This window comes from Aureimonas sp. D3, from assembly GCF_001463805.1.
Taxonomy (GTDB): domain Bacteria; phylum Pseudomonadota; class Alphaproteobacteria; order Rhizobiales; family Rhizobiaceae; genus Aureimonas; species Aureimonas ureilytica_A.
This window is the reverse complement of sequence record NZ_BBWM01000036.1, coordinates 1-55,675: the sequence shown is the minus strand read 5'-3', so window position 1 is coordinate 55,675 and position 55,675 is coordinate 1. Positions and strand designations below refer to the sequence as shown.

Here is a 55,675-nt window from a genome sequence, read left to right as displayed (position 1 = left end):
TCTTGCGGATGGGGCGGCCGAGCCCTTGGGCCTTGGCGCGCGCCTCGCCGGGCGAGCGCGCGTTGAACAGGAGGGCGTCGGCGGCTCCCGCGAAAAAGACGCGGAAGTCGGGCATCAGTCGGCGTGGATCGGCGGGAAGTCTTCCGGGTCCAGCCGCTCGTGCGGCTCCAGCGCGGCTTCCGCGCCGGCGCGGGTGAGAAGGAAGACGCGGCCGGACAGGCCGACCTTCTCGACGGTCGCGAGCCCGGCTTCGACCATCTCCATCCAAGGCGCGAAGGCCAGCGCGTTGGGGTGGACGGCTGTATAGTTGCGGCTGGAGCGGGCGAGGCTGTTGGGCAGGCCGAGGGCGCGGCGCGCGAGGGCGCGTTGTTCGGGCGTCATGGCTCTGCCCCGGTCTGCGCGTCGTTTGACGGCTCTTCGGGGTTCTCCTCCATGTCCTCGAACATCTTCTGTCCGACGACGCAGACGCGTTCGATGAAGTGCGCGGTGCTCTGGGATAGGTCTTTCCAGCTTTCCGCCCGCGCGCTGAGTTCCGTCGCGGCCAAAAGGGCGATCGTTGCACCGCAAACCGCAGGCGAACGTCCGTCCAGGCGGTCCAAGAATTCGCGGACCAAGCCCAGCACTTCCGGCCAGCGCGGATCGTCGTTCGCCTTGATCGTCTCGGTGTTGAGGGTCTGGCTCATCGGCTCGTCTCCGCGATCATCAGGACGCCGCGCGGGGCGGGCGTGGTGCTGCCGATGGCGTAGACGCCGATCGCGCCGACCATGCCGGCGACGGCGACGAATTCGGCCGTGGTGCGCAGGATGCGGCCGAGGGGCAGGACATGGCTGGTAAAACGCGCGATCTCGCGCAGCTCGGCGGTCAGGGCTGCGCGCATCAGAGGCCACCCCGCAGGTAGGTGGCGATCAGGATCGCGACGATCGGGGAGACGGCGACACAGCCGATGGCGACGGCGGCGAGGATCGCCTTGCGGTCGGTCTCGTCGGCCTCTTCGCGCTCGCGGCGATCCATCTCGCCGGGCTCGGCGTAAGCGGGCGTGAAGTCGGGGGAGGCGTTGAGGGCGGCCATGGCTTCGGCCGCGCCCGCATTCTCGTCATGCTCTCGCCGGGCTTCCGACAGGGAGCGGCGCGCTTCGGCGACGCGGCGGGCATGGCGCGCCATGGGGGTTGCGAACTGGTCGTTCGCCGGGGATGGCGCGCGCATCAGAAGGCGGCCCGAATGGCGTAGGCGGCCAGAAGCCCGAAAACGAGCGCGGCCGCGCCGACGATTGACATGAGGAACTGATCGTCGGCGGCGGAAACGGGGGTGCCGTCCAGGTCGTCGTGACGGTCAGGGGAGGCGGGATGCTGGTGCACGTCTGGCTCCATCCATGTGGGGATGGCGCTAACCTACACTCAACATGAAACGTGTCAACATGATATGTGTTTATATGTTGACGGGCCGTGTTGGTCACTACAATGCGCGTCGGCTTGATATGCTCGGGAGAGGGGTCAGTCGCATACGATCGGGTGTAAAGCGCCTGACGTTTTCCACAGTGCACGTGACCGTTGTGGAAATGCCGCCTTCGGTCATGGACTCTGACGTTGGCCCCTGTGAGATTGAGAACGAAATGAGAACATGAGGCTAGGAAGTGAACGAGATTGCGTGTGATCTTAGCGATGTGCGCCCGGTTTCTGATTTGAGCAGCATCGCTGTCACGTGCGCTGGGTGTAGTCGGTCCCGCATCGTCTTCCCGAATGAAGCCAGCGAATTCCAGCCGCCTCACATGAAGGCGGTAGATTACATGCTGGCGCTATCGTGTACGCAATGTCGTGCGCAAGGTGCCGAAGGTAAGCGGTTGCGTCTCCTGCCGCGTTGGTCAACGCAGGAAAGCCGCGAGTCGCGTCAGCGTATGACTACGCTATTCCAGACGCGACGATCTTATGGACTGCGAAAACCTTACTACGGTCGAACTTAATACGGCGCTTGTCGATTGGTGGCGCGTCGTCATTGATGTCTTCGCGATCCTGATATTGTTCAAGTATCAGCTCGCGCGAGTTCATTGAAACGAAGCGCTTAACATATCCGGAGAGGTCGTCTCCTTCGAATGATCCAGCGATCTGAACGACGACATAATCGCCTCGGCTTACTGGCAAATGTGGATTAACGAATACGGCCTCGCCGGGGTGGTAGCGGGGCTCCATCGATGTCCCGTTCACGAATACGCCATAGGCGTTCGGAACTCCCACGAGATGCGGCGGGCATAGGGCATCGCCAACCTTGTTCCCGTTGAGCACGAACCTTCCGTCATCGCCTCCGATGGCTGTTCCTAGCATGGGTATGCGATCGGTCGGGTATGAAACGGGGACCGGCGATGACGCGTTCGGCCTTTCGATGCGCTCCGGCGAATTCTCCGGAGACGGGATTGATTGATCAGCCTCGGCAGAGGTGCGCATCTCCCCTTGATTTAGCAGAAGCCACGGCGCGCTCACGTTGAATTTGCGAGCGTAAGCCTCCGCTTGCGTCGGGTCGAAATCGTTCTGGCCGTTCTCATGTGCGGCATATGTGCTCGCCGGAATGCCAAGGGCTTTCGCTGCCTGCGCCTTTGAAGCGAAGCCAGCTTTCTCACGCGCCAATTTCAATCGTTCGTGCATCTCGCTCATGCCGACACGATACGCGGTTGATCGACATGAATAATGTTTGACAGTCAACACGTTCTGTGGGACCAAATCAACATGGAACGTGTTGCTGACATCATCGACGGGCTCGGCGGTAATGCTGCCGTATCGCGTGAACTCCGAATCAAGCCGTCCGCCGTTTCCGAAATGAAGCGGCGGAACTCTATTCCTCCGAAATACTGGCTCGGATTGATCCGTCTCAGTCAGTCCAGAGGTGGAGGTGCGCTCACGGCCGATAGACTGGTTGTAATTCACGCCCAGTTCGTTGCCGATGATTGCCATATCTCTTCCGCTCCAATGCTGGAGCAAGAGAATGGCGCGCATGGTGGCGTTCGTCACGTAACCGTGAGCGATCGCGATTTACCTGCGGCGGGTTGCCGCTGATGTGCGCGCTTTTGCCGATGGCGGGTTCAGGTTTCCAGCCGCTGGATGATGTCGCTCATACAGGCGATGACCTCGCGCCTGATGCGGAGGGCCTGCGTCCAAGCTTCCATGTCGCCTCGTTCCAGGGCGGCGTCCGCCTCCTGGCTCCAGTGCCAATCCGCGTCGGCCGCGAAATAGCGCGCCGTTGTCTGCGCGCACTCGTGGCGATTGAAGCTCTCTGCGAGCGTTTGTTTCAGGAGCCATTCGAGCGCGACCATTCTGCTGGTCAGACTTCCTATGCTTTCCATGCGATTCGCTCTTGTTTCCGTTCCAAGGTGAGCGTGAGCGGGTCGCAGAACGAAGTCCAGAACTTCAACCGTGGCGCGTTGCGCGCGGGGTGCCGCTGATGCGCCCGTCCACGCCGCAGATGCGCGCCGCGCTCAAGCTCGCCACGAAAGCCGCCATCGCGCGGGCGGGCGATGCGGCGGCGATCGTGCGCGAGGGGCTGGTTCGGATCGGCGAAACGGCGCTGTCCTTCGCGGGATCGCCGAAGGCTGAACACGCCGACCGCTTCGTGTCGCTCGATACCGCGCTCGATCTCGACTTCGTGGCCGGGGAACCGCACCACGCGCGCGCCTTGGCGCATCCGCAGGGCTACGAGCTGGTGCCGATGCGCCGGCCCAAGGGCATCGGTCCGATCCAGCACCGCGATATCAGAGATTTCAAGCAAGAGACGCACGAGCTGTTCGACGTGATGTTCGTCGCGCTGGAGGACGGCACGGCCTGCCGCGCCGACGCCGTGGCGATCCTGCGCGAGATCGACGGCGTGGAAGAGCAATGCCGGCTGTTGCGGGCGAAATGCGAGGGGCTTCTGTGATGGCTCGCCCCGCTTGTGCGACGGATCGGTTTGACGAGATCGCGCAAGCCGCGATCGAAGGTCGGCCGGTTGGGTTTGCGCCTCGTGCTTCTTGTCCGTGCTGTGATGCTTCGGGATCGGTCGAAGGGCCGTTCGGAGGTTCGTTCCAGTGTCGGTTCTGCGATGGTACGGGCATGGCGACCGCCAAGGCCATTCGCGAAGAGGCCGAATGGCTGCGCGTCATGTCCACCGGCGATTACATCGTCGAGTGCGGCAAGCTTGAGGATCATCGGCGCGAGATGGCGCGGGCCGACGCGCTCGATCGCGTAGCGGCCGAGCTGGAGCGTCTTGCGGGTGCGCGCTCATGATGGCCCGTGCCACCACCCTGCTTTGCGCGGGGCCGCCGCTGTGACGATCCGTTTAAACGCCTGTCTCGAATGCGGATGCGACCTCGCCCCCGGCCCGAAGGACCGGGAGTTTTGTTGCGCGGGCCATCGCGCGACTTGGAACAATCGCCGGCTCCAGCGGGGCGCGGCGCTTTACGATCTCTGGATGGCGCACCGCTGGCAGCGGTCGGAAGCGCAGGCGGCCGGGCTGTTTCAGGCGCTGTGTCGGCTCGTGTCCGACTACCGGGCCGAGGATCGCGCCGAGCGCGAGGGCCGCCGCTCCTGGCGGCGTCACGAACTGGTGCTGGGCGACCGCCCGCATCTCAAAGCCAAAAAATTCAACGTGAGGGGTGGGCGATGACGGTTTGCCCGTCGAACGACTATTCGGACAGCATGGACGTCACCATGCGCTATCGGTTCTCGGCCTGCCGCTGGTGCAAGGCGACGACGGAAGCGCAGGCCGCGAAGCGTTGCGAGGCCGAGCAAGGGCAGGACGGCGAATACCGCTGCCCGTCCGATGGCGAGGGGTGGTTCTCGGACACATTCGACCGCAAGGGCCGGCACGTCACGCCGACGCGCAAGAGTATGGCTGACATGATCAACTCGTGGGTCGAGTTCGATCGGGAATGGGAAGCGCGCGAAGAGGCCGAAAAGGCCGCTCGGCTCGCGGCCATCGGGGCGGCGTCTTGAGCGTCGTCTGCGACGGGCGCGGCGGCCCCGATCCGTTCGAGCTGGCCGAGCGCGACGGCGCGGGGTGCCTCGCGTTCCTGCTCGGCTCGGCTGTGGTGGGGATCGACGCGCGCGTGAGTGTCGGCGCGGCGGTGCGATCCTGCGGGTTCGGCAATCCAGCGCAGCGGGCCTTGCGCGCCATGGGGGTGGTGGTGCGGCCCGCGCCATCCTCGGCCTTCGTCGCGATCGCGGCGGCGCATCCCGAGCTGGCGCGGCTGTTTGCGCCAAGCCTGTGGTGCGCGGGCTGGACGGGGGCGCTGATGCGCCTGCCGGGGGCCTGCGGGGGCGAGCGGATGAGCTTCGGGCGGGTGTATTCGCCGGCCATTCTTGTGCCGCGCGCGCTGATCGAAGGCGGCGCGGCGGGTGATTTTCCAGAGTTTTGCGTATCGGAAGGGGACGGGGCGTGAGCCATCAAGCGATGTGCTGGGCCATCAAGCAACCTGGGCTTTTCAGCGACATGAAGCCGAGCGAACAGGTCGTTTTGTACGTGCTGGCGGATTGTCACAATCCGGTGCTCGGCTGCTATCCGGGGCAGGACTATATCGTCAAGGCGACGAACCTCAGCGAGCGCTCCGTGCGCGACCAGCTCAACAGCTTGGTGGAGCGAGGATTGATTTCCTATGACAAGATGCGGAAGGAGGGCCGTCGCGAGACGATCCGCTATCATCTCGGGTTCGAGCCCGACTTCCGACCGGCAAATTCTGCCGGTCAAAATGGCGAGGTTCGACCGGCAAATTTCGACAGTTCGACCGGCAAATTTCGACACGATGACCGGCAAATTTTGCCGGACTATAAGGATGAACCCGTAAGGGAACCTGTAACTGAACCTGCGAGAGAGGCGCGCGAAGGCGAACGGGAAGAAGAAAACTCGTTCGGCCACGCGGCTGGGGAAGACCCCAAGGCCATCGCCCAAGCCTTCCGACGCCTGACCAAGAATTGGCCGGGCTTCGGCGGGATGCCGAAGGATCGGGCCGAGCGCGCCTTTCTCGACCTCACCCCGGCCGAGCGGGCCGAGGCCGAGCGCAAGCACGCGGGCTGGCTGGCCTTGCTCAAGTCGCAGCGCAAGAGCCACACGCCGGGGCCGGAAAGCTATTTCAAGAACCGCCTTTGGCAGGACGTGGCCGAGCCCGAAGAGGCCGCCGCTCCGCAGGTTGTGTCAGCGAAGCCTTTCGGGCCGGACTGGAGCGCGGCGCGGATGGTCTGGCTCTTGAGGGGGCCGAAGGGGCCGGCCCCGACCCTGACGCGCATCGAACAGGCGCTGATCGACAAGGGCGAATGGTCCCGCGAAGAGCTGCTGGCCGACAAGCTGAAAACCCGTGGCTGGCCTGACGTGAACGCCATGCACGAGCGGGCCGAGGCGCGCCAGCCGGTTTCGATCTCGGCCGAGCTGGCGGCGGTGGACGGGGCCATGGAGCCGGTGCCGGTCGGGTCCGCGCGGTTCGAGGAATGGCGGCGGTTCCACGAGCGCCAAGGCTGGCCGTGGATACCGGACCCTGGCGCGCTGCCGGTGGTGTGGTTCCCGGTGGGTGGCCCGGCCGCGCTTGCGGCGTTTGAGGGCGCGATGGGTCTGGCGCGGGGCGGATAGGGCGCTTCGGGCTGGCGGGTCGCCCGGCAGGGCGGCGAGGGGTGTATCGGGTTCGAGTGGGGCGTGGCGTGGCGAAGATTGCAATAGACATCAGGGCGCTTCTCGCCTGGGCCTTGGTCGAGGAGATGCCCAAGCAGGCGCGGTTCCTGAGCGCGGGGGATGGGGATTTCGTGGCGGCTCCCTCGGCTTGGGCGTCTATCGAGCGCTTGGCGATCCTAGGGGTACGGGTGGACACGTCCGGGGCCGCGCCCATCGATCGGGTGCCAGAGCCGGCGCATCCTGATGCGCTGGTGGTGGATGAGGCGGTGCGGGCACTGGCTTCGGCCGAGCTGACCATGCCGGAGGGGTTCGACGCGCTAAGTGACTGCATCGGCTTGACGGACGCCGAGCGGGCGGAGGCGCATCAGGCGGGATGGGACATCGCCTGCGCGCGCGGGAGCCGGCTCATGGCGCTGGTGGTGCGCCGCGTCTTGGCGGGCGGCGAACCGACGTGGCGGGATCATGGGCCGATCCAGCGTCGGCCGATGATCGGGCCGAATGGCAAGGCACGGTGGTTTCGGATGATCAACGAGGCGGCCGGGCCGGGGATGCCGGCGCGGCCTCGGGAGGTCGATGGGCGGAACCCCAAGACGCGCAAGCCCTATCCGGGTGCCTATCATCGCTTCACGTTGCACCCGCATCCGTTGGTGCTGGTCGGGGAGCGGATCGAATATCAGGCTTGGGCTCTGGCGCTTCGGATGGTGGCCGATCAGGTGCGGCATCGGCTGACGGACTGGCGCTTGCTGGATACGATGCCGCCCTTGTGGCCGTGGATGGGCGAGGAAGAGCAAGGCGCGCCTCGCATCCTGATTTCGAGTGTTTCCAAAAAGGCGCGCCAGAAAGCCGATACAGCCGCTTGACGTGCGCCTGGAATTTGACATACGACTGATAGTGCGAAGAAGTCAGACACCCCGGAGCGGTCACGCTGCCGGGGTTTCGTGTTTGTGGAGGGATGACATGGCGACACGGCCACCATCGTTCCGACCCAAGCACCTGCCCGCCCGTGCCGAGCTGCGCCGAGAGTACGATCGCAAGCGCCGCCAGTCGCACCCGTGGCGGGCGCTCTACAAGACGCCCGAATGGCAGGCGATCCGCGCGCAGGTGCTCGCGGCCGAGCCGCTTTGCCGTCGCTGCCAAGTCGATGGGCTGATCACGGCGGCGACGGTGGTCAACCATGTCGAGCGCCACCACGGCGATCCCGTCAAGTTCTTCGCCGGCCCGTTCGAGCCGCTGTGCAAGCCTTGCCACGACGGCGAGGTCCAGCGGCAGGAGCGGGCGCAAGAAAGGTCATCCTCATGATCGACAATCCGTACTTCTTCGATCGGGTGTCGATCGAAGCTCGCAACGCCAAGGCCAATGGGCGCGACGTGCTCATGGTGCGGAGCCGTGAGTTCATGGCTCGCGCGGAAGCGATGGAATATTTGGCTGATCGATCCTGTCAGCCTCACGCCTTCCGCCCGGCCCGCGACCGGCCCGACTAGGGGTAGGGGGGGGTCGAAAGTCGGCCGCCCAAGGGGCGGGACCGGCAGGTTAACTCGCTCTTTTTCTGCGCGAAATTCGCGCTGGCGAAACTTTTTCTTTTGGGACGTGAGGTCGGGTCGGCCCCGCGAAAGGGTGAAGCATGGGACGACGCAAGGACGATCCCGCCTTGCAGGCGGCCAAAGGCTACCCCGGCAGGCGCAAATCCATGACCGATCGGGCTATCAAAGCGCAGGCCGAGAAGGCCGAGCGCGAGGCAACGCCCGCCGATCCGTTTGCTGTGCCGGCGCTCTTCTCGAAAGCGCCCGCCTACTATCGGCGAGCGATCCAGCTATGGGAGACGCTGACGCAAACGCTGATCGCATCAGGTCGCCGCCGACCTGGTTATCGCGCGGCGCTCGCGCGCTACTGCATCTGGTCGCAGATGTATGAAGGCGCGGCCGAAGAGCTGCGCCGAGACTGCCCTAAGGGTGGCTCGACCATGAAATGGACGCCAGTCGGCGGCGAAGAGCGCGTGATCCAACACCCTGCGGTCAAGATCATGCGCGAGGCCGAGCCGATCCTGCGCGCGATCGAAGACGACTTTGGGTTCAATCCTCGCTCCGATGGCGCGTTGACCAAAGTTGAAAGCTTCAACCGCTCGCAGCAAGGCGACCTTTTCGGAGGCTCGCGCGCGGCTTCGGAGCCCGCCAGCGCGCCACCGGCAGAGGCAGACATGGGAGCCGATCCTTTGGACCTCATGAACAGCGCGGACACGCGGTCCCCGCCGACGATCCAGTGACGCCATGGCGGACACGATCGCGGCGGCGCTGCCCTCCTGGCTAAAGCCCGTCGCCGACGATCCCGCCTATGAATGGGCGGTGCTGGCGTGGCGGCGGGCTTCGGCGATTGAGGGTGCATGGTTCGATGCGGGCAAGGCGGACAAGATCGTCGCCGCTTGGCCCCGTATCTTTCGACTGACGAACGACCGTTTCCGGGGCGTCCCATTCAAGCTCCTGCTCTGGCAGGAGATCACGGTGCGCCTTCTGGTCGGCTGGAAGATGTCGATCGAGATCATCGATCCGGCAACGCATCTCCAGACCACGGCGGACGTGCGCGTTTATCGACGGCTGGATCTCTGGATACCGCGCAAGAACGGCAAGTCCGAGTTTCTGGCGGCGCTCGGCGTGCTGTTCTTCTGTCTGGAGAAGCTGCCGGGCGCTGAAGGATACGTGTTCGGCCGCAATGAAGATCAAGGCCGTGTGCCCTTCGAGAAGATGGCGGCGATCATCTCGGAAGGGGTTGGGCTTCGCGAGGACCGGCACGGGAACGTGCGGATCATCCTCATGAAGAAATCCATCTTCCTTCGCGAGACCGGCTCCACGCTCCATCTCCTGACCGGCAAGCCGGACGGGAAGCACGGGCGCTCGCCGACTGTGATCCTGGGCGACGAAATCCACGAATGGATCACGCGCGAGCTGGCCGACACGCTGCGGCAGGGCACGGGTGCGCGCCTCCAGCCGATCGAACTCTACGCCTCGACGGCGGGCCGCAAGTCGGGCCGCGTCGGCTGGGAGTGGTATCAGGAAAGCCTGGAGATCATGTCCGGGGCGAAGGACGATCCCCGGACGCTGGTCGTTCACTTCGCGATCGGCGAAGAGGACGATTGGACGGACGAAAAGGTCTGGCGAAAGGCCAACCCTTCGCTGGGCCTGACCCCGACGCTCGATTATCTGCGGACAGAATTCAAGAACGCCAAGGGAAGCCCGGTCAAGGAAGCCATCTTCCAGTGCTATCACCTGAACCGTTGGGTCGATCAGGTCGGCGGCTGGCTTCCGAAGTCGCAATGGAAGCGGTGCGCTGTCGAGCCGAACGGCTGGCGAACGCTTCGTCAAAAGATGCGGGGCCGGCGCGCTTGGGGAGCCTGCGACGTGTCGGCGACGCGCGACATCACGGCACAAGTCTGGCTGTTCGAGCCCGAAGACGGCGATGATCGGTGGACGCTCCTGCCGCTCTTCTGGGTGCCGGAAGAGACCCTGAAAGAGCGCGCCGAACAGGATCGGCGGGTGGACTGGCTCGGCTGGGTTCGCGAAGGCGCTCTCCTGACGACGCCGGGCAACAGTGTCGATCAGGATTTCGTCAAGGAAGCCATCATCGAAGGCGGGCGTGAGTTCGAGCTGTTGGGGCAGGGCTTCGATCCGTGGAACGCGGTGAAGCTGATAAGCGATCTGGAGAAGGGCGGTTTCCCGATCGACATCTGCCACGAGCAACGGCAGGGCCACGCCACTCTTGGCGAGGGCACAAAGCGTTTCGAGCGGCTGGTGTTCGCCAGCCAGCTCGACCACGGAGGGCACCCGGTGCTCGCCTGGATGGCAAGCCATTGCCGCGTCCGGTTCGATGAAAACCTGAACTATGTGCCGGCCAAAAAGGCCAGCGCGGACAAGATCGACGGCATCGTTGCCGCCGTCATGGCGACCGCGCTCGCCGTCAACGCAACCGAGGCCGGCGATCTCGACGGCTTCACCTCCAACCCTGTGATGGTGATTTGATGGGCAAGAAACGGGAGCGGCAGGCGAAGGCCGCGCCGTCGAATGCGATCACGCCGATCGGGTCGAAAGACGAGCGGATCGGGCTCGCCGATGCCGGCGCGCTGGCGGCGGCCATCGGGCGCAAGAGCCATGCCGGCAAGTCGGTCACGCTTAACGCTGCGATGCAGCTCGCCACGGTCTGGGCCTGCATCCGCCTGACGGCGCAAGCCGTGTCGGCTCTGCCGCTCGGCACCTTTCGGCGCGAGGCGGATGGCGGGCGAACGGCGGTGGACGATCACCCGCTCGCCGAAGTGCTGGAGCTTAGTCCGAACGCCGATCAGACCTCGCTGGAGTTCTGGGAGGCGACGGTGGCTTGGCTGATCTCGACCGGCAATTCCTATGCCGAGAAGGTCGAGTTCGGAAAGCGCTTGTCCTCGCTCCAGCCGCTCGCCAGCACTCATTGCCGTCCGGTTCGCCTGCCTAGCGGCGAGTTGGTCTATCGCGTCACGGATCGCGGCAAGAGCGAGGACATGCCGCGTTCCAAGGTGTTCCACATCAAGGGGTTCGGGTTCGGCGGCGATCTCGGCCTCTCGGCGATCGCCAACGGTGCCGAAACCTTCGGCGCGGCCATGGCGACGGATGAGGCGGCGGGCAAGATTTTCGGCAACGGCTTGAGTGTCAGCGGTGTCTTGTCGTCCGATCAAGCCTTGAAGCCTGATCAGCGCGAGGGCCTGCGCAAGGCGATGCTGGCCTATGCCGGCTCGACCAATGCCGGCAAACTGATGATCTTAGAGGCCGGGCTCAAGTATCAGCAGATGACGCTGAACCCGGAAGACGCCCAGATGCTGGAAACCCGGCGCTTTCACATCGAAGAGATGTGCCGGTGGTTCGGGATGCCGCCCATCATCATCGGCCACGCGGCCGAAGGGCAGACCATGTGGGGCTCGGGTGTCGAGCAAATCCTCCTGACGTGGCTGGCACTCGGCATCAATCCGATTTGTCGGCGGATCGAAGCGCGGATCGTCAAAGACCTCGTTCCCCCTGGCGAAAAGCGTCGGCTCTACTGCGAGTTCAATCGCGAAGGGCTGCTCCAGATGGACAGCGCGGCGAAGGCCACGTTCCTTTCGCAGATGACGCAAAATGGTCTGATGGATCGCAACGAAGGCCGCGCCAAGCTCAATCTTCCGCGCCGGGAAGGCGCGGACGCCCTGACCGCGCAAACCAACCTCGCGCCGCTCGACCAGCTCGGCGCGACCGGCGGCGATGCGTCTGCCGCGCGTAATGCTCTTGCCGCTTGGCTCGGCCTTTCTGGGAACTGACGATCATGAGCAAGCGAAACCTACCCGCCGCCACGATCGTGGCGCGTCCCGGTATGCGCACGGAAACGACCCCGGCCGCACTGGAGCGTTGGAACCCCGATGTGCAAGCCGCCAGCGACGGCGAGGCTGACAACACCATTTCCGTGCTCGATGTGATCGGGGCGGACTGGTACGGCGAGGGCGTCACGGCAAAGCGCGTCTCGGCTGCGCTTCGCGCGATCGGCAAGCGCGACGTGGTGGTCAACATCAACTCGCCGGGCGGATCGTTCTTCGAAGGGCTCGCGATCTACAATGCCCTGCGCGAGCATCCGGCGCATGTGACGGTGAAGGTGCTCGGGATCGCGGCTTCGGCGGCGTCCGTGATCGCCATGGCCGGCGATGAAATCCAGATTGCCCGATCCGGCTTCCTGATGATCCACAACACCTGGATCGTCGCCTCCGGGGATCGCCATGCGCTTCGCGACGTGGCGGACTGGCTGGAGCCCTTCGACGCGGCGGCCGTGGACATCTACGCCGCTCGCACCGGCATGGACGCCAAGGAACTGGCGAAGATGCTGGATCGCGAAGCGTGGATCGGCGGCAATGATGCCGTGTCCAAGGGCTTTGCCGATAGCCTTCTCTCGGCGGATGCGGTGGAAAACCGCACCCGCAACTCGGCCGAGGGCCGCTCCACCGTGGCGGCTCACAAGCTCGATACCCTTCTCGCCCAGCTCAATGTCCCGCGCTCGGAGCGCCGGGAGATCGTCCAGGCGCTGAAAGGCGGCACGCGCGACGCTGCCGCAACCGGCACGCAAGACGCTGCCGTGATCGCCGAGGTTTCCGACCTCCTCGCCAGCCTGAAATCCATCTGATCCCAAGGGGACACTCCCATGTTGACCAAAACGATGCCGCTGGCTCCGCTCGCGGCCCTCCTTGCCATGTCTCGTCCTGCGGCGGCTCTGTCGGACGTGCGCAATGACGCGATGGACCCCGGCAAGCTCGAACAGCTTCTGAAGGACGTGAAAGCCGAGGTTTCGCGCGTCGGTGACGACGTGAAGCGAACGGCCGAAAGCGCGCTTAAGCAGAGCGCCGACGCCGGAAAGGTGACGGCCGAAGTCGCCCAGAAGGCCGATCAGCTCCTGACGGCGCAAGGTGCGTTGAAGGACGCTCAGAACAAGCTGGAAACCCGACTGTCCGAGCTGTCCGATCGCAATCTCGACCTCGAACAGCGGCTTTCCAGCCGGTTCGGCGGCGCTGGCGGGCGCGAAGCTCCCAAGTCGCTAGGCGAACAGGTCGGCGCGTCCGATGCCGTCAAGCAATTTGCTGCCGGCGGCGCGCGCGGAACGGTGAAGGTCGAAGTCCAGAACGCGATCACGTCGGCGAGCACCAGCGCCGGCACCCTGATCGTTCCCGAGCGCGAGGCCGAAGTCCTCGGCATTCCGCGCCGGCAGATGACGATCCGCCAGCTTCTCGATCAGGGTTCCACGACCTCGAACCTTGTCCAGTATGCCAAGCAGACGGCGCGCACGAACGCGGCGGCTCCGGTCGCCGAAGGCGCGCTCAAGCCCGAGTCGAATTACGAATGGCGCCTGTCCGAGGCGGCGGTGCGCACGATCGCGCATTGGATCCCCGTATCGCGTCAGGCGATGGACGACATTCCGCAGCTTCAAGGCGAGATCGACGGCGAGTTGCGCTATGGCCTCGACTTCGCGGAAGAGGCCCAAATCCTCAAGGGTTCGGGCGTCGGCGAAAACCTCAATGGCCTGATGACGCAGGCGACGGCCTATGCGGCGGCCTTCACCCCGGCCGCGAAAACGATGATCGACACGATGCGTCTGGCGCTGCTCCAGGCATCGCTGACGGAATTTCCGGCTGACGGTATTGTGCTGCATCCGACCGACTGGGCTCGCATCGAACTGACCAAGGACGCCGGCGGGAACTACATTTTCGCCAACATCGTCCAGCTCGCCGGGCCGCAACTCTGGGGCCGCCCTGTGATCTCGACGCAGGCGCAGGACGAGGACAACTTCCTGGTCGGTGCCTTCCGCGCGGCGGCAAAAATCTACGACCGCATGGACGTGGAAGTCCTGATCTCGTCCGAAGATCGCGACAACTTCGTCAAGAACATGCTGACGGTGCGCGCCGAAAAGCGTCTGGCGCTCGCTGTCAAGCGCCCGGCCGCCCTGATCAAGGGCCGCTTCTCGGTCTGATCCCGACCAGCGGGCGGCGTTCGCGCCGCCCCTTTTGCCCCTCTGACATCACTGGAGACAGGACCATGAGCGTGAAAGCGCGCGCCCTCTGGGGCTTCCAGCACGGCGCGGAAAGCGTCCGCGCTGGCGACACGATCGATGTGGAGCCGGAGACCTTCGACAAGTTGAAGGAAAACGGGCTGGTCGAGAAAGACAGCGGCTCGGCTTCTCTGCCGGCGGCCAGCGGTTCCGGGGCTCCGAATGCCTCGGCCATCGATCTCGACGGCATGTCGCTATCCGAGCTGCGCGACTTCGCGGCCACGAAGGGGGTCGATCTCGGCGAGGCCACGAAAAAGGCCGAAGTGCAGGCGGCTATCAAGGCCGGTCTCGCGGCGGCACCGGAGGCTTAAGGATGGCCGTCGCCGTCATAGAGCCGCCCCGGCCGCTTGTGACGGCGGCGAACATTCCAGGCTTTCACGATGCGAGCGACCCGTTCGTGACGGCCATGATCGCGGCGGCCCAAGCTGCAATCGACGGCCCGACCGGACCTTGGGGGCTCGCCCTCGGAATTCAGGTGCTGGAATGGGAAACGGACGGGTTCGGCTACGGGGCAGGCGAGGCGATCCGGTTGCCTTATGGTCCGGTGCTCGAACCCATCGCCGTCAGCTATCGAAACGCTGCCGGCGCTTGGGTGGCGATCAGTGTTTCGGGCTTGGAGGTCTCGCGGTCGGGGATCGGCGCGCCTGTCGGCGGATGGCCGGTAACGGCGACGGGCGAGGGCGTCGTTCGCATTCGCTGGCGGGCGGGGTTCGCCAAGCGCGATGGCGGCGCGTTCGTTCCCGATCCGCCCGCAAGCGCGGTGGCAGCGGTGATCCTCGCCGCGCAGCATCTCAAATCCCTGGCCGGTCAGAACCTCTTCCTTCGATCCGAAAAGGTCGATGGCGTGGGCGATCAGACGTGGACGGTCTCAGAGGCGGCTGGCAAGGCGATCGAAGCCGCCACGGCCAATCTGATGAAGCCGCTTCGGGTGTTCTCATGACGCCGAAAGCTCTGAGGATGCTCCAGACCTATCGCCAGCTTATGCCGCGCGCGACGGTCACGTTTAAGCGCGCGGGCGAGGCGGATTGTCCGGCTCGGGCTCGGGTCGAGGGTCTGCCGCCGGACGAACTGGTCGGCGGGCTCGATCAGCTCGTGCGCCGGATGATCGTCCTGGCCGAGGACATCACATTCGCTTCGCCCCTGCGCCGGGGCGACAAGGCTGTCATGGCGAACGGCGACATCCTGACGGTCGAAGTCTGCGATGCGGACAAGCGATGTGTGGACGGGACTGTCATCGCCTACGAACTCACGGCAATCGGATGAAGATCAAAGGTCGTATCACGTCGATCCGCCGCCAAATTCAGGCGATCCAAGATCGGTCCCTCTCGCCGCAGGCACGGGCCAAGATGTTGGCCGATCGGGCCGAGCGGGCGATCGAAGAGGCGTCCGCCCATAACCGGGCCTTGCTCGGCCGAGCCGTCACCCATCGCGTGACGGTGGACGGGCGCGAGGATGCGCCGCTTTCCAGCGTGAAGCCGGATGGCGTCATCATCGCCAATTTCGATCTCGGCCGCGACGTGCTGGAGTGGATCGGCGAACAGCTCGTGAAGGCGTCTCCGGTCCTGACCGGAGCCTATGCGCGATCTCATGTGCTGGAGATCGATGGCATAGAATGGGACGGCATCGGCCCCATGCCGAAGGGCAAGGTGTTCAAATTCTCGAACCGCCAGCCCTATGCCCGCAAGATGGAGCCGCGAAAGCGGGTCATCTCGGAGGTTCAAGACGCGGCCGGGAACACTGTGCGCGGTAGTCGGAAGATGCGCGGCGGTCGGCGCAATTGGCGCAAGCGGACGAAGACCGATGTCGGCCAATCCGATCAGGCGCCAGAGGGTGTCTATGCCGTCGTCGCGGCCATGGCGCGCGAGAGATACGGCGATGTCGCCTCGATCAGCTATTCGGTCAAGAACTTCGATCCTGACACGGGGCTGAGCCGCCCCGCCATCACCGTTAAGCTCTACTGATGGCCCGGTTCGAAGTCGTCCTGGCCGTTCGGACCTTTCTGGCCGCGAACTGGACCGAATGCCCGATCGTTGAGGAAAACACCGGGTTCGAGACGCCCAAGAACGGTTCGCCGTTCGTCATGGTCCAGTACCCTTACTCGATATCGGAGCGCCTGACGTTCGGGGCTCCTGGCGCTAACACGCATCGCGAGACCGGGGGCTTTCTGATCTCGGTCAACGTGCCGCGCGGCGAGGGCGTCGATCGCGGCCGCCAGTGGGCGGATCGGCTCGCCGATATCCTGCGCGGAAAGACCTTCGGCCACCTGCGCATCCAGACGCCAAACTCGCCGCCGACAGACGATCGGAACGAGACCGGCAACTATTTCCAACTCAGTTTCGCCGTGCCGTATCGGTTCGATTACGTCGGCTGACGCTCCCTAACATCGCGAGGAGAATACCATGGCATTCGCTGATAGTAGCGAGGTGCGGGTCGCCTATGTGCCCGAAGCCAACTATGGCGTGACGCCCGCCACGCCGAGCTTCAAGCAGGTGCGTTTGACGGGCGGTGGCCTGTCCACGAACAAGTCCACGGGCGTTTCCAACGAACGCCGCGCGGATCGCAACGTCTCGGGCGTGTTCGAGACGGGTCAAGACGTGGCTGGCGACCTACCGTTCGAGCTGTCCTATGGCAGCTTTGATGACTTCTTCGCGGCGACACTGTTCGGGGATTGGTCAGCGAACAAGCTCAAGAACGGGAAGGTCCGCAAGAGCTTCACGTTCGAGGAAACGATCGAACTCGGCGCGACGGACGCCTTTTCCCGTTTCACGGGCGTCATGGTCAACTCCATGTCGCTGGCGATCAACGCGCGCGCCGAGGTCACGGGCTCCTTCTCGCTGATGGGCCAGAAGGAAGCGCTGGACAATGCTCCGGTGGCCGGCGCGACCTATGCCGATCCGGCCACGACGCCGATCCTGACGGCTTCGGCCAACATCGCGAATTTTCAGGTGACGGGTCTGGATGCGGGCGCGAAGGTCCGCTCAATCAGTCTCCAGATCGCCAACAATCTGCGCACCCGGCCTGTCGTTGGTTCCAAGTTTTCGGAAGAGTTCGGGGCGGGGCGTTGCGAGGTCTCGGGCACCGTCGAACTCTATTTCTCGTCCAACGCCCTCTATCAGAAGGTGCTGGATCACGGCTCGGGAAGCCTGTCGTTCGAGATCGGTATCGCGTCCGGCGAGAAATACCGCTTCACCCTGCCGAAGCTGATCTTCGGCAACGGGCCGCCGCAGAAGGGCGGCAACGATGCGGACGTGATGATCTCGCTCCAGGTGCAAGCCGTGTTCGATCCCACGACCGGCTGTTCCATCATGCTGGAAAGGGCCATCGCTTGAAGACGGTCCTGATCCTCGAAGGCTTCCACGCCTACCCGAACGGCAAGCGCCGCGACTTCGCAGCGGGCGACGCGCCCGAACTCGCCAACACCTTCGCCGATCTGATCATCGGCAAGGGCCTCGCCGAGGAGACCGGCGCGAAGCCCGGTAGCGGCGAGGCCGACCCCGATCCCGATCCGGCCGAGTAGGCCGGTACGTCCGCGCAAGCGGAACGGCCGTGGTGCTCGTCGGGACGCCACGGCCACCCATCCCGACAATTCAAGGACTATGACCATGGACATCGAAGCTATCGCTTCCGACCGCGCCGCCATCGAACAGGGCGCTTGGGTGGACGGCATCCCCGAAATGGGCGAGCTGCGCCTCAAGGTGCGCGGCCAGACAAACCCGGATTTCCAGCGCATGATGCAGCGCCTGACGGCGGCTGTGCCGCGCAGCAAGCGCGACGGCGGGCGCATCGATCCCGTCGAGATGGATCGCATCATCGGCACGACGCTACACGCCACGGTCCTTCTGGACTGGGAGGGCGTCAAGGTGGGCGGCGAGATGAGGCCCTATGACAGGGCGCTCGCGTTCCGGCTCTGCACCGAACCGCGCTACCTCCGCTTCCGTCAGGCCGTCGCTTGGGCGGCTGGTGAGGTCGATGATCTGAACGCGGAAGCCGAGAAGGCCGACGCGGGAAACTGATCGAATATCTCCGCTGGAGCCGCAAGTGGGCGGACAAGCTCGACTTTCTGGAGCGCGTCGAGCGTGAGGACGGGAAGCCGCCGCCGGCGCTTCGGGATCGCCCCGAGCTGGCGGAACATCTCGTCTACATCTGGAACGCCTTTCAGATCGTCTCCACCGACCGGCCCAGCGGAATGGGCCTAGCCCCTATTCCTTTCTCGGCCATCGATCGCTTCGCACGGCGCTACGCAATCGCCTGCGTTGATGAGTTCGAGCGATTGCGCCGGCTGATCGGCGAGATGGATCGGGCTTTGCTGGATGATCTCGCGGCCGAACAGGAGCGGGACAGGGCGGCCCGCAAGGGTCGGACATAGGGCGCGGTTGAACCTGCGCCCTTTTTTGTGTTGCGAGGGAGGGCGTCATGGCGACTGCGGGAACGGCGATCGACGAAATCAGGATCGAAGGTTCCTCGGAGGGGCTGGATGATCTCGTTCGCGATCTCAACGATGTCACGAACGCGCAAGACGACCTGGGGCGCAGCACCCGCGAGACGGAAAACATCACGGATCGATCGACGCGCACGATCGCCGCCGCCGCGAAGGCCAATGAGCGGTTGGCGCGCACGCTCGATGACGGCTATCGGCGGACGCAGGACTATTCGCGCGGCGTGTCCATCCTCAATCGCGGGCTCGAACAGGGCGTGATCGATGCGCAGACCTATGCGCACCGTATGGAGTTGCTGGGGCAGCGCTTCGGCGTGACGAACGACAATGCCCGAAACGCCGGCAATCAGGTGCGGCTGACGGGTGGTCAGGTCCAGAACCTCGGCTATCAGCTCAATGACGTGGCGACGATGCTCGCCAGCGGATCGTCTCCGTTTCAGGTCATGGCGACGCAGGCGGGGCAGGTGCTCCAGGCGCTCGGCGATGGGCCGGGCGGTGTTCGTGGATCGCTTGCTGCGATCGGCTCGGCTGTCATGGGTTTCATGCGCGGGCTTGGGCCGGCGGGCTTGGCGCTCGGCGGTGTCGCCGTGGCGGCGACGGCCTTCGCGCTCGTGATCAAGCGTGACGTGAAGCCGATCGAAGACGTGATCAAGCGGCAGGAAGAGGCTGTTCGCAAGCTGCGGGACGCCTATGGCGTCGCGGGGGATGCGGCCGAAGACTATGCTCGGCGCTCGCCGCAGGCCGTTCGGATGAGCGCGAACGACAATTACAAGGAAGACTTGGAGCGCGTTCGGAAAGAGGCCAGCCAGAAGATGTATAGCATCTTCGGCGGCCCAAGCCTCAGATACCGTGTGGTTCAGGAGCAATTCGAAGGAATTCGAAAGGCCGTCAGGGCGTTCAACGCCGAAGCGAAAGATGGCATTCCGCCATTCGCAAAGCTTGAGGCCGATCTAGCTCAATTCGAAACGGGTGGCGCAACAAAAGAGGCTCAAGCCCTATCGAAGGCCATTCGGGAATGGACGCAAACCTATATCCCGTTGGAAGAAAAGCTCCGGGGCGTCAACGACCTAATGAGCGATAGCGCCGTTCGCGCTATGGAGATGAAGAAAGCCTACGGGACGGCCATGACGGGCCTTCTCGGGATGGTGCCGGATCTGCGAACGCAGGCCGAGCGGATCAATGATCTTTTCGCGGATGCCTCCAAGAACGGGCAAGCTGCCGGCGACGAGATGGTCGCGCTCTACCAGAAACAGCGCGCGATGCAGCCGATCACGGACACGGCCAACGCGGCGGTTCGCGAAGAGCAAGCCAAGCGCGCGGCGATCGGGCTCGGCGAAGAGGCGACAGCCATCGCCGAAGTTGTCGCCCGGTATGACGGCTTGAGGGCGAGCGTCAAAGGCAATGCCGACGCCATCGCGGCCTATGACAAGGCTCAGCAGGAGGCGATTGCCGGCGTCAAGGATCAGTCGGCGTTCAAGGCGGCGGAAGATGCCGCCAAGAAAGCCGATGAGGCGGCGAAAAAGGCGGAAGCGCAAGCCAAGGCGGGGCAGGATGCCACACGCGCGCGCCTCGCCGGGATGGACGCCACCGTGCGCGGTCTCCAGACCGAAGCCGAAACCCTCGGCATGTCGGAAGGGGCAGCGGCAGGCTATCGCTTCCAGGTCGAAGCCCTGGCGGCGGCCAAGGCGGCGGCGGGTGCTCAAGGTGTCGTGTCGGACGAAGAGCTGCGCAAGATCAATGAGACGAGCGCGGCGATCGCGCGCATGACCGACAATCTGGCGGCTCGGCGCGAGGCGGACGCGGCGATCGGGCAATTCTTCCCGCTGGAAAAGGCGGCGCAGGAGGCCGAGCGACTGCAAGCCATGGTGTCGGACACGGCCAACGGCTTGAGCGATCTCCAGCGCCGGGCCTTGCAGCTTCGGATCGATCAGGGCTTCGTGGATGCGCAGGAGGCCGCCGAGCGGCTGCGCACGGGCGGGGTCTCGGCCGCCGAAGAGATCGGAAAAGCCTTCATCGAAAATGTCGGTGACGTGTTCGCCGACATCTTCTCTTCGGCTACGCGAGACGGGGAAAGCTTCTTTTCCTCGCTCATGCGGGGTGCGGCCGGGATCGGCTCGCAGCTCTCCGCTGCGGGGGCCAAGCACCTGTTCGGCTCGCTGTTCGGTCTGCCGCAAGACAAGGCCGCTGCCGGGGTCGGGTCTATCGGCACCTCGCCGATCGTCTCCGGGGGCGGGGTTCGCGTCGGTGCTGTCACGTCGGCCCCGCTTGCGGCCTTGAACGACAACCTCGCCAAGACCTCGCGATCGGCGCTCGATGTCGCTCGTCAGTTCCAGGGGCTCAACGAGCGCGCCGATAGCAAGGTGCTGGACGGCTTCATGCAAGCGTCGGGCAACTGGCGGGGCTTGTCGGCTAAGGACACCGCGTGGTGCGCCGCGTTTGCCAATGCCGCGATCGTCCAGGCGGGCGGCAAGGGTACGGGCTCCAACGCTGCGTCGTCCTTCATGGGCTGGGGCACGGCGACCACGCAGCCCAAGGTCGGCGACATCGTTGTGTTGCGTCCGCAGTCTCGCGGCGCGACCGGGCATGTCGGTTTCGTGGCCGGGTTCGGCGACGGGACGGTCCAGATTTTCGGCGGCAATCAAAGCAATTCCGCCAAGGTCTCGACCTACTCGACGCGCGAAGTGGTCGGCTATCGCACCGGCACCGGAACGCAATCGCAAGGCGGTCTGGTGTCCTCGTCCGTCAACTCGGCCGAGGTTCAACGGTCGATCGAAAAGGGGACGTTGCGCGGTATCCAACAGGCGACCGAACAGCGGGCACCGGGTTTCCTCTACCAGAACGCCCAAGGCCAGACCGTGAACCATGTCGGGATCACGCGCGGGCAACAGCTCATGGGCGGGCTCGGCGCGGGGCTCGGTATCTTCTCGTCCGGCTATCAGGGTGCTGATCCGCTCATGGGCGGCGTTTCCGGCGCGCTGGGCGGCTTCCAGGCGGCTTCGGCGCTTGGAGTGGCCGGGCCGATCGGAGCCGTTGCTGGCGCGGCTCTGGGGCTTCTCGGCGGCGTTCTCGGCAAGCGCAAACAACGGGAACAGGAGCACCAGCAAAAGGCGCAAGCCTGGGCCGAGGCGCAGAGTCAATATCAGGCGTGGCAGAAGTCCTTGGACACTCTGCCAACCACGGGCTTGCGCGATACGTTCGATGCGCAGATTGCCGAGTTCAACAAGTTCCGCGAGCTGGGCGGGGCGGCCTGGAAGCGAGGGACGAACAATTCCTCGGAAAGCTTCGTGCGGGTCGGCACGGCCATGTTCACGGCGCAGGATCGGGCTCGGCAGGGCTTTCGGGACTCATTCGCTTCGACGGAAAGCAACCTCCTGTCGGGGCAGGGTCTGGAAGGGCCTTGGGTCAAAGCGCGGGATGCGATCCGTCAGGCATCGCAAGCCGTCCTGACTTTCGTGGATGACACGAAGGTGGCCTTCGGCGAGACCGCGCCGGAAGTGGCACGGGCGCAGGCCGCAGGCATCGCGCAGCTCCGCGCGGCGCTTCGGGGCACGGAAGAGCTGACGGGCGTCCAGAGCGATCTCCAGTCCCTGCAAGGGGCTGCGACGACGCTCCGGGGCGAGCTGGTAAAGCTCGGCATGTCGAGCGAGGATGCGGCGCGGGCGGTCGGTGACGATCTCAACGCGGCGATCCAGAAGCGGCGGGCGCAGTTCGAACAGAGCTTGTCCGATCAGGTCGAAAGTCTGAGCGGACGGGATTACCTCGCCAAGGTACGCGACCTCTTGAAGGCGACGGACCAGATGGCGGCCGATGCCGGCAGGCTCGGGGCTGATACCTCGCTCCTGCCGACCCTGTTCAAGAAACAGGCGCAAGCGATCGTGGACGGGGCGGAACTGGCGGGTGACGGCTTCGAAGAGCTGATCCGGCTGTTTCCGCAGCTCTCCGGGGTGGTGACGGCGTTTGCCACAGCGGCCGAGTCCGCGAAGGACAAGGCGCAGACGGCGTACGATACGGCGCGGAACGCTCTGGACCGCGCCTATCAGGCCGAAACCGATCAGATGAACGATCGCCTGATGGCCTATCGTGATCAGGCGAGCGAGCTGAAAAACACGATCGACCGCCTGCGGGACTTTGCCGATCAGGTGGCCGATTTCCGCAAGTCCCTGCTTCTGGACGACAACCTGTCCACGCTGGCACCGGACAAGCGGTTGGAGGAAGCGCGCAAGCAATTCCTCGATCTCGCCGCCCGCGCCGAAACGGACGAAGATGCGCGATCGAAGCTCACCGGAGCCGGTCAGACTTATCTGACGGAACTGAAGAGCTTCTACGCCTCGAACGAACGCTACAATGAGGGGTTCGAAGAGGTCCAACGCATCATGGCGCGCTCCGAGGGCTCGGCGCGCTCGCAGCTCTCGGCGGCCGAAAGCCAGCTCGCCACGCTCAACCGACAGATCGCCACGCAAGAGGCGCAGTTGGCGGTTGCGCGGGCGCAGTATGACGCGATCCTCGGGACGAATGAGGGCATCAAAAGCCTTCAGACGGCGCTCGCGGAAATGGCCGTCGCCATGGCGAACCTGCGCCAAAACGGGGGAACCGTCACCGGCAGCACCGGCGGCGCGAACCCGGTATCGGATCGCTCGCTCGCCTATCTCGCCAGCAATCCCGACGTTGCCAAGGCCATCGCGGCCGGAAACACGTTCGGGGTGACGACGGGATCGGTGGACGACGCGATCCGGGCGCATTGGAGCATCTACGGCCAGTACGAAGTCGGCCATGGCACCCGCGTCGGCTATGCCAATGGCGGCTTCACGGGCTGGGGCTCCCGTCTCGCAGAGGCGGGCGTCGTTCATGGTCAGGAGTTCGTCGCCCATGCCGAGGCGACCGCGCGTTGGCGGCCTCAGCTTGAGGCTATGAACGCCGGCACCTTCGCAATGGAGGCCTCGCCTACGGGCGGGGCGAGCGAGATCGATCTGAGCGAGTTGCGGGGCGATCTCGCCGAGCTGGGCGACCGGATCACGGCGGCGATCGCCGGATCGGGTCAGGAGACGCAAGGCATTCTCTCGGAAAGCAAGCGTGTCCTGCAACAGGTGAAAGCCGCCCTGCAAGCGGCATAGGAGACTCCATGCCGTTTCTGCTCGACCTGACGGGACGCCACCGCGTCACGAAGGCCCTGCGCGTCTTTCGCTTCACCGACTTCCCCGGAGGCTTCAACACCGCCTCCGGGGATGACCCGGCCGATGTCCACTATCAGCCCCGGCTCAAGGTGGATGAGGTGGGCTCCTACCGCCGCACCTTGTTCGGCCGGAACCGGACCAATGGCGTGGCCGAGGTCGATCGCGGATCGCTCGGCCTCGACAATACGGACGGTGGGCTGGACGAAATGGTGGATTATGCCTTCGACGGCTACCCGCTCACGCTCTGGTCGATCGCCACCCGCGCCAAGCCCTATGCGTCCAAGGCGGTCCAGACGACGGCCACCGTCGAACAGATCGAAGTGTCCTGGGACGGGATCAGCCTGCGCCTGCGCTCGCGCCTCGCCCATCTGGACGTGCCGATCCAGCCGCTGACCTATGACGGGACGACGGTGGATGGCTCGAAGACCAATGCCGAAGGAACGCTGGAGCTGAAGGGCGTCCCGCGCCTCCTGCTCTACGGTGCGCCGCGCAACGTGCCGGCGCTCCTGCTTAACCGCTGGAAGCTCGTCTTCGGTGTCGGCCATCGGCTGTCGGCCGTGATCCGCGTCCGCGACAAGGGCGTCATCATCAATCCCACGGGCCAAGACTTCCCCGATCTCGCCAGCCTTATGGCCGCCAATATCCAGGGCGGGCGATATGCCACCTGTCTGGCGCTCGGCCTGATCCGGTTCGGGAGCGGCACGGTGCTGCAAGGTCAGGTGACGGTCGATGCTGTGGAAGGCGCGACGGCGGCGCTTCGCACGGCGGGGCAGGTGGTCCGGCGCATCCTGATCGAACAGGCGGGGCTCGTGGAAGGGCGCGACTTCCTGGGCTCGGACATCGCGGCCCTCGACGCGCTTGCGCCCTATGAGGTCGGCTACTGGCCGGGGACGACGCCGGTCAACACGCTGACCGTCGTCTCGACCATCCTAGACAGCGTGCGCGGATGGATTTCGCCCGATCGTCAGGGCGTCTTTCGGATCGGTCAGTTCCGCGCGCCGATCGGCAATCCGAAGCGTACCTTCGGGCCGATCGAACTGGTGGAAGACGGTGGCGTCGGCCTGCAACTCTTGGCGACGGGCGACGAAAACAACGGCGTCCCAACGAACAAGGTGATCCTCCAGCACACGCGCAACCATGCTGTTGTGACGGAAGACGCGCTGGCTGGGGACGCGATCGTCAACGATCCCGACTTCGTGGCCTTCGCCAAGCAAGAATACCGGCAGGCGGAAGCGGAAAACCCCGCGACCCTAGATCTCCATCAGCTCGCCAAGCCCATGACCTTCACGACATGCCTCGTCAGCGCAGCGGCGGCGCAGGCCGAGGCTGCCGAGCGCCTGGCGCTCTACGGCGTCTCACGCCGGCACTATGCCGGCATGGTCCGGTCTCAGTTCGCGGACGTTGAGCTGTCGGAGGAAGCGGGGCTGATGCTCAAGCGCTTCGGGCTGGCGGCGGGCAAGAGCTTCGCGGTGACGGGTGCCTATGAGGACTACAGCGCCGGCACCACGACATACAACCTTTGGGGATAAGCGCAGATGGATGAAGACTGGCGCCTCAAGCTTCTGTTCCCCAACCTCGTCTACACTTCGACGCTGGCGGGCGGGCGCTGGAAGGCGGGAGACCTGTCGCGCGACGCGCTCTATGACAGGGTGCTCGGGCATGTGGCGCGCACCGCATCGGCCGCGCCGGAGGACACGCAGCTCGTGGTCGAGCTGGACCGGGCGCGCCGCGTCGGCGGGCTGGCGATCCTCAACCACAATATGTCCCCGGCCGCGACCATCATCCTTCAGGGCTACCGCGACAGGGCAATGACGGACCCAGTGTTCAACGGCAACGGCGCGCCGGAGGAAGTCTATCCCGTCCAGTATCGATGGGGTGACGTGGATTTCGGGGAGCCGAACTGGTGGACGCGCAAGCCGCTGGCCGAGGACATCGGGCGCGTGACGACGCTCGCCCTGGTGCTCCTGCCGAAACCCAAGATCGGGCTGTTCTGGCGGGTCCAGTGCATCGATCCGAACAATCCGGCCAAGCATCTCGACTTGGGCAAGGTGTTCCTTGGGCCGAGCTTTCTGCCGTCGAGCAACTATGCCTATGGCGCATCGCTCTCGGTGCGCGACGAAAGCCGAGTGTCACAGTCGATCGGCGGGACACGGTTCTATGACGAGCGGGCGAAGCGCCGCGTCTTCGCCTTCGGGTTTCAGGACATGGACGAAGGGCGGGAGTTCTCGCGCTTCTTCGACCTGATCGCCGATGCCGGGATCACGCGCGAGATGATCGTGATCCCCGACCCGTCCGACAAACTCAATCTCCAGCGCCGCAGCTTCTGCGGGGTTCTTCGCGAGCCGACGCAGCTCGAACAGGCCGTCTATGCGCGGCTCAACGCAAACTTTGTGGCGGAAGAGGACATTTGATGGCCGACACGGATTGGACGACAGAAGAGACGGCCTCGCTCGATCGCATCCCGAAATACAGCGTCCGCGACTACAACGCCAACGATGCGCTGGATCAATATGGGTTCGGTGAGGGCGGCTATCTCGTCAATCAGATGAGACAAGCGAACGATGGCGGGATCATCGCGCGCGCGGTTCGCCGCATGGCTCTGTTCGTCAAGAGCCTCGCCGAACAGGTGACGCTCGACAAGACGCAGACGGGCAAGGATGTCGCCTCGGCGGGAACCGCGCGGGATAAGGCGAAGTCCTGGGCGAGCGCGGGCGAGGGTGTGGAAGTCGAGCCGGGACTTTTCTCGGCGCTTCATTCGGCGCTGAAAGCGGCGGCTTCGGCCGTGCTCGCCTCGCGCTGGTCGAATGAGGCGGAAGATACGGAAGTCGCGTCTGGCAAGTTCTCGGCCTATCACTGGTCCCGAAAGGCTTTCGCGCAGGCCGAGCGGGCGAGGGGTTTTGCCGCTGGGCTGAAAATGCCGGGCATCTCGGCGTCCGAGGCGGGCTACTTCGTCAAGGTCAACAGCGACGGCACGGCCTATGTGCTGGGTCGCGTCACTGTCGCAACCGCGGACGACATTAATAGAGCGCAGGGTGAGGGTTTTGCCGACGCCCAAACGATTGGACCCATCATCAACGACATTCGGCCGCGCGTTGGCGACCTGTTGGATTCGTTCAAGGTCGCGGGGACGGGCTCGGCCAAATGGCTCGAATGCAGCGGGGCGGTGGTATCTCAGGCGACATACCCTGAACTCTTCGCGGTGCTCGGGCATAATTATCTCGACTTCACGCCGATCGCCAATTCGAACGTGACGCTCACCACCTCGCAGGTGTCCACCGTAGCGTATCTCGACGGCTTCGTGTTCCTGTACCAATACGTTTCCGGCGGCGCGAAAATCCTCGCGTCCACTGACGATGGTTTGTCGTTCTCCACCCTTGCCGGAACGCAAAGCGATCAGTTGGTCGGTGGCCGGGACATCTTGAAGTTCAAGGGCTACTACGTTCACCTTCCTGTCCAGCTATGGGCCAACCAGACCTACGGTGGAGCTTACTCGCAGAACGGCACATCTTGGACGTTCCTGGCCGAACCAAACCACGGCAACCAGAATGGCGTCATGTGCTACGCCACGGACGATGATGTCATTTTGGGCGTGATCACCTATTCGAACAGCCTTTTTTCGAAGTCGGACCCGACCGCGCCTTTGTCCAACTCGGCGGCGGCGCTGCCGGGCAATCCGTCAACGTCGCAGCGGAGCCTAGCCTACGGGAACGGAAACTTCGTCCTCGTCTCATCCAACGGCCAGACCTATCGATCGACCAACAAGGGGGGCAGTTGGAACGTGGTTTCTGGCATTCCTTTGCCAAACGCGATGGCGGATGGAGCAATGATCAGTTTCATCCTGGGGAAGTTCTATATCGTTTGCAGAGCGGCCAACAACAACAGCCGACAGCTTGTCCTCGTCTCTACGGACGCGATCAACTGGACGATCCTGCTCGATAACATCGGCGCTCGTTCCGACATCAATAACATCTCTTTCATCACGACGGACGGGAGCCGCGTCCTGTTCGGCGGGCAGTTCAACAGCGAAAGCGGCAGGCTCTTCGCGCTGCTTCCCAATGGTGATCTGTATCGGTTGATCCTGAACTACGAGAGCTTCGACAACTTCGGCAATTTCAAAACGCCCTTTCGCGCTTCGGATGGGCTCTATGTCTTTCGGCCGCCGGGCACGACCCGCGCCGTACGGGGCAAATTCGCCGCCAACAAATCAGCCGAGTTTCAGCTACCGAAGTTGCCCCAAACGCTTGGTGGCGCGCGGACTTACGTCAGGGGGCGCGAATGACGAACGTCTTCATTCTGGACGAACTGGCGATCTGGCGCGGTGAAATCGCTGACATTGATCTGGATCAGGGGAGGCCACCGAACGCCATCCCTGTCCAGCCGCCCGCGTTCGATCACGCAACGCATTTCGCTGCGTGGTCGGGTGAAGATTGGTTGGTCCAGCCGATCGGCGACATGCCGAAGCCGCTCGAACCTCTCGTGCTGGTCCCCGCTGCTGTCACGATGCGGCAAGCTCGGATTGCGCTCTCGCGCGCCTGGCTCCTGTCGAAAGCCGAAGCCGCCATCGCGCAGATGGCGGGGCAGGCGGGTGAAGAGGCCAGGATCGAATGGGAATATGCGGCCGAGCTGAAGCGCGATCATCCCCTGATCGCCGCGCTGGGGCAGGCCCTCGGGCTCTCGGCCGAGGCGATCGATGATCTCTTCCGCGAGGCTGCGACCATCTGAAAACAAAGAGACCGCGCCACCCTGACACATGAGCCGGGTGGCGCGGTCGGTACATCGCCGGGGGAACGGCGCGTCTCGTGGCTGCAAACAGCCGTGAGCGCATTTCAGTTCCCTATCCTTGCCTGAACCTGACTTCACTCAAGGCCGCCCCGTGCGGCCTTTTTCGTGTCCTGTCTTAGGAGGCCCGTCATGGCCCGTACACCTGCGCGCATCAACGCCGCGAAACGCTCTCTGGCCGGCGCGATCGGTTCCGGCGTCCTCTTGCCCGGCGGTGGCAAGCCGCGTCTGGTCAACACCGTCATGGGCGGCCTCATCTGCAACAATGTGCTGCCGACTGCCGGCAGCAAGACACGCTTCAAGGGGCGGCGCGCCTATCAGTTCGGCCTGATGGCTCCCCCGTCGATCCAGCCGACCTTTTGCCCATGGTGGACCAACGGCACCTTTGCGCAGCGCGAGGTGGCCGCCGCGCAGGACATCACGATTAGCAAGGCGGCGGTGGTCTATAACGGCGTGTCGGTGCCCGTGACCTACAATGGATCGCGCACCTTCGTGATCCCGGCCGGGGTGGCCGAGTTCATGTGCGACCCGATCCTGCCGACCGCCTTTGGCGTGTCGTGGTTCGCGCCGCGCAGCTTCGTTGAATATCGCCACCTGTTCGATTTGGTCTCGGGTCAGAGCGCGCCCTATTGCGATTATTCGACGGATTTCAACCAGTCCTGGCGCGGCGTGCCGAGTGACTTGGGCGATGACGTTGACGCGACCGGCTCGATGACAGTGACCAACACGCCGGACGCGCTCCACATCTTCTTTCCATCGATGATGCTCGGGCCGGTCTCCGGTGTCTTTGCCTCGCTCGGGCTCATCGGCGACAGCCTCCTGCGGCAGCAAAACGATACGGGTGGCCTTGGCCGTGCCGGCGGTTCGTATTTCAAGCGCGCCGCCTATGCCGAGGGCGTCCCCTTTGTCGCGATGGCGGTGGGCGGCAGGACGGCCGAACAGACCGCCAACTCACCCAAGTTCATGTCGCTTCTGGAGGCGGGCCGCTTCACGGACGTGCATATCGGTCTGGGGACCAACGAGCTGATCGGCTCTCGCGATCTCTCGCTCATCATGGCGGACAACCGGGCGATCTGGGCTTCGGCGCGCAAGGGCGGGGTGCGGACGATTATCCAGAGCAATATCCAACCGCGCGTGGCGGACAATGCCTATAAATGCACCGATCTCGCCAATCAGGTTCCCGTCGCCGGGTTCGAGGCGGGTGGCCGTCGCGATCAATTCAATGCGGCCTTGGCGGCCGAGCGCGGCGTCAATGGCGGTCCTGACATCATCTTCGATTTCGCGAGCTTCTGTGCCGACGCGTCCAATCCGAGCCTGTGGCGGGTTCTCGCTTTCTCGGGGACGTTGACGGCCGACGTGGCGAGCGGTGCGACCAGCATCCAGACCAGTGCGCCGCCTGTCTACGGCGACAACCTCGTGTTCGAGCCGGGCAATTCGAGCAATGTGGACATCGGCGGGCAGGGCGGCCCGCGCGTGGCGTCCGTCTCTGGATCGGCTGCGCCCTATACGGTGTCGTTCGTGCCGACCACTACGAACCCATGGAACGGTGCGGCGGATGGTGCGCTGGGGACGCCGGGCAAGGCTCACGTCACTGGCTCGGCCGTCAAAGCGACGATCGGCACGGACGGGACGCACGCGGCGATGTCCGCGCATATGGGCGCGGCTGTCCCATTGCGGACCATCTACCAAAAGCTGGCGGGCGATGCCTCGGCGCAACGCAACATCATCTCGGGATCGGTGCGGACCAAGCTTCCTATCAGCCAAGGGGCAGCGATCGCGTCTGCGCAGAAGTATGTCGCTCGCGTCCGGCACAAGGCCAACAGCTATGTGGACGAACCGTTCTTCGAGTATTTCCACGGCCAGATGATCAGCTCGGGTGGCGTCGGCTTCAATCTCCAGCGCGGTTTCCTGAACTCGGATCGCGTTGTGAATTCGGTTGCTGTCTCGGGCACCACGATGACGCTGACCATGGAGACGACGCGCGGCTATCGGACGGGCGATGTCGTCACGGTGCGCAACAATGGCGCGGACTATGCGAGCGGTGCGATCACCATTGCGAGCGACACGACGGCCACGCTGACGGTTGCCAATGGCACCGCTGCGCCGGGCGGGACGGTGGTCTGCCGCAATCCGTTCTATCGTATCGAACGGCGCGCGGCGTTGGTCACGGGCATTGCCGGCGTGGCGCAAGATCAGTCGGCGGCGGTCCTGACCAAGATGACCTGGTTCGGAATGGTGATGGACTATCCGTTCATGCGGGCGGGTGGCGCGGTCTCTGCGGACGGCTTCACGCTTACCGTTCCGAACGGTTTCGCCTATCGCACCGATCGCGTTGCGAGCTTCCGCCTCGCGGCCGGGCGCTATTACATACAGGAGGAATATCGCGCCTTCGGGACCGGGGACATCATCCGTCCTACGGGGCTTTACGGGCGCGGGACGGACTTCGGCGAATACGGCCTGGGCCTCCCGACGGACACCGCGAACGATCTGGTGTTCGCGAAGAACTGGTCGGGCGCGGGGACGGCGGCTCTCACCGCTGCGGCCTCGGGTCCGTGCGCCGTGCTCGGGACCGGGCCGGAGGGTGTCAAATGCGTCCTGGTGGATGGCGACAGCAATATCTGCGAAGCGGCTCTCAGCTCGCGGACCAACGGTGTCGATACGGGCGATGATGACGACTGCCTCGGGCCGGTCAAGCGGGCGCTCAACATGAAGGGCTATTCCTTCATCGACGTGTCGCTTTCGGGGAGCAACATCGGCAATCAGTTCGCGGGCTATGACGCGGGGCCGAGCGCCTTGCGTCGGGTCTTCCGTCAGTATTGCGATGGCGTGATCACCAACCATGCCGGCAACGATCGGCGCTCGGGCATCACGTTTGAAAATGTCGGTGCCGCGCCGGGCTCCTTGAACGACGCAAGCGGCAACGGCCTGCGTGTCCTCACGTCGTGGCACAACAGCGATCTGCGGGCGACCCTGCGTGGCCCGAAGCGGATCGTTCGCACCACGCTCCTGCCGGCGACGACCTCGACCGATGGTTACGCCACCACGGCCAACCAAACCGGCAAGAACGACGATGCGGTGTGGGTGTCCGACTACGCCACCAGCGCCAACGGCGATCAGTTCAAGCTGGCCGATCTCAACATGCGGCGCGGGGCCTATGCCACGTTGCCTTATGGTGGGGCCGGCGAGTGCGATGCGGGCTGGGATATGTATGCCGCCTCGGGTCATACGGCCGATGGCAAGTTTGCTCCCCTCAGCACGAACGACGGCACTCACCAGTTCGTCGCCAACATCGTAGCGGCGGCCAACGATCTCGCGCCCCGACTGCCGGCGCTTCTCGGCTTCGCGGCCTGATCTGCCCGTCAATTCCTTCTGACCTCGCCCGGCCTTAGCGCCGGGCGTTTTTGTTTTCGGAGATCCCTGACATGAAATTCGTTCCCAATGTGGGGCGAGTGATCCGACGCGCCTGGTCCGTCCGGTTCCTCGCCCTTGCCGGCGGTCTGTCGGCGCTGGAATTCATCCTTCAGTCAATGGGCGAGTCATTCCTTTCGCCCCGCATCTATTCGCTCGTGACCGGGCTAACGATCGGCGCGACCTTCATCGCTCGCATCGTCGCGCAGCGAGATGTGTCGGGGGATGGCGAATGAGCGGGCCGGGCAAGAGCCCGCGTCCTGCCGGGGCGAAGAGCCGCTACCTCGCCGGGGGCGCGGCTGGAGCGGCCATGCTGGCGACGGCGGCAGGTTACACGGCGTCTTGGGAGGGGACGCGCTATGACGCCTATCTCGACACGATCGCCAGCCCGCCGGTCTGGACCATCTGCAACGGCGACACCTACGGCGTCACGCGCGGAATGCGGGAGACGCCGGCAGGGTGCGAGGCGCGCCTGCGCCGGCAAATCCTGGAGCACGAAGCGCGAATGCTCCAGTGCGCTCCCGAGCTGTGGCATGTGCCGGCGGAAAGCTACATCGCGATCAACGATTGGGGCTACAACATCGGCACGGGCGCGGCCTGCAAGTCCGGCCTGATCCGCAAGATCAAGGCGGGCGACGTGCGCGGGGCCTGCGAAGAGCTGAGCCGCTGGGTGTTTGCCGGCGGGAAGGTGATCAAGGGGCTCGCCAACCGCCGCGTCAACGGGCTGCCCGGCCTGATCAGCGAGCGCGCCCTTTGTCTCCGGGGGCTCAAATGATGGACGGGCTCAAGCTGGTGGCCGCTGTCATCCTGCTGGTGGCCGGCGCGGCGATCGGATGGGTGGGTGGCACCCTTTACGCCGACATCTTCACAGTGCCGGCTGCGCAGTTGGCGGCGCAGAACGAAGAGCGCTTGGCGCAGGACGCGAAGCGCCGGCAGGCAGAGGCGAAGGCCCTCGCCGATCGGCAAGCCAAGCAAGCCGAGATCGACGCGATCACGGCCGACTACACACGACGCACGGCCGAGCAATCGGCGCAGCTCGCCAAACTCGAACAAGCCCTCAGTGAGAAGCCCGATGATCCTCCTGCGACTGGCGGCGCTTCTTGCCGCGTCCTTATCCCTGGCCGCGTGTCGGACCAGCTCAACCGCACCGGCCGCGCCGTTGCTCCCTCACATTCCGGTCAGCCTGACGCTGCCGTGCCGCGCCCTCGCTGATGTGCCGGCGCGTGACCTGACGATGCCGGAGGCGGTCAGGCTGTGGGGGCAGGATCGTCAGTCGCTCGGGGAGTGCTCGGCTCGGCATGGCGCTTTGGCGGGTGCCGTCGCGACCATAGAGGGGCGCTCGCCATGGTGATCGTCGTCCAGCTCGTGCGCCATTTCAGCGTCAGGCGCTTCGAATGGTTCATGGCCTGCGCCTTGCTCTGGATCGGATGGGCGCTCTACCAGCCCGCCGACACGTTCGCCCGTTCGCCCTCCTATGACATCATGGCCCGATGGGCGAGCGAAGAGACTTGGGCGTATCTCCTGATGGGTACGGGGCTCCTGCGCATCGTCGTCCTGGTCATCAACGGCGTCGTGCTCCGGCGCTGTGCCGAGATCAGGGCCGCTCTTGGGGTCTGGTCCTTCTCGATCGCCATGATGATGGCGATCGGCTTTCATTCCGCGCCGGTCGAAGGGTCGATGCTCGCCTACCTCGTGACGCTCATGGCTCTGTTCGAGCTTTCGAACGTGTGGACTGCCTTTCTTGATGCTCATGACCGCAGGGTGGCCCGCCAACATGCCCACGATACCCGCTGACGCTCCATCCTGGGTGCCTATCGTCTTCTGGATCGCCTTCGCCGGGTTCGCCGGTCTGTTCGGCGCTCTGACGCCCAAGCTTCGCGCGATGATGAGCCGGTTGTCGGCCGCGCCTCCCGACCCGGCTCTGCGCGCGATTGGCGCGGCCGTCAGCGGCGGACTGGATGCAACCAAAATTGCATCTGAGCTGGAGCGGATCGCGGACGCGGCCGAGACGATCGCGGAAGCTGCGAAGTCGCTCGCGAAAAGCGAAGAGCAAGGGACCGCACGAACGCTCGAACACATTTTGGAACGGCTGGCGCTGCTCGATCGCCGCCCATAGCAAAGCCCCGCTCTCGGCCAGCCAGCCGGGAGCGGGGCTTTTTGCGTTTCGGGGGTCTGATCATCAGGCGGGTTTAAGGCTTGGCGATCATATTGCCGGGATGGAACGCACCATCACCATTCTTCGGCGCTATGCGGACTGGATACGCGCGATCGGGCGCACGGATCGGCGTAACGAGCTGGACGCGGCTCGCGAGCATGTCGAGCGACTGGAAGCGAGGGTGGTGGCGCTTCGCTCGGCGCGTCGCCCGCTTGCGGATCGCGCCGCTCATGCGGCTTGGGTGGCCGCGTCCAAGGGGCAGTCGCCCGACGAAATCGCCTCGGCCGTGCGCAAATCCTTGGAAGCCGACTGACGGTCGCACTTGCCGAATCATCCGTCGCGTTCTCTATCCGTTCTTATGCCGCGCCGGGACAACATCGGACTGACCCTCAAGCAGACCCACGATCTGGGAATGCTGATCCGTGTTCGCTGCAACATGTGCCGGCGGACACGTCACTACCATTCGGCGGACATGCTGATGCTCCTTGGCAATATCGAAGTCGATAGCATGATGGGCCGCCTCAAGTGCGAGGGCTGCGGGCTCAAGGATGCGACAGAGGTCTACGCCGTTGATCTTCCAGCTTCTGAACGGCAGAGCCTCAGAGTGCGAACTCTCACCGCGATCAAGATCATTCGGCGGCCAGTCTGGCGGGAGGATTAGGCGGGCGGCGAGGGGCCTCCAGAGTGTGGCGCACCGTCTCGCAAGCCTATGATTTTCTGTGACCGGACGTGTGGCGGCCGATTGCCCTAACGAATTGACGCTGTTAGATAGCGCCATCCCGGCCGAGGCCTCCAATTCCAAAACACCGTGAGCTTGATCGAAACCGTGCTGCCCATTCGCGCAGGACCGGTTTCTCTTGCCAGTGTTTCGGCAGACGCCTATGGGTGGCGCGAAACCTCCAATCCGGGAACTGCCATGGATTTCGCGGCTGCTCGCACCAAAATGGTCGACAACCAGATTCGAACGACGGACGTCACCTCGCACGAGATTCTTCGCGCGTTCTTGACCGTGCCGCGCGAAATGTTCGTGCCCGCAGAGCGGCAGGCGCTAGCCTATATCGACGAGGATATTCCGCTGGGTGGCGGGCGCTATCTGATGGAGCCGTCGCCTATCGCCAAGCTCATCCAGCTGGCGCAGATCGGTCCGCAGGACGTGGTTCTGGATGTCGGGTGCGCCACCGGTTACTCGTCGGCGATTCTGGCTCATCTGGCGGGCTCGGTTGTCGCGCTCGAAGAGAACGAAGCCTTGGCCGATCAGGCAAGCGACATTCTGGCGCGGATCGGTGGCCTGTCCTGCGCCGTTGCCAAAGGCCCCCTCAAGGCCGGCTATGCTGCCGATGCGCCCTATGACGTGATCATCTTCCAGGGTTCGGTCGAAGAAATCCCTTCGGCGTTTTTCGAACAACTGCGTGATCGCGGTCGTCTCGTGGTCGTGGAAGGCAAGGGTCTGTCGGCCGATGCCAAGCTTTACGTCAAGGAAGATGGAGTCGTTTCGGGCCGGTTCGCCTTCAATTGCGGCGTGAAACCGCTCCCCGGCTTCGAGCGTGAGAAGACATTCGTTTTCTAACTATCCTTGATGCTGGCCGAGGACGTTGTGTGCCTCGGCCCTGTGGACAATTGGAATCGAATCCGAAAATCATCAGAGGCGCGTCGCGTTGCGGCGCGCCCTTTTTCTTAAGTGCTTGAAGCGTCGGGCAGGAACCAGACTGGTCAGTACGGAGCTTGCCTGAATCTCGGCGAAGGGGTCGGGTGTTTACGTGCTGTAAGTGTTTTAGCCCGGCCACACTCTTGAGCAAAATGGCGACTTTCGGCACGGGTGATCTGGTGTTCACGGGTTCGAAGGTTCATTCGAGTAGGTAAGGGAAGCCAAGGTTCGGGCTAGGCTTGTCTGATGTTGAAGATATCCTGATGCCATCAGGTTCGACGCCCGATATTCGGAGTGAGCCATTGCGGAAGAAGTCCTGGGTTCTGCTGTCCCTATCGGCGGCGCTTCTGCTGGGAAGCGGTAGCTTTGCCGGTGCCGAGACGCTTCGCGGTGCGCTGGCCAAAGCCTACGCCAACAATCATGATTTGAATGTCGCGCGCGCTCAGCTTCGCGCGACGGACGAAAACGTGCCGATCGCCAAGGGCGGACTTCGCCCGACCGTTTCGGCTGTTGGTCAGACGCAGGCGTCGCGGTCCAGCACGACCTTCGGCGACAATATCCGCTCGACCCGCTCCCGCACGGGCGCGCTCGTCGGCGGTATCGAGATCAACCAAACGATCTTCGACGGTTTTCAGACGCCGAACAATGTGAACGCTGCCGAGGCTCAGGTCCGCGCGTCCCAGAAGAATTTGGAAAACACCGTTCAGAACACGCTTCTGAACACGGTGACCGCCTATATGAACGTTCGTCGTGACCGCGAGATCGCCGCGTTCCGGCGCCAGAGCCTCGCCTTCCTGAACGAACAGGTCCGGGCTGCGCGGGCACGTTTCGACGTGGGTGAGGGCACCCGTACCGACGTGGCGCAGGCCCAGTCGCAACAGGCGTTGGCGACGGCGCTTTTGAATAGCGCATTGGCTCAGGTCGCCAGCAGCGAAGCGCAGTATCTCGATATTGTCGGCGATCCGCCGGGCGAGCTCGACAATGGCAGCCTGCCGCCACGCGCGACCTTGCCCCCGAGCGTGTCTCAGGCTTTGACGATCTCGCAGAACGAGCACCCCGCCATTCAGGCGACGCAATTCGCCGTGGATGCGGCGTCGTTCCAAGTGAAGGCGACCGAAGGCCAGCGCCTGCCCAATCTGGCCGTTACCGGTTCGGTCGAGAACACCTACTCGCTGAACGACACCGATCCCAACAGCGCCAGCCTGCCGGGCGTCGATGTGGTGACGCAGAATCAGGTGTCTGCCACGGTCGGCGCACGTCTGACCGTCCCGATCTATCAGGGCGGTATTGTCTCGGCCCGCGTTCGTCAGTCCAAGGAAGTCCTGGGTCAGCGCCGCATCGAAGTCGATTCGACGCGCGATCAGGTGCGCTCGGCCGTCGCAACCGCCTGGGCCCAGAAGCAGGCGGCGGAGGCTAATGTCACCGGCTACCGCGCGCAGGTTTCGGCCGCGCAGCTGGCTTTGAACGGCGTCATCGAAGAGCGCAATGTCGGACAGCGGACGACGCTCGACGTCTTGAACGCGCAGTCCGATGTCATCACCGCGCAGATTCTTCTGGCCGGCGCGCAGCGTGACGCCGTGGTCGCGGCCTATACGCTGGTGTCCTCCGTTGGGCATCTTTCGCCCCAGCGCTTGAGCCTGAACGTCGCGGCTTACGAGCCTGAAGAGCATTATCAGGCCGTCAAGGACAAGTGGTACGGTTTGCGCACGCCGGACGGTCGTTAAGAATAAGCCGCTAACCATTTATTAAAAAAGCGTTGCGAAGCGTCGTTAAGGCCCAGAAAAGGCTTCAACGACGCTTTCTTTGTCTCTACCTATGTTTCATCGAGGTCGCGTCAGGCCGCGAGTCGAGATCGGGTGCGGAGTCATGAGCAAGGCGAACGTCGCGCAAGAACCGTCCATGGACGAAATTCTGGCGTCCATTCGGCGGATTATCGAGACAGGGGAGGATCGGACGTCGCCGTCCGGCGTGCGACCGACGCCGGTTCGAGATGTCGCTCTCGACGCCATTCGCCGCGCGGCGGAGGATGCGGAAGCGACCGACGAAGTATTTCTCTCGCAGGCCCCTGTTCCTCGAGCGGACGACCGCGCGACAGCGTCTGTTACGCCGCTTCGCGACACGGCGCCGGAGGCCTCGATCCATTCGCATGGTGTGGATGTCGATCATCTGACGGTTGAGCTGGAAAGTGAACTCGCCGCCTCCTGGGGCGATTTCGAGATACATCACCGCATGGATGGCGGGTCGCTGTCCGCCGTTCAGCCGGCAACAGCCTATGCGGCGCAAACTCATGTCGCGCCCATCCCAGCGCAGCCCCATTCGCAAGTCACGCCAGACCCGATGCCGACCGCCCCCAACAGGGAAGACACAGAGATGAGCGAAACCGCACGCCACCCGGCCTCCACCGACCGTTCGTCTTTCGAGCCCGCCAATACCGATCGCCGCGATCTCGAATCCCATGCCGATTATCAGACCTATTCCACGGCAGGACATGATCCGCTTCTGTCGGGATCGTCCGGGCAGATGGTCGCGGCGTCCTTCGAGGAATTGGCCCAGGCCATTCGCAACGGCGAATTGAAATCGCTCGAAGCCATGGCGCAGGACATGCTGAAGCCGATGCTGGCCGAATGGCTGGACGACAATTTGCCCCGCATGGTGGAGCGTCTGGTGCGCGAAGAAATCGAGCGCCTGTCGCGCGGCGGCCGTCGCTGAGCCGCTAACCCCGACGGGTTGCGAAAGGGGCGGTCCGACCGCTCCTTTTTTGTTTTCGGGGGCGCGGCGCGCGCTTGGGCGTTGCCGCCGCGTTGACACCCGCAAAACTCTGCCTGTAACCGACAATCCTCCTTTGGAATGGTTGGACAATCATGATCGAGAAGACCTACGACGCGGCCGTCGTCGAGCCCCGAATCGCGGAGCGTTGGGAAAGCGCCGATGCCTTCGCCGCCGGTGCGGCTGCCAAGCCCGACGCCGAGCCCTTCTCGATCGTGATTCCCCCGCCCAACGTCACGGGCTCGCTCCATATCGGCCACGCGCTCAACAACACGCTTCAGGACATTCTGGTGCGAACCGAGCGAATGCGCGGCAAGAACGTCTTGTGGCAGCCGGGTCTCGATCATGCCGGCATCGCCACGCAGATGGTGGTCGAACGTCAACTGGCCGAGCGGCAGGAGCCCTCGCGCCGTACCATGGGCCGCGAGGCCTTTATCGAGCGCGTGTGGAAATGGAAGGGCGAATCGGGCGGGACGATCCTCGGCCAGCTCCGTCGTCTCGGCGCGTCCTGCGACTGGTCGCGCGAGCGCTTCACGATGGACGAGGGTCTGTCGAAAGCCGTGCGGAAGGTCTTCGTCCAACTCTATCGCGAGGGTCTGATCTATCGCGACAAGCGCCTGGTGAACTGGGACCCCAAACTGTTGACGGCAATTTCCGATCTGGAAGTCGAGCAGCAGGAGGTGAAGGGTTCGCTCTGGCACTTCCGCTATCCGGTGGAAGGTCGCAATTACGACCCGGAGAACCCGGAAACCTTCGTCACGGTCGCCACCACACGGCCGGAAACCATGTTGGGCGATACCGGCGTGGCCGTGAATCCGGGCGACGAGCGCTATTCCGCGCTGGTCGGAAAGATGGTGCGCCTGCCCCTGATCGGCCGTCTCATTCCCGTTGTCGCAGATGATTATGCCGATCCGGAAGCCGGGTCCGGCGCCGTCAAGATCACGCCGGCCCATGACTTCAACGATTTCGAAGTCGGTAAGCGCAACGATCTGCGCCGCATCAACATCATGGCGGTGGATGGCACGATCGCGCTGCGCGACAATGCCGATTTCCTCGAAGGGCTTTATCCCGCCGATGGCGAGCGCGCCATTGGGCTGTTCGAGGGGCTCGACCGCTTCGCCGCGCGCAAGCTGCTGGTCGAATGGATGGAGTCGGAAGGCTATCTCGCCAAGATCGAGGACCACACGCATATGGTCCCCCATGGCGACCGCAGCGGCGTGCCGATCGAGCCGTACCTTACCGACCAATGGTATGTCGACGCCGCGACGCTCGCCAAGCCCGCAATCGCCAGCGTGCGCGAGGGACGCACCCAGTTCGTGCCGCGCAACTGGGAAAAGACCTATTTCGAGTGGATGGAGAATATCCAGCCCTGGTGCATTTCCCGCCAGCTTTGGTGGGGACACCGCATTCCGGCCTGGTATGGCCCGGACGGCACCATCTTCGTCGACGAGGACGAGGAGGCGGCGATCGCGGCCGCTCTGGCCCATTACGTCACCAACGGCACGATCACGGATGCGGAAGCCCGCGCCTACGCCGACGATCAGGAGCGGCTCGACGCGTTCCTGACGCGCGACGAGGACGTGCTCGACACTTGGTTCTCCTCGGCGCTCTGGCCCTTCTCCACGCTGGGCTGGCCCGACCAGACGCCGGAGCTGAAGACCTATTATCCGACGAGCGTGCTCGTCACCGGCTTCGACATCATCTTCTTCTGGGTCGCCCGGATGATGATGATGGGCCTTCACTTCATGGAGCAGGAGCCGTTTCACACCGTCTACGTCCACGCTCTGGTCCGCGACAAGAGCGGCGCGAAGATGTCGAAGTCGAAAGGCAACGTCATCGATCCGCTCGACATCGTGAACGAGTATGGCGCCGACGCCCTGCGCTTCACGCTGGCCATCATGGCTGCGCAGGGGCGGGACGTGAAGCTCGATCCACAGCGCATCGCCGGGTATCGCAACTTCGGCACCAAGATCTGGAACGCCACGCGCTTCGCGGAGATGAACGGCGCTGTTCATGGCCAGAGCGTGCGCGGCGAGGAACTGACCCTTGCCGTCAACCGCTGGGTCGTGACGGAATTGTCCCGCGCGATTGCGGATGTCGATACGGCTCTGGCGTCCCATCGCTTTAACGATGCAGCTGCGACGCTCTATCGCTTCGCCTGGAACATCGTGTGCGACTGGTATCTCGAACTCGCCAAGCCGATCTTCCTGTCGGACGACGAACAGGCGAAGGCCGAGACGCGGGTCGTCACCGGCTTCGTGCTGGATCAGCTCTACGCGCTTCTGCACCCCTTCATGCCCTTCCTCACAGAGGAGCTGTGGGACGTGACGTCGCCGGAAGGGCGCGCGCGTGACACGCTCCTGTGTCACGCGCCTTGGCCCAGCACGTCCTTCCGCGACGAGACTGCCGCCAGTGATCTGAATTGGCTGGTCGATCTCGTCGGCGCCATTCGCTCGGTGCGAGCGGAGATGAACGTCCCGCCATCGGCGGAGGCGGCTCTGGTCGCCGTGGCAGCGGACGAGGCCGTGCGGGAGCGCCTGGCACGGCATGATGCGGCGCTGCGTCGTCTGGCCAGGCTTTCGGAAGTGTCCGTGGCTGCAACCGCGCCGGCGCAATCCGCGCAGCTCGTTCTGAGCAACGTCACCTACGCGCTGCCGCTGGCGGGAATGATCGACTTTGCCGCCGAGCGGACTCGCCTGCAGAAGGCCGAAGCCAAGCTCGTGGGCGAAGTGGAGCGAATCGACAAGAAGCTATCGAACGAGAAGTTCGTGGCGAACGCGCCCGAAGAGTTGGTCGAGCAAGAGCGTGAGAAGCGCGAAACGTTCTTGGGCGAGGCTCGCAAACTTCGCGCGGCGCTGGACATGCTGCAGTGACGAAAGAATTGGCGCACCGCATTATGTGACTTACGCGCAACGAATTTGAACTCTTCCGTAAAGGGAAGAGTTCCATATCGATTGGAAGGCGGAAGGATCGCGCAGGCAGGTCCTCCGCCTTTTCTTTAAATAGACTGGAATCACAAGATCTTGGCGCTTGCGCTTCGCATCACGCTTCAGGTGTTGAGACGGGATCACAGCACTGCCACAATTCGCGAGATGGCCAGATCGTAAGGTTTCAACCAGAAGGCACTTATGACAGGCTCCCAGCAAGCCGAAGCGTCTAGACTTCGCGCGCAGACCGGTCTGGGGGAAATTTGCATGAAGTTCGCGCGTCAACTGATCATCGCTTCGACGGCGCTCGCGTCGACCATGGGAATGGCGCAGGCCGGCGGCTTCCAGCGTGGAACAGCCGATACCGACATTCTCTACGAACCGGGCACGTTCTCCAATCGACTGAGCTTCACCTATGTTTCGCCCCAGCGCGGCTTCGAGTCGATCAACGGGGTTCGCGGCGACTACGGGACCTATACCGGGAGTTATCAGATCCCCAGCGCGGCCATCAAATTCGGCGGCGAGGCGGCCGCCTGCGCTGGCAACTACGTGGAGTCCTTTGCGGGGGAAGGCGATTACCGATCGCTTCCCGGGGGCGCCCAGCCCGCGCAGTTTCCCGGCGGGGCGCGCGTGCGCGATCTGGAATTCAAATCCAACGAATGGAGCGCGACCTGCCGCGTGAGCTATACGCAGGATCGAATGCGCTTCAGCCTGCTCGGCGGTTTGTTCGTCGAGGATTTCGAGTTCAACGGAACTTCGCTCGCCAACCGCAATATTTCGGCCAGCCTGCCGGCTTCCCTGAGCCGGACGCTGGGCGGTCTTGGGGCCAGCCTTCTGGTTCCGGTCGCACTGACGGCCGATACCGACGCGAGCAACAAGCCTGGCTATCGCATCGGCGCGGCCTTCGAGATCCCGGAGATCGCTCTGCGCGCTCAGGTGCTCTACCGCTCCGAAGTGAAGCATGACGACATCGCAGGCACAGGCACTCTAGCCGCGACGGGTGACGCATTTGTCCAACTCGCGGATGGTCGCCGCCTTTCGATCCCAACCGCTGCGGCCTTCCTCGCCGGCAACGGTATTTCCGTTCCGTCGGCGCTGATCTCCGCTCTTCCGACCACGGGAACGGTTCTGGCGAGCGGTCTTCCGGCCTATCAGAACACGGCCACGAGCCCGCAAAGCCTGAACGTCAATTTCCAGACCGGCATAGCAGAAGGCACGCTTCTGCTCGCTTCATTCCGCTGGACGGACTGGAGCACCAACAAGGCCGTTGTGACGACGGTAGCGGGCATTCCCAATATCAGCCCCTACAACTGGGATGATGGCTACACCGTGAGCCTCGGCGTCGGCCGTGCCTTCAATGAGAACGTCTCGGGCAGCATTTCGATTGGCTACGACAGCGGCGTCTCGCGTGGGTCCGAAACGACCTATACGGATATCTACACGCTGTCCGGCGGCGTCTCGCTCAAGAACAACAAGTGGGCGGAACTCCGCTTCGGTGGTCTCGTCGGCTACTGGACCGGCGGGAGCCAGAGCGTCAGTCGGGGTGCGCTTTTCAATGCGACGGTCGGCGACGACTGGGTCTATGCGGCAAATGCCTCGCTGAAGCTCAACTTCTGACCGTCGTACCTACCGATCAATGAGCGTCTGCGCCCGGCTTCGTCCGGGCGCTTTTTGTGTTGCCGGCTCGGAATCAACTCGTTCGCAAAGTTGCCGAGGGGCATTCTGTGGAGTGACGGCAACAGTATTGTGCGATCTCATCGGATAACATGGATCCGCGAGATGGTGCCCCGTTGCCGCCATAAAAGAACGGCAAGACCCGGCAAGCATCATCGCTGGAAAGACTCGATTTTCCCTTGGGATTGGTCGGGTCGTTGAGGTGTCATGACGTTCGACCAAGTTCCCGTCAGTAAGGTCGCTCAGGCCCTCGTCAGGCACCCGAATCTTCCCGGGAGCCGCCGCGATGTTGCGTGTCAACAAACGTCCGTCTCTCAGATGTCCGCTCAAATGCGGAAGACGTTTGGCGCGCTCACGATCGGTTCGTCTTGGGAAACTCGTGTCGAAGGTTCGATGGGCTCCAGCACAATTGTCCTTCGGACTCGAGACGCTTGAGTTTCGTGCCGATGCGTCTGACCGGTGTTTCCGTCCTATGCCTGCCACTTGTGATCGTCTGCAGCTTGCTGGGGCAAGCGTGGGCTCTCGATCCCTTGTCTCTGGCGGCAGACCCGCACAGCAAATCGCCGCGCGAGTTTTTCTCGATGGGCTTTGCGGCCTATAAGCGCGGCCACAAGCTCGAAGCCTTACAGGCTTTGCAGCGTGCGGCCGATCTCGGTCATGCCGGCGCGCGTTGGAAGCTCGGTCAGATGTATGCCGAAGGCGATGGCGTCAAGGAAGACGATTTCGAAGCCTTCAAGATGTTCGAGGAAATCGTTCGGGATCAGGAAGACGATACGTCCTCCTCACCAAACGCGGCCTATGTCGCGAGCGCAGTGATCGCGCTGGCGGAGTATATGCGAAGCGGCATTCCCGGCACGCCCGTTTCGGCGGACCCGGCGCAGGCGCGCCAGCTTTACGCTCATGCTGCGACCTATTTCGGCGACGCGCAGGCGCAGTTCGAACTGGGTCGAATGCTGCTGGCGGGCGAGGGCGGGCGCCCCAATCCGCGCCAAGCCGCGCGCTGGCTGCAACTCGCCGCCAAGAAAGGCTACGCCAAGGCCGAGGCGCTGCTCGGCTATCTCCTGTTCGATGGCGAAACGATTTCGCTTCAGGCCGAGCCGGCCAAGGGGCTCGCCATGCTGACGCGCGCGCTGAAGGCGGCGCCCGACAAGGACAAGGATTGGATTCGTCCGCTTCAGGAGGAAGCCTTCTCCCTGTCGAGCGAAACCGAACGACGCACAGCGCTGGCTTACGCGTCCCAGAGCGACCCGGACCCGCAATAAGCGGCCAGCCGAATCGGCCAGCTTTCAGTCGCGGGTTCTCAGTCTTCGATATTGAGCACGACCGGAACGTGGTCGGACGGCTTTTCCCAAGCCCGGACATATTTGTCGATCCGCACGCCCTTCATGGCCGCCGATAGCTCGGGAGACAGGAGCATATGGTCGATGCGGATGCCGTTGTTCTTCGGCCAAGCGCCGGCCTGATAGTCCCAGAACGTATAGGTCTGTGCGCGGTCCGTGGTGGCGCGAAGGGCATCGACCAGACCCAGATTCATCAGACGACGATAAGCGGCGCGGCTTTCCGGCTGATACAGCGCGTCCCCCAGCCAATCTGCGGCATTCTTGGCGTCCTCCGGCTGCGGGATCACGTTGTAATCTCCGGCGAGAACGAACGGCGTCTCCTCAGCCAACCATTGCCGTGCAGTGCGCTCCAGACGCTCCATCCAGCGAAGCTTATAGGGGAATTTCTCCGTGCCGACCGGGTTGCCGTTGGGAAGGTACAGCGAGGCGATGCGGATCGGACCTCGGCTCGTCGACCATAGCCCCGATATGAAGCGCGCCTGCTCGTCCGTCTCGTCGCCAGCCAGCCCGCGCTCGATCGAGAGGGCTGGGGTCTTCGACACGAGCGCGACGCCGTTGAAGCCTTTCTGGCCGTGTGTTTCGATCTGCCAGCCGCGCGCTTCGATTTCGGCGCGCGGGAAGGCCTCATCGACGCTCTTGATCTCCTGAAGGCAGGCCACATCAGGCTGACACTCGTCCAGCCATTGAAGAAGAGCGTCGAGCCGCGCCTTGACGCCGTTGATGTTCCATGTGGCGACCAGCATCGAAACTCTCCGTGAAGCCCGAGGCCTGCGAAGACCGTCTGGGACCACCACAATCCATCATAGCGGCCCTGAAAACGCGGCTGGCGCGTTTCGGTCGCTGACCTGCCCGCCATGCCCTTGCGGGCGCGCCCTGTCAAATCGAGAAGGAGGTTCCGCATCCGCAGGAGGCGACGGCGTTCGGATTGCGGATCTGGAAGGACTGGCCCATGAGATCGTCCACGAAATCCACGACCGATCCGTCCAGATAGGCGAGGGAGGTCTGGTCGATGACCACCCGCGCGCCGTCCTTCTCGATCACCAGATCGTCGGCTTCGGAATCGTGCGTCAGATCGAACTTGTAGGAAAAACCGGAGCATCCGCCCCCTTCCACCGAAATGCGTAAGGCGTTTTCGCTGGGCGTCTTTTGAAGAATGGACAGGATCCGCTGTGCGGCTGCGTCGGAAACCGTGACGGGCGTCGTCGTTGCGAGCACTTCGCTCATGTCGAATCCGGCCAGCGGAACGCGCTGTCCGACCTCTGCTTGTTGACCTCGTGCTCCTAACGTATGGATGCGCTCCCGGTGGGTCAACGCCGGGCCGAACCGATGTTTCGGCGCGCAGGCGAAGGGATGGGCTGCATGGCGGCGGACTCAAGCTTTATCCCGATCGGCTTTGGCCGCTGCGCTCTCGCGCCCTTTGCGAGCGATCCCGAGCGGTCGCGCGGCCGCCTCGTGGCGGAGTCGGACAGCCCGACGCGCACGCCGTTTCAGCGCGACCGGGATCGGATCATCCATTCCACTGCCTTTCGTCGGCTCAAGCACAAGACCCAGGTTTTCGTCGCCTATGAGGGCGATCACTTCCGCACGCGCCTGACCCATACGATCGAGGTTTCGCAGATCGCTCGTGCCTTCGCGCGTGCGCTTCGGCTGGACGAGGATCTGACCGAGGCGATCGCACTGGTCCATGATTTCGGCCATACGCCTTTCGGTCACGCCGGGGAGCGAGCGCTCGACCGCTGCATGTCGCCCTATGGTGGCTTCGACCACAATGCGCAGTCGCTGCGGATCGTGACGGCGCTGGAACGGCGCTATGCGGAGTTCGACGGTCTGAACCTTAGTTTCGAAACGCTGGAGGGGCTGGTCAAACACAATGGACCCATGCTCGGTCCTCACTCGACCTGGCAGGGTGAGGTGCCCCGCCCGATCCTCGAATTCGACGCGCGCTATCCACTCGATCTCTCTCGGTTCGCTAGCCTGGAAGCCCAGGCGGCGGCAATTTCCGACGACATCGCCTATAATACTCACGATCTGGACGATGGGCTGCGAGCCGGGCTGATCCATCTGGATGATCTCGCCGAACTGGATCTGGCAGGTTCCATTCTGCGGGACGTTCGAGCCCAATATCCCAATCTCGACCCGGCCCGCATGGCGAACGAGATCATGCGCCGCCACATCACGCGCATGGTCGAAGACGTGATCACCGCGACTTTGCGACGGTTGCAGGAGGATCGCATCGAGACGGCGCAGGATGTGCGCGATGCCGGCCGGACCCTGCTTTGTTTCTCGCCCGAGATGGAAGAACTGGCCCGTCGGACCAAGAGCTTCCTGTTTGCCCGGGTCTATCGCAGCCCAAGCGTCTCGCGTGTCATGACGCGGGCGGAGACCTTGGTCGAGGATATGTACCATCGCTTTGTCGCAGCTCCTCACGAAATGCACGGAGCCTGGAGCGAGGCGTTGGAAGGTCTGGACGAGGCGCGCCTCGCACGGCGCGTTTCGGACTATCTCTCCGGTATGACCGACAGCTACGCGGTATCGGAACATCGCCGCTTGTTTGACGATACGCCCGAATTGCGTTAGGCGCGCCGCTTCAACTCCCGTTCGGAAGAGCGGTGGGCGGCGTTTCGTTGTGCCGGTTTCTCCAATCTGGACCTGATCATGAATATCTTCACCGACTTCGAGCAGCGCGTTCGCAAAGCAGTGGAAGCTATTCTGTCCGCACGGGGAATTGAGGGAGCCGATCTCTCCCGCATTACCGTCGAGCCGCCACGGGACGCCAGCCATGGCGATCTCGCGACGAATGCCGCCATGGTTCTCGCCAAGCCGCTGGGACTGAAGCCGCGCGACCTGGCGGACGACATCGCTGCCAAGCTCGCGGACGACGCGGATGTCGCATCGGTCGAGATCGCCGGGCCGGGTTTCATCAATCTGCGTCTCCAGCCGGCTTTTTGGACGAACCATCTCCACGAACTTCTGATCCAGGGCATGGATTACGGTCGCGGCACTTCCACCGGGCACCGCGTGAACGTCGAATATGTATCGGCCAACCCTACCGGTCCCCTTCACGTCGGCCATTGCCGAGGGGCTGTCGTCGGCGATGCGATCGCCAATCTGATGGGCTTTGCCGGTCACGACGTGACCAAGGAATATTACATCAACGATGCGGGCGAGCAGGTGAACGTCCTCGCCCGCTCCGTTTTCCTGCGCTATCGCGAAGCGCTGGGGGAGACGATCGGCGAGATCCCGGCCGGGCTTTATCCTGGCGACTACCTAAAGACGGTCGGCTCGGCGCTCGCCATCCGCTACGGCCGAGAGCTTCTGGCGCAGGATGAGGCCGAATGGCTTCCCGTCGTGAAGGCCTATGCCATTAGCGCCATGATGATGAGCATTCGGGACGACCTGAAGGAGCTCAACATCACGCAGGACGTGTTCTTCTCCGAAAAGACGCTACATGAGGGCGATCCGAGCCGTATTGCCGCCAGCGTGGAGGCGCTGCGCGAGCGCGGTTTCGTGTATCAGGGCACATTGCCGCCACCCAAGGGCCAGCTCCCCGAGGATTGGGAAGACCGCGAGCAGACGCTGCTGCGCTCGACCGATGTCGGGGATGATGTCGACCGTCCACTCGTTAAGTCGAATGGCGCCTACACATACTTCGCGGCCGACGTGGCCTATTTCGCGGACAAGTTCGCGCGCGGCTTCGACGAGATGGTCTATGTGCTCGGCGCGGACCATGGTGGCTATGTGAAGCGTCTGGAAGCGGTGGCAAAGGCCGTGTCCGGCGGCAAGGCCGAGGTCGATGTCGTCCTGTGCCAGCTCGTGAAGCTGTTTCGCAACGGCGAGCCGGTCAAAATGTCCAAGCGCGCCGGTGAGTTCGTGACGTTGGCTGATGTGGTGGAAGAAGTCGGTCGCGATGCCGTTCGCTTCATGATGCTCTTCCGCAAGAGTGACGCGCCGCTCGACTTCGACTTTCAGAAAGTCACCGAACAGTCGAAAGACAATCCGGTTTTCTACGTTCAGTACGCGCACGCCCGCGCTCGGTCGATCGTGCGCCAGGCGCAGGCCGAGGGCATCGACGTGTCGGCTCTGGACCGGGTCGATCGCGATGCGCTGGCGCATCTGACGGACGAGGGGGAGGTCGCGCTGGTGCGCAAGCTGGCGGAATATCCACGTTTGATTCAAAGCGCGGCCCAAGCCAAGGAACCACACCGCCTCGCATTCTATCTCTACGACGTCGCTTCGGCTTTCCACGGGCAGTATAATCGCGGCAAGGATCAGCCTGAGTTACGCTTCGTTAAGCCTAACGATGTGACAATGACCGCAGCTCGATTGGGATTGGTTCAAGCCGTCGCCTTCGTCATCGCCTCGGGTCTCAGTCTGGTCGGCGTATCGGCCCCCGAGGAAATGCGTTGACGCTCCACGCTTTGACCATGTTCGACCCATAGGGCGGAAGGACGTTCAGGAAATGACGGGTCGCCTCGGTTCTAGGAGGTGATCCTTGCGTGAGGTCGGCGCGATGAAGGACTACAGGGACGCCCATTTCTCCGCGGCCGATCGCGATCCTTTTGCGGATCTCGTTCGCGCCGTCGAAGGCTCGTCGGGACGTGGTTCTTCGCAGGCTGCCCGCCAGGATTGGGCGGGTTCGCATGGCTATGAACCCGTTCTCGGGCCGGAAGATCGCGTGGCCGCCCCCATGCCGCAGGGGCGCCCGTCGCGACCGGTGAACGCGGAGACTCAGGAAGCCCTGCGCAATCTCAGCCAACCGGCACGTCCCCGCGATCGCTATCCGGCGGAAACACAATCGTTCGCGCCGGCTCGGGAAATCGAGCCCGAGCCCTATGTCGCGCCGCGTCAGCAATTGTCCGACACCCGCCAGACTTTGACGCTGGATGATTTCGACGATCTGATCGCCAGCGAATGGGCCGCGATGCAGCCCGCTCCGCAAGCCTATGACGAAGACGAATACGGCTATGACGATGATCGTTATGGCGAAGAGGCCGCCGCCAACGTGCGTCGTCCGTCGCGCCTGCGCAAGTTCGCGATGGTCATGGGCGGCATGGCCGCGACCGTTGTGGTCGCCGTGGCTGGAACGATGGTTTACACCGGCGGCGGCTCGCTCGCGCCGGGCAATGACGGACCGATCCTGATCAAGGCCGACGCGCAGCCCTACAAGGTCGTTCCGGCGGAGACGGGCGGCCGGACGATCCCGAACCAGAACAAGGCTGTTTACGAGCACGTCGCGGCCGGAAACGCCAAGGTCGATGCGCCCACCCAGCGCAAGCTCGTGACCGCGATGGAAGAACCGATCGACATTTCGGAAAACGACGACGCGTCGTCCGCCGCTCTTCCCGGCGTCATGGTCGGCGAGAATGTCGCCTTGCCGAGCGAATCGGATGCCGAGCCCGAAGTGCCGCCGGCGCCCGGCGCGCAGGTCGCCTCGGCAGAAGGGACGCTCCAACCGCGAAAGGTTCGCACACTGACGGTGCGCCCGGACGGCTCGCTCGCGCCTGCCGCCGAAGAGGCGAGTATCGCCGGCCAGCCGGCCATGCTGCCGACGTCTTCGACGCCGATCGCCCATAAGCCGGCCGCGGCGGCCCCGGTTGCTGCAGTTGTTGCGCCGACCATGCCGGCCGCCGCTCCGCAGCCCGACCCCGTTCAGGTGGCGTCGGTTCAGCCAGCGCAGCCGAGCGACGATGCGTTCTTTGTGCAGATTTCCTCGCAGCCGAGCCAGGCGTTGGCCGAAGAATCGATGGCCAACCTGTCCAAGCGGTTTTCCAGCGTGATCGGTGGCCGCAATGTCGGCATCAAGTCGGCCGAAATCGCGGGCAAGGGAACGTTCTATCGCGTTCGCGTGGCGGCCAAGACAAAGGGCGAGGCGGCATCCCTGTGCGACAGCCTGAAATCAGTCGGCGGAAGCTGTTTCGTGACGCGCTGAGCCTCGCGGCCGGCTTCACGATCGGCGTTCAGCTGCCCGGAAAGGGCGGGCCGCCAGAGCCCGCTCCAGAGCAATCGCATCCTACGGACGTGTCGATGAGTGGAACCAAGGCTTGGATTTCCGGCTGCAGCGGGCTTCGGCTGACCGCCGACGAGCGCAGTTTCTTTCAGGACGCGCGGCCCTGGGGTTATATCCTCTTCGGTCGAAATATTTCCGAAGCTGCGCAGGTTCTTGACCTCGTGGCGGAGTTGCAAAGCCTCGACGGCCGCGACACCGTTCCTGTGCTGATCGACCAGGAAGGCGGCCGCGTTCAGCGCCTCCGGCCTCCGCTTTCGCCGCGCTTCCCGCCCTCGGCGACGATCGGGCAGGTCTACGCTGCCGATCGCGACAAGGGCAGGCGGGCCGCATGGCTTCAAGGCCGCCTGCTGGCGCACGACCTTCGACAGGGTTACGGCATCAATGTCGATTGCCTTCCCTGTCTCGACGTGCCGCAACCCGGCGCGCATTCGGTGATCGGAGATCGCGCCTATGCTGATGATCCGGGCAGCGTCGCCGAACTCGGCGGGCTCGCCGCCCGTGGCCTGATGGCGGGCGCGGTTCTGCCTGTCATGAAGCACATTCCGGGGCATGGGCGTGGCAACGCCGATAGCCATTTGGAACTGCCGCGCGTAACGGCGGCGCGCGCCGATCTGGAAGGTTTCGATTTCCGGCCATTCCGCGATCTGCGCGATCTGCCAGCGGGAATGACCGCCCATCTCCTGTTTGAGGCGCTTGACCCGGCGCATCCCACGACGCTGTCTTCCATCGTCATCAACGAGATCATTCGCGGCCTGATCGGCTTCGATGGATTGCTGATGAGCGACGACATGTCGATGAAGGCGCTTCAAGGCAATATGGGCGAGCTGGCGAAGGGCGCGATTTCTGCGGGCTGCGATCTGGCGCTTCACTGCAACGGCGACATCGCAGAGATGGTGCAAGTGGCCGCCGGCGTTCCCGAACTGGGCGGACGCGCCAGCGAGCGCGCGGAACGGGCGCTGGACGTAATTCGCGTCGCCCCGGAAGCTCTGGACGAGCCGATGCTTCGCGAAGAGTTCACCAGACTCACGGCGACTCTCGCTTGAGGGCAGTGGGCTTCGGCTTTAATTGACTGAGACGATCAAGTTCTGATCGGTCGATGAGCGAGGCTGAGGAGCGCGACACATGACACTTCACATGCGTCCGGTTGCTGCAGCGGACACACCTGCTCTCGATATCCGTGCAGGGCAATCCGCCCTTACGTTTCGCGATCTCTCCTTCGAGGCCGGGGGACGTGAGATACTGCGGGACGTATCGATCCAAGCGGAGGCTGGGAAGGTCTTGTGCCTGCTGGGACCATCCGGCTCGGGGAAAACCAGCCTCCTTCGGATGGCGGCGGGTATCGAGCGGCAAACCCGAGGCGAAATCTGGATCGGGGATCGGCTGGTCGCCGGCCCCGAACGATACGAGCCACCCGAGGCGAGGGGTGTCGGGCTGGTCTTTCAAGATTTCGCCCTGTTTCCGCACAAGACGCTTCGCGACAACGTGCTCTACGGCCTCGCCGGTCTTCCGCGTCGAGAGGCCAAGGCCCGAGCGGAGGCTGCGCTCGACCATGTTCGGCTCGGGCCTCTCGCCGATTCGTTCCCGCATCATCTGTCGGGCGGGGAACAACAAAGGGCTGCCCTGGCCCGGGCTTTGGCACCGCGTCCTCGCGTGATCTTGATGGATGAGCCCTTCTCCGGACTCGATAGTCGCCTCAAGGATGATGTGCGTGCCGAAACGCTGGCGATCCTCGCACAAACGCGATCGACTGCCGTAATCGTCACGCATGATCCGGAAGAGGCGATGCGCATGGGCGATCGGATCGCGCTTTTGCGGAATGGGCGCCTCGTGCAGACGGGAACGCCAAGACAGCTCTACCTCTATCCATCCAGCCTCTTTGCAGCCGGTTTCTTGTCCGAGATCAATGTCTTGGAAGGGAGCGTGCTGGCAGGAAAAGTGACGACCCTCCTGGGCATCGTCGCACACTCGCCACGATCGGATGGCACGAAAATGGACGTTGCAGTTCGTTTGACCGGTGTCAAACTGTCGACTTCGACGGAGGGAACGTCTGCTCGCGTTCTGGAGCGGCGTTTCCTGGGCGGCGAGGAACTGGTTCTTCTTGCGGTCGATGGGGCATCCGCTCCCGTCAGGGCGAGGTTTCATCCTGGCGAACTCGCCGACAATGTGCACGATGTCTTTGTAGCCGTTGATCCGGTTGAGACTTTCGTGTTTGAAAGGACCGAGGGTTCGGTTTGAATTTGGTGCGCGGCCTGCCCGCGCCATGGAGGCGTATCATGGGTAGCTTCAGCATTTGGCACTGGCTCATCGTTCTGGCCGTCGTGCTGCTTCTGTTCGGGCGCGGAAAGATCCCCGAATTGATGGGCGATGTCGCCAAGGGCATCAAGAATTTCAAGAAGGGCATGGCCGACGACGAAACGCCGGTTACGCAGGAGCGTCGTTCTCTGGACGCTCGCGAGGGCGACGCCATGACCCACGACTCCGTCACGGAGAAGTCCCGCATCTAAGGGACGGGCGGCACGTATCGTGCCGCCGTTCGCCTTCCGGGGATCGTCATGTTCGACATCGGTGGACTTGAGCTTCTAGTAATTGCGGTCGTTCTGATCGTCGTCGTTGGTCCTAAGGATCTCCCCAAGATGCTGCGCACCTTCGGGCGCGTCAGCTCGCAAATGCGTCGCATGGCGGGGGATTTTCGCCGCCAGTTCGACGAGGCCTTGAAAGAGGCTGAGTTGGAGGAACTGCGCCAGACCGCCAAGGATGTGCGTGATCTCGATCCGCGCAACGACCTTCGCAAGGCGATGAATCCGATCCGAGCGGTTGGCGACGAAATTCGTTCGTCCATCAAGGCGGCGGCAGAGGCGCCGGAACCCAAGGTTCCGTCTCCGACGCAATCGCCTGTGCCGATGGAGTCCGCGCCCGTTCCCCAACCCGATTCCGCTGTGAATGGGAGCGCCTATCCCCTAACGGATGCAAGCTCGACGCCGATTCAGGTTCGTCCCGAAACGTCGACGGCCAGCGAATCCTCGGCTTCGCGCACATCCGTTGGAGGCATTCAGTGACCGAGCGTTCCGAGTCCGACATCGAGGCGTCGTCCGCCCCGCTGATCGAACATTTGATCGAGTTGCGTCGTCGGTTGATCTGGTCGATCGCCGGCTTCTTCGTGATGTTCCTGATCTGCTTCTTCTTCGCGAAGGGCATCTTCAACGTTCTGGTCGTCCCGTATCAGATCGCGAGCGGTTGGGCTGGGCTCGACCCGTCCAATGTGGAGCTGATCTACACGGCCCCTCAGGAATATTTCTTCACGCAGGTGAAGGTCGCCGCTTTCGGCGGCGTCTTCCTCGCCTTTCCGGTGATCGCGATCCAGATCTACAAGTTCGTGGCACCCGGTCTTTATCGGGACGAACGCGCGGCTTTTATTCCCTTTCTTATCGCGACGCCGCTCCTGTTTCTGCTGGGAGCGCTGCTGGTCTATTTCTTCTTCACCCCGATGGTGATGTGGTTCTTCCTGTCCATGCAACAGCCAGGGCAGGGAAGCGATGCGGCCATTCTCTTGTTGCCGCGCGTGTCCGAATATCTGTCGCTGATCATGACCCTCATCATTGCTTTCGGTCTTGTGTTCCAGCTGCCGGTGATCTGCTCGCTTCTCGTCCGGGCGGGGATCGTGACGGCGGATGGTCTGCGCTCCAAGCGCAAATATGCGATCGTCCTGTCCTTCATCGTGGCGGCCGTGCTGACGCCGCCCGATCCCATGTCCCAGATCGGTCTTGCGATCCCGGCCATCATTCTCTACGAGATTTCCATCATCACGGCGCGGATGATCGAGAAGAAACGTGGCGTGCGTCTGGCGGCCAGAGAAGCCGGCACGGAGTGATCCGGACGGTTCCGGCCCGCCTGTAGCGGACTGGAAAAGATGCTGGATATCAAATGGATCCGCGAAAACGCGGAAGTTCTGGACGAAGCTCTGACGCGTCGCGGCTCGTCCGCGACGGCCTCCGACATTCTTCGTCTGGACGAAAAGCGGCGCCAGCATCTGAAGGCTCTGCAAGATTGGCAAAGCCAGCGCAACGAAGCCTCCAAGCAGATCGGCAAGGCCAAGGCGTCCGGCGACGCGGCAGCTGTCGACGAGGTCATGCGCGCGGTCGCGGACCTGAAGGCGAAGATTCAGGACGGCGAAAAGCTCGAGCGCGAGATCGATGCCGAGATCGACGCCGTGCTCGCCACGCTGCCCAATGTCCCGCTACCCGAGGTGCCATTCGGCACCGACGAAACAGGCAATGTCGAGGTTCGGCGCACAGGCGAGAAGCCGACCTTCGCCTTCAAGCCCAAGGAGCATTTCGAACTGGGTGAAGCGCTAGGTCTCATGGACTTCGAGCGCGCCGCCCGCATGTCCGGCTCCCGCTTCACGGTGCTTCGGGGGGAACTGGCGCGTATGGAACGCGCGCTCGGTCAGTTCATGGTCGACACTCACACGCGTGAGTTCGGCTATGAAGAGGTGTCGCCGCCTTTGCTGGTGCGAGACGAAGCGCTGTTTGGAACGAGTCAGCTCCCGAAGTTCGCCGAGGACCTGTTCCAGACCACGGACGGGCGCTGGCTGATTCCGACGGCCGAAGTGTCGCTGACGAATCTCGTCCGGGAGGAGATCACCGACGAATCCGCGCTTCCGCTGCGCTTCACCGCCCTGACGCCCAGCTTCCGATCCGAAGCGGGGTCCGCCGGCCGCGACACGCGCGGAATGCTGCGTCAGCATCAGTTCTATAAGGCTGAACTGGTTTCCGTGACGACCCCGGAAACATCGTTGGAAGAGCATGAGCGCATGACGGCGGCCGCCGAAGCCGTGCTGAGCAAGCTCGGCCTGCATTTCCGCACGATGATGCTGTGCACCGGCGATATGGGTTTCTCCTCCCGTAAGACCTACGACATCGAGGTCTGGCTGCCGGGACAGGACGCTTACCGCGAGATCTCGTCCTGCTCCGTTTGCGGAGATTTCCAGGCGCGCCGCATGAACGCCCGCTATCGCCCGGCTGGGGAAAAGGCCGCGCCGCGCTTCGTTCATACGTTGAATGGGTCAGGAACTGCGGTTGGCCGGGCTCTGATCGCCGTCATGGAAAACTATCAGCAGGAAGACGGCACCATCCTGGTTCCGGAGGTGCTGAAGCCTTATCTCGGTGGTCTCGAGCGGATCGG

At 63.8% G+C, this 55,675-nt stretch carries 62 protein-coding genes (1 of these 62 cut by a window edge); 52 read left to right on the top strand and 10 right to left on the bottom strand.

What is annotated here, in order from left to right; genetic code table 11:
• The 7 genes from AUL36_RS11200 to AUL36_RS11175 all read right to left on the bottom strand — a co-directional run.
• Positions 1-115 carry the 5' portion of a hypothetical protein gene (locus AUL36_RS11200; protein WP_062220538.1) on the bottom strand. Its footprint begins 86 nt before the window's first position, so 115 of the gene's 201 nt are visible here — the first part of the coding sequence; its start codon is at positions 113-115; the stop codon falls past the left edge of the window.
• The gene (locus AUL36_RS11195; RefSeq protein ID WP_062220536.1) at positions 115-381 is read right to left on the bottom strand and encodes a hypothetical protein; all 267 of its coding nucleotides are present in this window, start codon (positions 379-381) and stop codon (positions 115-117) included. The genes AUL36_RS11200 and AUL36_RS11195 overlap by 1 nt, the downstream gene beginning before the upstream one ends.
• Entirely contained in the window at positions 378-683 is a 306-nt protein-coding gene (locus AUL36_RS11190; protein WP_062220534.1) for a hypothetical protein, read from the bottom strand. The genes AUL36_RS11195 and AUL36_RS11190 overlap by 4 nt, the downstream gene beginning before the upstream one ends.
• On the bottom strand, positions 680-877 hold the full coding sequence (locus tag AUL36_RS11185; RefSeq protein ID WP_062220533.1) for a hypothetical protein: 198 nt from the start codon (positions 875-877) through the stop codon (positions 680-682). Before AUL36_RS11185 ends, AUL36_RS11190 begins: the two co-directional genes overlap by 4 nt.
• The gene (locus AUL36_RS11180; protein ID WP_156418343.1) at positions 877-1,203 is read right to left on the bottom strand and encodes a hypothetical protein; all 327 of its coding nucleotides are present in this window, start codon (positions 1,201-1,203) and stop codon (positions 877-879) included. Before AUL36_RS11180 ends, AUL36_RS11185 begins: the two co-directional genes overlap by 1 nt.
• On the bottom strand, positions 1,203-1,355 hold the full coding sequence (locus AUL36_RS23750) for a hypothetical protein (RefSeq protein ID WP_156418342.1): 153 nt from the start codon (positions 1,353-1,355) through the stop codon (positions 1,203-1,205). The genes AUL36_RS11180 and AUL36_RS23750 overlap by 1 nt, the downstream gene beginning before the upstream one ends.
• A gap of 540 nt (positions 1,356-1,895) precedes the next feature.
• Positions 1,896-2,633 carry a LexA family transcriptional regulator gene (locus tag AUL36_RS11175; protein ID WP_374700766.1) on the bottom strand — a complete coding sequence of 246 codons (738 nt, stop codon included), beginning with the start codon at positions 2,631-2,633 and terminating at the stop codon, positions 1,896-1,898.
• Between the two features lie 42 nt (positions 2,634-2,675).
• Here AUL36_RS11175 and AUL36_RS24985 point away from each other — a divergent pair, with 42 nt between their 5' ends.
• The gene (locus AUL36_RS24985) at positions 2,676-3,041 is read left to right on the top strand and encodes a carph-isopro domain-containing protein (protein WP_374700763.1); all 366 of its coding nucleotides are present in this window, start codon (positions 2,676-2,678) and stop codon (positions 3,039-3,041) included.
• Positions 3,042-3,067: 26 nt separating this feature from the next.
• On the opposite strand, the gene AUL36_RS11170 is transcribed toward AUL36_RS24985, so the two are convergent.
• Complete coding sequence (locus AUL36_RS11170) at positions 3,068-3,328, bottom strand: hypothetical protein (RefSeq protein ID WP_156418341.1); 261 nt, start codon at positions 3,326-3,328, stop codon at positions 3,068-3,070.
• A gap of 98 nt (positions 3,329-3,426) precedes the next feature.
• On the opposite strand from AUL36_RS11170, the gene AUL36_RS11165 reads away from it, so the two are divergent.
• From AUL36_RS11165 to AUL36_RS10965, 42 genes are all read left to right on the top strand, one after another.
• The gene (locus tag AUL36_RS11165) at positions 3,427-3,897 is read left to right on the top strand and encodes a hypothetical protein (RefSeq protein WP_156418340.1); all 471 of its coding nucleotides are present in this window, start codon (positions 3,427-3,429) and stop codon (positions 3,895-3,897) included.
• A gap of 173 nt (positions 3,898-4,070) precedes the next feature.
• Entirely contained in the window at positions 4,071-4,244 is a 174-nt protein-coding gene (locus AUL36_RS23745) for a hypothetical protein (protein WP_156418339.1), read from the top strand.
• Between the two features lie 40 nt (positions 4,245-4,284).
• A complete protein-coding gene (locus tag AUL36_RS11160; RefSeq protein ID WP_062220603.1) occupies positions 4,285-4,623 on the top strand; it encodes a hypothetical protein in 339 nt (112 codons plus the stop codon).
• Complete coding sequence (locus AUL36_RS11155) at positions 4,620-4,952, top strand: hypothetical protein (protein WP_062220523.1); 333 nt, start codon at positions 4,620-4,622, stop codon at positions 4,950-4,952. The genes AUL36_RS11160 and AUL36_RS11155 overlap by 4 nt, the downstream gene beginning before the upstream one ends.
• Positions 4,949-5,398, top strand: coding sequence for a hypothetical protein (locus AUL36_RS11150; protein WP_062220521.1), 450 nt, complete (start codon positions 4,949-4,951; stop codon positions 5,396-5,398). Before AUL36_RS11155 ends, AUL36_RS11150 begins: the two co-directional genes overlap by 4 nt.
• Positions 5,395-6,576: a helix-turn-helix domain-containing protein gene (locus AUL36_RS11145; RefSeq protein WP_156418338.1), complete on the top strand. Its 1,182-nt coding sequence runs from the start codon at positions 5,395-5,397 to the stop codon at positions 6,574-6,576. The genes AUL36_RS11150 and AUL36_RS11145 overlap by 4 nt, the downstream gene beginning before the upstream one ends.
• Before the next feature lie 68 nt (positions 6,577-6,644).
• Positions 6,645-7,475, top strand: coding sequence for a hypothetical protein (locus AUL36_RS11140; protein WP_062220517.1), 831 nt, complete (start codon positions 6,645-6,647; stop codon positions 7,473-7,475).
• A gap of 97 nt (positions 7,476-7,572) precedes the next feature.
• The gene (locus AUL36_RS11135) at positions 7,573-7,914 is read left to right on the top strand and encodes a hypothetical protein (RefSeq protein WP_062220515.1); all 342 of its coding nucleotides are present in this window, start codon (positions 7,573-7,575) and stop codon (positions 7,912-7,914) included.
• A complete protein-coding gene (locus AUL36_RS11130; protein WP_062220512.1) occupies positions 7,911-8,096 on the top strand; it encodes a hypothetical protein in 186 nt (61 codons plus the stop codon). The genes AUL36_RS11135 and AUL36_RS11130 overlap by 4 nt, the downstream gene beginning before the upstream one ends.
• Before the next feature lie 140 nt (positions 8,097-8,236).
• The gene (locus AUL36_RS11125; RefSeq protein ID WP_062220510.1) at positions 8,237-8,875 is read left to right on the top strand and encodes a P27 family phage terminase small subunit; all 639 of its coding nucleotides are present in this window, start codon (positions 8,237-8,239) and stop codon (positions 8,873-8,875) included.
• Between the two features lie 4 nt (positions 8,876-8,879).
• Positions 8,880-10,622, top strand: a complete 1,743-nt coding sequence (locus AUL36_RS11120) for a terminase large subunit (RefSeq protein ID WP_062220508.1) — start codon at positions 8,880-8,882, stop codon at positions 10,620-10,622.
• Entirely contained in the window at positions 10,622-11,920 is a 1,299-nt protein-coding gene (locus AUL36_RS11115) for a phage portal protein (protein WP_062220506.1), read from the top strand. Before AUL36_RS11120 ends, AUL36_RS11115 begins: the two co-directional genes overlap by 1 nt.
• A 5-nt stretch (positions 11,921-11,925) precedes the next feature.
• Positions 11,926-12,771, top strand: a complete 846-nt coding sequence (locus AUL36_RS11110) for a head maturation protease, ClpP-related (RefSeq protein ID WP_062220504.1) — start codon at positions 11,926-11,928, stop codon at positions 12,769-12,771.
• 18 nt (positions 12,772-12,789) lie between these two features.
• Positions 12,790-14,109 carry a phage major capsid protein gene (locus tag AUL36_RS11105; RefSeq protein ID WP_062220502.1) on the top strand — a complete coding sequence of 440 codons (1,320 nt, stop codon included), beginning with the start codon at positions 12,790-12,792 and terminating at the stop codon, positions 14,107-14,109.
• 65 nt (positions 14,110-14,174) lie between these two features.
• A complete protein-coding gene (locus tag AUL36_RS11100; RefSeq protein WP_062220500.1) occupies positions 14,175-14,498 on the top strand; it encodes a hypothetical protein in 324 nt (107 codons plus the stop codon).
• A gap of 2 nt (positions 14,499-14,500) precedes the next feature.
• Positions 14,501-15,127, top strand: coding sequence for a hypothetical protein (locus AUL36_RS11095; protein WP_062220492.1), 627 nt, complete (start codon positions 14,501-14,503; stop codon positions 15,125-15,127).
• A 17-nt stretch (positions 15,128-15,144) separates the two neighbouring features.
• A complete protein-coding gene (locus AUL36_RS11090; protein WP_062220491.1) occupies positions 15,145-15,450 on the top strand; it encodes a hypothetical protein in 306 nt (101 codons plus the stop codon).
• Positions 15,447-16,148, top strand: coding sequence for a hypothetical protein (locus AUL36_RS11085; protein WP_062220490.1), 702 nt, complete (start codon positions 15,447-15,449; stop codon positions 16,146-16,148). The genes AUL36_RS11090 and AUL36_RS11085 overlap by 4 nt, the downstream gene beginning before the upstream one ends.
• Positions 16,148-16,558 carry a phage tail terminator-like protein gene (locus tag AUL36_RS11080; protein WP_062220489.1) on the top strand — a complete coding sequence of 137 codons (411 nt, stop codon included), beginning with the start codon at positions 16,148-16,150 and terminating at the stop codon, positions 16,556-16,558. The genes AUL36_RS11085 and AUL36_RS11080 overlap by 1 nt, the downstream gene beginning before the upstream one ends.
• A gap of 28 nt (positions 16,559-16,586) precedes the next feature.
• On the top strand, positions 16,587-17,516 hold the full coding sequence (locus AUL36_RS11075; RefSeq protein WP_062220488.1) for a phage tail tube protein: 930 nt from the start codon (positions 16,587-16,589) through the stop codon (positions 17,514-17,516).
• The gene (locus AUL36_RS11070; protein WP_062220486.1) at positions 17,513-17,704 is read left to right on the top strand and encodes a hypothetical protein; all 192 of its coding nucleotides are present in this window, start codon (positions 17,513-17,515) and stop codon (positions 17,702-17,704) included. Before AUL36_RS11075 ends, AUL36_RS11070 begins: the two co-directional genes overlap by 4 nt.
• An 85-nt stretch (positions 17,705-17,789) precedes the next feature.
• A complete protein-coding gene (locus AUL36_RS11065; protein ID WP_062220484.1) occupies positions 17,790-18,200 on the top strand; it encodes a hypothetical protein in 411 nt (136 codons plus the stop codon).
• A complete protein-coding gene (locus AUL36_RS25060; RefSeq protein ID WP_441294143.1) occupies positions 18,197-18,553 on the top strand; it encodes a phage tail assembly chaperone in 357 nt (118 codons plus the stop codon). The genes AUL36_RS11065 and AUL36_RS25060 overlap by 4 nt, the downstream gene beginning before the upstream one ends.
• 47 nt (positions 18,554-18,600) lie before the next feature.
• Entirely contained in the window at positions 18,601-23,733 is a 5,133-nt protein-coding gene (locus AUL36_RS11055) for a TIGR02594 family protein (protein ID WP_062220480.1), read from the top strand.
• 8 nt (positions 23,734-23,741) lie between these two features.
• On the top strand, positions 23,742-25,322 hold the full coding sequence (locus AUL36_RS11050) for a hypothetical protein (protein WP_062220478.1): 1,581 nt from the start codon (positions 23,742-23,744) through the stop codon (positions 25,320-25,322).
• A 6-nt stretch (positions 25,323-25,328) separates the two neighbouring features.
• Positions 25,329-26,204 carry a hypothetical protein gene (locus AUL36_RS11045; protein WP_062220476.1) on the top strand — a complete coding sequence of 292 codons (876 nt, stop codon included), beginning with the start codon at positions 25,329-25,331 and terminating at the stop codon, positions 26,202-26,204.
• Positions 26,204-28,072, top strand: coding sequence for a phage tail protein (locus AUL36_RS11040; RefSeq protein WP_062220473.1), 1,869 nt, complete (start codon positions 26,204-26,206; stop codon positions 28,070-28,072). The genes AUL36_RS11045 and AUL36_RS11040 overlap by 1 nt, the downstream gene beginning before the upstream one ends.
• Complete coding sequence (locus AUL36_RS11035) at positions 28,069-28,515, top strand: hypothetical protein (protein ID WP_062220471.1); 447 nt, start codon at positions 28,069-28,071, stop codon at positions 28,513-28,515. Before AUL36_RS11040 ends, AUL36_RS11035 begins: the two co-directional genes overlap by 4 nt.
• Before the next feature lie 189 nt (positions 28,516-28,704).
• Positions 28,705-31,923 (top strand): hypothetical protein, encoded by a 3,219-nt coding sequence (locus AUL36_RS11030; protein ID WP_062220469.1) that lies wholly within the window; start codon positions 28,705-28,707, stop codon positions 31,921-31,923.
• A 71-nt stretch (positions 31,924-31,994) separates the two neighbouring features.
• Positions 31,995-32,216: a DUF7940 domain-containing protein gene (locus AUL36_RS11025; protein ID WP_062220467.1), complete on the top strand. Its 222-nt coding sequence runs from the start codon at positions 31,995-31,997 to the stop codon at positions 32,214-32,216.
• On the top strand, positions 32,213-32,755 hold the full coding sequence (locus AUL36_RS11020; RefSeq protein WP_062220465.1) for a lysozyme: 543 nt from the start codon (positions 32,213-32,215) through the stop codon (positions 32,753-32,755). The genes AUL36_RS11025 and AUL36_RS11020 overlap by 4 nt, the downstream gene beginning before the upstream one ends.
• Positions 32,755-33,192: a hypothetical protein gene (locus tag AUL36_RS11015; RefSeq protein ID WP_062220463.1), complete on the top strand. Its 438-nt coding sequence runs from the start codon at positions 32,755-32,757 to the stop codon at positions 33,190-33,192. The genes AUL36_RS11020 and AUL36_RS11015 overlap by 1 nt, the downstream gene beginning before the upstream one ends.
• A gap of 132 nt (positions 33,193-33,324) precedes the next feature.
• Positions 33,325-33,774 (top strand): hypothetical protein, encoded by a 450-nt coding sequence (locus tag AUL36_RS11010; RefSeq protein WP_058634306.1) that lies wholly within the window; start codon positions 33,325-33,327, stop codon positions 33,772-33,774.
• On the top strand, positions 33,722-34,096 hold the full coding sequence (locus tag AUL36_RS11005) for a PhoU domain-containing protein (RefSeq protein ID WP_156418336.1): 375 nt from the start codon (positions 33,722-33,724) through the stop codon (positions 34,094-34,096). The genes AUL36_RS11010 and AUL36_RS11005 overlap by 53 nt, the downstream gene beginning before the upstream one ends.
• A 100-nt stretch (positions 34,097-34,196) precedes the next feature.
• The gene (locus AUL36_RS11000; RefSeq protein WP_062220459.1) at positions 34,197-34,448 is read left to right on the top strand and encodes a hypothetical protein; all 252 of its coding nucleotides are present in this window, start codon (positions 34,197-34,199) and stop codon (positions 34,446-34,448) included.
• Between the two features lie 9 nt (positions 34,449-34,457).
• On the top strand, positions 34,458-34,796 hold the full coding sequence (locus AUL36_RS24220; RefSeq protein ID WP_192843821.1) for a hypothetical protein: 339 nt from the start codon (positions 34,458-34,460) through the stop codon (positions 34,794-34,796).
• 255 nt (positions 34,797-35,051) lie between these two features.
• Positions 35,052-35,702 carry a protein-L-isoaspartate O-methyltransferase family protein gene (locus tag AUL36_RS10990; RefSeq protein ID WP_058598232.1) on the top strand — a complete coding sequence of 217 codons (651 nt, stop codon included), beginning with the start codon at positions 35,052-35,054 and terminating at the stop codon, positions 35,700-35,702.
• Between the two features lie 404 nt (positions 35,703-36,106).
• Complete coding sequence (locus tag AUL36_RS10985) at positions 36,107-37,504, top strand: TolC family outer membrane protein (protein WP_275477479.1); 1,398 nt, start codon at positions 36,107-36,109, stop codon at positions 37,502-37,504.
• Positions 37,505-37,679: 175 nt separating this feature from the next.
• Positions 37,680-38,489 (top strand): PopZ family protein, encoded by an 810-nt coding sequence (locus tag AUL36_RS10980; RefSeq protein ID WP_210168855.1) that lies wholly within the window; start codon positions 37,680-37,682, stop codon positions 38,487-38,489.
• Between the two features lie 152 nt (positions 38,490-38,641).
• On the top strand, positions 38,642-41,419 hold the full coding sequence (locus AUL36_RS10975) for a valine--tRNA ligase (RefSeq protein ID WP_062220453.1): 2,778 nt from the start codon (positions 38,642-38,644) through the stop codon (positions 41,417-41,419).
• A gap of 321 nt (positions 41,420-41,740) precedes the next feature.
• On the top strand, positions 41,741-43,090 hold the full coding sequence (locus tag AUL36_RS10970; RefSeq protein WP_062220451.1) for a long-chain fatty acid transporter: 1,350 nt from the start codon (positions 41,741-41,743) through the stop codon (positions 43,088-43,090).
• Between the two features lie 497 nt (positions 43,091-43,587).
• Positions 43,588-44,409 (top strand): tetratricopeptide repeat protein, encoded by an 822-nt coding sequence (locus tag AUL36_RS10965; RefSeq protein WP_374700765.1) that lies wholly within the window; start codon positions 43,588-43,590, stop codon positions 44,407-44,409.
• A gap of 38 nt (positions 44,410-44,447) precedes the next feature.
• Here AUL36_RS10965 and xth read toward each other — a convergent pair whose 3' ends face one another.
• Positions 44,448-45,230, bottom strand: coding sequence for an exodeoxyribonuclease III (xth, locus tag AUL36_RS10960; RefSeq protein WP_062220445.1), 783 nt, complete (start codon positions 45,228-45,230; stop codon positions 44,448-44,450).
• Positions 45,231-45,363: 133 nt separating this feature from the next.
• A complete protein-coding gene (erpA, locus tag AUL36_RS10955) occupies positions 45,364-45,711 on the bottom strand; it encodes an iron-sulfur cluster insertion protein ErpA (RefSeq protein ID WP_062220442.1) in 348 nt (115 codons plus the stop codon).
• Positions 45,712-45,846: 135 nt separating this feature from the next.
• Between erpA and AUL36_RS10950 the strand changes: the two genes are divergently transcribed.
• From AUL36_RS10950 to serS, 9 genes are all read left to right on the top strand, one after another.
• Positions 45,847-47,064, top strand: a complete 1,218-nt coding sequence (locus AUL36_RS10950; RefSeq protein WP_062220440.1) for a deoxyguanosinetriphosphate triphosphohydrolase — start codon at positions 45,847-45,849, stop codon at positions 47,062-47,064.
• Positions 47,065-47,142: 78 nt separating this feature from the next.
• Positions 47,143-48,894: an arginine--tRNA ligase gene (gene argS / locus AUL36_RS10945; protein ID WP_062220438.1), complete on the top strand. Its 1,752-nt coding sequence runs from the start codon at positions 47,143-47,145 to the stop codon at positions 48,892-48,894.
• Positions 48,895-48,979: 85 nt separating this feature from the next.
• The gene (locus tag AUL36_RS10940; RefSeq protein WP_062220436.1) at positions 48,980-50,416 is read left to right on the top strand and encodes an SPOR domain-containing protein; all 1,437 of its coding nucleotides are present in this window, start codon (positions 48,980-48,982) and stop codon (positions 50,414-50,416) included.
• 95 nt (positions 50,417-50,511) lie between these two features.
• On the top strand, positions 50,512-51,537 hold the full coding sequence (locus AUL36_RS10935; RefSeq protein ID WP_062220434.1) for a glycoside hydrolase family 3 N-terminal domain-containing protein: 1,026 nt from the start codon (positions 50,512-50,514) through the stop codon (positions 51,535-51,537).
• A 79-nt stretch (positions 51,538-51,616) separates the two neighbouring features.
• On the top strand, positions 51,617-52,729 hold the full coding sequence (locus AUL36_RS10930; protein WP_244497104.1) for an ABC transporter ATP-binding protein: 1,113 nt from the start codon (positions 51,617-51,619) through the stop codon (positions 52,727-52,729).
• A 38-nt stretch (positions 52,730-52,767) separates the two neighbouring features.
• Positions 52,768-52,998, top strand: a complete 231-nt coding sequence (locus AUL36_RS10925) for a twin-arginine translocase TatA/TatE family subunit (RefSeq protein WP_058598243.1) — start codon at positions 52,768-52,770, stop codon at positions 52,996-52,998.
• Positions 52,999-53,046: 48 nt separating this feature from the next.
• On the top strand, positions 53,047-53,550 hold the full coding sequence (gene tatB, locus AUL36_RS24920; protein WP_082655766.1) for a Sec-independent protein translocase protein TatB: 504 nt from the start codon (positions 53,047-53,049) through the stop codon (positions 53,548-53,550).
• Positions 53,547-54,362, top strand: coding sequence for a twin-arginine translocase subunit TatC (tatC, locus tag AUL36_RS10915; protein ID WP_058598244.1), 816 nt, complete (start codon positions 53,547-53,549; stop codon positions 54,360-54,362). The genes tatB and tatC overlap by 4 nt, the downstream gene beginning before the upstream one ends.
• 39 nt (positions 54,363-54,401) lie before the next feature.
• On the top strand, positions 54,402-55,675 hold a 1,274-nt coding region (gene serS / locus AUL36_RS10910; RefSeq protein ID WP_062220432.1), incomplete at its 3' end, for a serine--tRNA ligase.

Bases quoted from the DNA above. Each gene is read 5' to 3' on its own strand.
- AUL36_RS11195 (WP_062220536.1), bottom strand. From the start codon at position 381: ATGACGCCCGAACAACGCGCCCTCGCGCGCCGCGCCCTCGGCCTGCCC.
- AUL36_RS11190 (WP_062220534.1), bottom strand. From the start codon at position 683: ATGAGCCAGACCCTCAACACCGAGACGATCAAGGCGAACGACGATCCG.
- AUL36_RS11185 (WP_062220533.1), bottom strand. From the start codon at position 877: ATGCGCGCAGCCCTGACCGCCGAGCTGCGCGAGATCGCGCGTTTTACC.
- AUL36_RS11180 (WP_156418343.1), bottom strand. From the start codon at position 1,203: ATGCGCGCGCCATCCCCGGCGAACGACCAGTTCGCAACCCCCATGGCG.
- AUL36_RS11175 (WP_374700766.1), bottom strand. From the start codon at position 2,633: ATGCACGAACGATTGAAATTGGCGCGTGAGAAAGCTGGCTTCGCTTCA.
- AUL36_RS24985 (WP_374700763.1), top strand. From the start codon at position 2,676: ATGTTTGACAGTCAACACGTTCTGTGGGACCAAATCAACATGGAACGT.
- AUL36_RS11170 (WP_156418341.1), bottom strand. From the start codon at position 3,328: ATGGAAAGCATAGGAAGTCTGACCAGCAGAATGGTCGCGCTCGAATGG.
- AUL36_RS11165 (WP_156418340.1), top strand. From the start codon at position 3,427: ATGCGCCCGTCCACGCCGCAGATGCGCGCCGCGCTCAAGCTCGCCACG.
- AUL36_RS23745 (WP_156418339.1), top strand. From the start codon at position 4,071: ATGGCGACCGCCAAGGCCATTCGCGAAGAGGCCGAATGGCTGCGCGTC.
- AUL36_RS11155 (WP_062220523.1), top strand. From the start codon at position 4,620: ATGACGGTTTGCCCGTCGAACGACTATTCGGACAGCATGGACGTCACC.
- AUL36_RS11135 (WP_062220515.1), top strand. From the start codon at position 7,573: ATGGCGACACGGCCACCATCGTTCCGACCCAAGCACCTGCCCGCCCGT.
- AUL36_RS11130 (WP_062220512.1), top strand. From the start codon at position 7,911: ATGATCGACAATCCGTACTTCTTCGATCGGGTGTCGATCGAAGCTCGC.
- AUL36_RS11125 (WP_062220510.1), top strand. From the start codon at position 8,237: ATGGGACGACGCAAGGACGATCCCGCCTTGCAGGCGGCCAAAGGCTAC.
- AUL36_RS11120 (WP_062220508.1), top strand. From the start codon at position 8,880: ATGGCGGACACGATCGCGGCGGCGCTGCCCTCCTGGCTAAAGCCCGTC.
- AUL36_RS11115 (WP_062220506.1), top strand. From the start codon at position 10,622: ATGGGCAAGAAACGGGAGCGGCAGGCGAAGGCCGCGCCGTCGAATGCG.
- AUL36_RS11110 (WP_062220504.1), top strand. From the start codon at position 11,926: ATGAGCAAGCGAAACCTACCCGCCGCCACGATCGTGGCGCGTCCCGGT.
- AUL36_RS11105 (WP_062220502.1), top strand. From the start codon at position 12,790: ATGTTGACCAAAACGATGCCGCTGGCTCCGCTCGCGGCCCTCCTTGCC.
- AUL36_RS11100 (WP_062220500.1), top strand. From the start codon at position 14,175: ATGAGCGTGAAAGCGCGCGCCCTCTGGGGCTTCCAGCACGGCGCGGAA.
- AUL36_RS11095 (WP_062220492.1), top strand. From the start codon at position 14,501: ATGGCCGTCGCCGTCATAGAGCCGCCCCGGCCGCTTGTGACGGCGGCG.
- AUL36_RS11090 (WP_062220491.1), top strand. From the start codon at position 15,145: ATGCTCCAGACCTATCGCCAGCTTATGCCGCGCGCGACGGTCACGTTT.
- AUL36_RS11085 (WP_062220490.1), top strand. From the start codon at position 15,447: ATGAAGATCAAAGGTCGTATCACGTCGATCCGCCGCCAAATTCAGGCG.
- AUL36_RS11080 (WP_062220489.1), top strand. From the start codon at position 16,148: ATGGCCCGGTTCGAAGTCGTCCTGGCCGTTCGGACCTTTCTGGCCGCG.
- AUL36_RS11075 (WP_062220488.1), top strand. From the start codon at position 16,587: ATGGCATTCGCTGATAGTAGCGAGGTGCGGGTCGCCTATGTGCCCGAA.
- AUL36_RS11065 (WP_062220484.1), top strand. From the start codon at position 17,790: ATGGACATCGAAGCTATCGCTTCCGACCGCGCCGCCATCGAACAGGGC.
- AUL36_RS11055 (WP_062220480.1), top strand. From the start codon at position 18,601: ATGGCGACTGCGGGAACGGCGATCGACGAAATCAGGATCGAAGGTTCC.
- AUL36_RS11050 (WP_062220478.1), top strand. From the start codon at position 23,742: ATGCCGTTTCTGCTCGACCTGACGGGACGCCACCGCGTCACGAAGGCC.
- AUL36_RS11045 (WP_062220476.1), top strand. From the start codon at position 25,329: ATGGATGAAGACTGGCGCCTCAAGCTTCTGTTCCCCAACCTCGTCTAC.
- AUL36_RS11040 (WP_062220473.1), top strand. From the start codon at position 26,204: ATGGCCGACACGGATTGGACGACAGAAGAGACGGCCTCGCTCGATCGC.
- AUL36_RS11035 (WP_062220471.1), top strand. From the start codon at position 28,069: ATGACGAACGTCTTCATTCTGGACGAACTGGCGATCTGGCGCGGTGAA.
- AUL36_RS11030 (WP_062220469.1), top strand. From the start codon at position 28,705: ATGGCCCGTACACCTGCGCGCATCAACGCCGCGAAACGCTCTCTGGCC.
- AUL36_RS11025 (WP_062220467.1), top strand. From the start codon at position 31,995: ATGAAATTCGTTCCCAATGTGGGGCGAGTGATCCGACGCGCCTGGTCC.
- AUL36_RS11020 (WP_062220465.1), top strand. From the start codon at position 32,213: ATGAGCGGGCCGGGCAAGAGCCCGCGTCCTGCCGGGGCGAAGAGCCGC.
- AUL36_RS11015 (WP_062220463.1), top strand. From the start codon at position 32,755: ATGGACGGGCTCAAGCTGGTGGCCGCTGTCATCCTGCTGGTGGCCGGC.
- AUL36_RS11010 (WP_058634306.1), top strand. From the start codon at position 33,325: ATGGTGATCGTCGTCCAGCTCGTGCGCCATTTCAGCGTCAGGCGCTTC.
- AUL36_RS11000 (WP_062220459.1), top strand. From the start codon at position 34,197: ATGGAACGCACCATCACCATTCTTCGGCGCTATGCGGACTGGATACGC.
- AUL36_RS10990 (WP_058598232.1), top strand. From the start codon at position 35,052: ATGGATTTCGCGGCTGCTCGCACCAAAATGGTCGACAACCAGATTCGA.
- AUL36_RS10980 (WP_210168855.1), top strand. From the start codon at position 37,680: ATGGACGAAATTCTGGCGTCCATTCGGCGGATTATCGAGACAGGGGAG.
- AUL36_RS10975 (WP_062220453.1), top strand. From the start codon at position 38,642: ATGATCGAGAAGACCTACGACGCGGCCGTCGTCGAGCCCCGAATCGCG.
- AUL36_RS10970 (WP_062220451.1), top strand. From the start codon at position 41,741: ATGAAGTTCGCGCGTCAACTGATCATCGCTTCGACGGCGCTCGCGTCG.
- xth (WP_062220445.1), bottom strand. From the start codon at position 45,230: ATGCTGGTCGCCACATGGAACATCAACGGCGTCAAGGCGCGGCTCGAC.
- erpA (WP_062220442.1), bottom strand. From the start codon at position 45,711: ATGAGCGAAGTGCTCGCAACGACGACGCCCGTCACGGTTTCCGACGCA.
- AUL36_RS10950 (WP_062220440.1), top strand. From the start codon at position 45,847: ATGGCGGCGGACTCAAGCTTTATCCCGATCGGCTTTGGCCGCTGCGCT.
- argS (WP_062220438.1), top strand. From the start codon at position 47,143: ATGAATATCTTCACCGACTTCGAGCAGCGCGTTCGCAAAGCAGTGGAA.
- AUL36_RS10935 (WP_062220434.1), top strand. From the start codon at position 50,512: ATGAGTGGAACCAAGGCTTGGATTTCCGGCTGCAGCGGGCTTCGGCTG.
- AUL36_RS10930 (WP_244497104.1), top strand. From the start codon at position 51,617: ATGACACTTCACATGCGTCCGGTTGCTGCAGCGGACACACCTGCTCTC.
- AUL36_RS10925 (WP_058598243.1), top strand. From the start codon at position 52,768: ATGGGTAGCTTCAGCATTTGGCACTGGCTCATCGTTCTGGCCGTCGTG.
- tatB (WP_082655766.1), top strand. From the start codon at position 53,047: ATGTTCGACATCGGTGGACTTGAGCTTCTAGTAATTGCGGTCGTTCTG.